The sequence below is a fragment of the Streptomyces sp. NPDC005820 genome (genome assembly GCF_040630255.1).
Lineage (GTDB): Bacteria > Actinomycetota > Actinomycetes > Streptomycetales > Streptomycetaceae > Streptomyces.
Window position 1 is genome coordinate 54,926 of record NZ_JBEXXE010000016.1, and the last position, 55,933, is coordinate 110,858.

The 55,933-nt window shown below is 71.5% G+C and carries 57 protein-coding genes (2 of these 57 cut by a window edge); 32 read left to right on the forward strand and 25 right to left on the reverse strand.

The features are described from left to right. From ABZ464_RS20995 to ABZ464_RS21005, 3 genes are all read right to left on the reverse strand, one after another. A protein-coding gene (locus ABZ464_RS20995) for an SDR family NAD(P)-dependent oxidoreductase (RefSeq protein WP_359279118.1) crosses the window boundary here: on the reverse strand, nt 1-747 show its 5' portion. It extends 165 nt beyond the left edge of the window; only the first 747 of its 912 coding nucleotides appear in the window; it begins with the start codon at nt 745-747; its stop codon lies beyond the left edge, outside the window. A 143-nt stretch (nt 748-890) separates the two neighbouring features. After that, nucleotides 891-1,532 carry a response regulator transcription factor gene (locus ABZ464_RS21000; protein ID WP_359279119.1) on the reverse strand — a complete coding sequence of 214 codons (642 nt, stop codon included), beginning with the start codon at nt 1,530-1,532 and terminating at the stop codon, nt 891-893. Next, nucleotides 1,526-3,178 carry an ATP-binding protein gene (locus ABZ464_RS21005; RefSeq protein WP_359279120.1) on the reverse strand — a complete coding sequence of 551 codons (1,653 nt, stop codon included), beginning with the start codon at nt 3,176-3,178 and terminating at the stop codon, nt 1,526-1,528. The genes ABZ464_RS21000 and ABZ464_RS21005 overlap by 7 nt, the downstream gene beginning before the upstream one ends. Before the next feature lie 190 nt (nt 3,179-3,368). Here ABZ464_RS21005 and ABZ464_RS21010 point away from each other — a divergent pair, with 190 nt between their 5' ends. Continuing rightward, nucleotides 3,369-5,006: an AMP-binding protein gene (locus ABZ464_RS21010; RefSeq protein ID WP_359279121.1), complete on the forward strand. Its 1,638-nt coding sequence runs from the start codon at nt 3,369-3,371 to the stop codon at nt 5,004-5,006. A 15-nt stretch (nt 5,007-5,021) separates the two neighbouring features. On the opposite strand, the gene ABZ464_RS21015 is transcribed toward ABZ464_RS21010, so the two are convergent. Further along, complete coding sequence (locus tag ABZ464_RS21015; protein WP_359279122.1) at nt 5,022-5,717, reverse strand: GntR family transcriptional regulator; 696 nt, start codon at nt 5,715-5,717, stop codon at nt 5,022-5,024. Nucleotides 5,718-5,820: 103 nt separating this feature from the next. Then, nucleotides 5,821-5,997: a hypothetical protein gene (locus ABZ464_RS21020; protein WP_359279123.1), complete on the reverse strand. Its 177-nt coding sequence runs from the start codon at nt 5,995-5,997 to the stop codon at nt 5,821-5,823. A gap of 307 nt (nt 5,998-6,304) precedes the next feature. Here ABZ464_RS21020 and ABZ464_RS21025 point away from each other — a divergent pair, with 307 nt between their 5' ends. The 10 genes from ABZ464_RS21025 to ABZ464_RS21070 all read left to right on the forward strand — a co-directional run bounded on the left by ABZ464_RS21025 (nt 6,305) and on the right by ABZ464_RS21070 (nt 14,837). Further along, the gene (locus ABZ464_RS21025; protein WP_359279124.1) at nt 6,305-7,054 is read left to right on the forward strand and encodes a PIG-L deacetylase family protein; all 750 of its coding nucleotides are present in this window, start codon (nt 6,305-6,307) and stop codon (nt 7,052-7,054) included. Then, a complete protein-coding gene (locus ABZ464_RS21030) occupies nt 7,051-7,341 on the forward strand; it encodes a hypothetical protein (protein WP_359279125.1) in 291 nt (96 codons plus the stop codon). Before ABZ464_RS21025 ends, ABZ464_RS21030 begins: the two co-directional genes overlap by 4 nt. A gap of 110 nt (nt 7,342-7,451) precedes the next feature. After that, complete coding sequence (locus ABZ464_RS21035; RefSeq protein WP_359279126.1) at nt 7,452-8,465, forward strand: PDR/VanB family oxidoreductase; 1,014 nt, start codon at nt 7,452-7,454, stop codon at nt 8,463-8,465. A 44-nt stretch (nt 8,466-8,509) separates the two neighbouring features. Continuing rightward, nucleotides 8,510-9,538: an aromatic ring-hydroxylating dioxygenase subunit alpha gene (locus tag ABZ464_RS21040; protein ID WP_359279127.1), complete on the forward strand. Its 1,029-nt coding sequence runs from the start codon at nt 8,510-8,512 to the stop codon at nt 9,536-9,538. Continuing rightward, the gene (locus ABZ464_RS21045) at nt 9,535-10,236 is read left to right on the forward strand and encodes an alpha/beta hydrolase family protein (RefSeq protein ID WP_359279128.1); all 702 of its coding nucleotides are present in this window, start codon (nt 9,535-9,537) and stop codon (nt 10,234-10,236) included. Before ABZ464_RS21040 ends, ABZ464_RS21045 begins: the two co-directional genes overlap by 4 nt. Before the next feature lie 21 nt (nt 10,237-10,257). Next, complete coding sequence (locus ABZ464_RS21050) at nt 10,258-10,539, forward strand: muconolactone Delta-isomerase family protein (RefSeq protein ID WP_359279129.1); 282 nt, start codon at nt 10,258-10,260, stop codon at nt 10,537-10,539. Further along, on the forward strand, nt 10,536-10,892 hold the full coding sequence (locus ABZ464_RS21055) for a protocatechuate 3,4-dioxygenase (RefSeq protein WP_359279130.1): 357 nt from the start codon (nt 10,536-10,538) through the stop codon (nt 10,890-10,892). The genes ABZ464_RS21050 and ABZ464_RS21055 overlap by 4 nt, the downstream gene beginning before the upstream one ends. A gap of 1 nt (nt 10,893) precedes the next feature. After that, the gene (locus ABZ464_RS21060; RefSeq protein WP_359279234.1) at nt 10,894-11,763 is read left to right on the forward strand and encodes a class III extradiol dioxygenase subunit beta; all 870 of its coding nucleotides are present in this window, start codon (nt 10,894-10,896) and stop codon (nt 11,761-11,763) included. Between the two features lie 267 nt (nt 11,764-12,030). Beyond that, a complete protein-coding gene (locus ABZ464_RS21065; RefSeq protein ID WP_359279131.1) occupies nt 12,031-13,176 on the forward strand; it encodes a glycosyltransferase 87 family protein in 1,146 nt (381 codons plus the stop codon). A 152-nt stretch (nt 13,177-13,328) separates the two neighbouring features. Beyond that, nucleotides 13,329-14,837: an alpha/beta hydrolase gene (locus ABZ464_RS21070; RefSeq protein WP_359279132.1), complete on the forward strand. Its 1,509-nt coding sequence runs from the start codon at nt 13,329-13,331 to the stop codon at nt 14,835-14,837. Between the two features lie 78 nt (nt 14,838-14,915). On the opposite strand, the gene ABZ464_RS21075 is transcribed toward ABZ464_RS21070, so the two are convergent. From ABZ464_RS21075 to ABZ464_RS21100, 6 genes are all read right to left on the reverse strand, one after another. Beyond that, on the reverse strand, nt 14,916-15,431 hold the full coding sequence (locus ABZ464_RS21075; protein ID WP_359279133.1) for a DoxX family protein: 516 nt from the start codon (nt 15,429-15,431) through the stop codon (nt 14,916-14,918). Then, the gene (locus ABZ464_RS21080) at nt 15,428-15,787 is read right to left on the reverse strand and encodes a hypothetical protein (protein ID WP_359279134.1); all 360 of its coding nucleotides are present in this window, start codon (nt 15,785-15,787) and stop codon (nt 15,428-15,430) included. Before ABZ464_RS21080 ends, ABZ464_RS21075 begins: the two co-directional genes overlap by 4 nt. Then, on the reverse strand, nt 15,784-16,647 hold the full coding sequence (locus tag ABZ464_RS21085) for an extradiol ring-cleavage dioxygenase (protein WP_359279135.1): 864 nt from the start codon (nt 16,645-16,647) through the stop codon (nt 15,784-15,786). The genes ABZ464_RS21080 and ABZ464_RS21085 overlap by 4 nt, the downstream gene beginning before the upstream one ends. Before the next feature lie 49 nt (nt 16,648-16,696). Next, nucleotides 16,697-17,521, reverse strand: a complete 825-nt coding sequence (locus ABZ464_RS21090; protein WP_359279136.1) for a citryl-CoA lyase — start codon at nt 17,519-17,521, stop codon at nt 16,697-16,699. A gap of 80 nt (nt 17,522-17,601) precedes the next feature. Beyond that, nucleotides 17,602-18,783, reverse strand: a complete 1,182-nt coding sequence (locus ABZ464_RS21095; RefSeq protein ID WP_359279137.1) for a CoA transferase — start codon at nt 18,781-18,783, stop codon at nt 17,602-17,604. A gap of 94 nt (nt 18,784-18,877) precedes the next feature. Further along, nucleotides 18,878-19,681 carry an IclR family transcriptional regulator C-terminal domain-containing protein gene (locus tag ABZ464_RS21100; protein ID WP_359279138.1) on the reverse strand — a complete coding sequence of 268 codons (804 nt, stop codon included), beginning with the start codon at nt 19,679-19,681 and terminating at the stop codon, nt 18,878-18,880. 266 nt (nt 19,682-19,947) lie between these two features. Between ABZ464_RS21100 and ABZ464_RS21105 the strand changes: the two genes are divergently transcribed. The 8 genes from ABZ464_RS21105 (at nt 19,948) to ABZ464_RS21140 (ending at nt 27,566) form a co-directional block, all read left to right on the forward strand. After that, entirely contained in the window at nt 19,948-21,411 is a 1,464-nt protein-coding gene (locus tag ABZ464_RS21105) for an amidohydrolase family protein (protein ID WP_359279139.1), read from the forward strand. A 217-nt stretch (nt 21,412-21,628) separates the two neighbouring features. After that, on the forward strand, nt 21,629-22,522 hold the full coding sequence (locus ABZ464_RS21110; protein WP_359279140.1) for an intradiol ring-cleavage dioxygenase: 894 nt from the start codon (nt 21,629-21,631) through the stop codon (nt 22,520-22,522). Next, nucleotides 22,519-23,604, forward strand: coding sequence for a maleylacetate reductase (locus ABZ464_RS21115; protein ID WP_359279141.1), 1,086 nt, complete (start codon nt 22,519-22,521; stop codon nt 23,602-23,604). The genes ABZ464_RS21110 and ABZ464_RS21115 overlap by 4 nt, the downstream gene beginning before the upstream one ends. Nucleotides 23,605-23,642: 38 nt before the next feature. Next, complete coding sequence (locus tag ABZ464_RS21120; protein WP_359279142.1) at nt 23,643-24,044, forward strand: ACT domain-containing protein; 402 nt, start codon at nt 23,643-23,645, stop codon at nt 24,042-24,044. 34 nt (nt 24,045-24,078) lie between these two features. After that, nucleotides 24,079-24,381, forward strand: a complete 303-nt coding sequence (locus ABZ464_RS21125) for a hypothetical protein (RefSeq protein WP_359279143.1) — start codon at nt 24,079-24,081, stop codon at nt 24,379-24,381. Nucleotides 24,382-24,642: 261 nt separating this feature from the next. Continuing rightward, nucleotides 24,643-25,290 (forward strand): helix-turn-helix domain-containing protein, encoded by a 648-nt coding sequence (locus ABZ464_RS21130; protein WP_359279144.1) that lies wholly within the window; start codon nt 24,643-24,645, stop codon nt 25,288-25,290. 456 nt (nt 25,291-25,746) lie between these two features. Then, entirely contained in the window at nt 25,747-26,508 is a 762-nt protein-coding gene (locus tag ABZ464_RS21135) for an SDR family oxidoreductase (protein ID WP_359279145.1), read from the forward strand. 29 nt (nt 26,509-26,537) lie between these two features. Then, the gene (locus ABZ464_RS21140) at nt 26,538-27,566 is read left to right on the forward strand and encodes a Gfo/Idh/MocA family oxidoreductase (protein ID WP_359279146.1); all 1,029 of its coding nucleotides are present in this window, start codon (nt 26,538-26,540) and stop codon (nt 27,564-27,566) included. Nucleotides 27,567-27,651: 85 nt separating this feature from the next. Here the strand turns inward: ABZ464_RS21140 and ABZ464_RS21145 are convergent, their stop codons facing one another. Next, nucleotides 27,652-28,497 (reverse strand): sugar phosphate isomerase/epimerase, encoded by an 846-nt coding sequence (locus ABZ464_RS21145; protein WP_359279147.1) that lies wholly within the window; start codon nt 28,495-28,497, stop codon nt 27,652-27,654. Nucleotides 28,498-28,712: 215 nt separating this feature from the next. Here ABZ464_RS21145 and ABZ464_RS21150 point away from each other — a divergent pair, with 215 nt between their 5' ends. Both ABZ464_RS21150 and ABZ464_RS21155 read left to right on the forward strand, forming a co-directional pair. Then, complete coding sequence (locus ABZ464_RS21150; RefSeq protein ID WP_359279148.1) at nt 28,713-29,165, forward strand: hypothetical protein; 453 nt, start codon at nt 28,713-28,715, stop codon at nt 29,163-29,165. Between the two features lie 34 nt (nt 29,166-29,199). Next, nucleotides 29,200-29,766: a hypothetical protein gene (locus tag ABZ464_RS21155; RefSeq protein ID WP_359279149.1), complete on the forward strand. Its 567-nt coding sequence runs from the start codon at nt 29,200-29,202 to the stop codon at nt 29,764-29,766. A 21-nt stretch (nt 29,767-29,787) separates the two neighbouring features. Here the strand turns inward: ABZ464_RS21155 and ABZ464_RS21160 are convergent, their stop codons facing one another. From ABZ464_RS21160 to ABZ464_RS21205, 10 genes are all read right to left on the reverse strand, one after another. Then, nucleotides 29,788-30,666, reverse strand: a complete 879-nt coding sequence (locus ABZ464_RS21160; RefSeq protein ID WP_359279150.1) for a hypothetical protein — start codon at nt 30,664-30,666, stop codon at nt 29,788-29,790. A 112-nt stretch (nt 30,667-30,778) separates the two neighbouring features. After that, nucleotides 30,779-31,477: an SDR family oxidoreductase gene (locus ABZ464_RS21165; protein WP_359279151.1), complete on the reverse strand. Its 699-nt coding sequence runs from the start codon at nt 31,475-31,477 to the stop codon at nt 30,779-30,781. After that, nucleotides 31,467-32,684: an exo-alpha-sialidase gene (locus tag ABZ464_RS21170; RefSeq protein WP_359279235.1), complete on the reverse strand. Its 1,218-nt coding sequence runs from the start codon at nt 32,682-32,684 to the stop codon at nt 31,467-31,469. The genes ABZ464_RS21165 and ABZ464_RS21170 overlap by 11 nt, the downstream gene beginning before the upstream one ends. 50 nt (nt 32,685-32,734) lie before the next feature. Continuing rightward, complete coding sequence (locus ABZ464_RS21175) at nt 32,735-33,511, reverse strand: aldolase/citrate lyase family protein (RefSeq protein ID WP_359279152.1); 777 nt, start codon at nt 33,509-33,511, stop codon at nt 32,735-32,737. Nucleotides 33,512-33,530: 19 nt separating this feature from the next. Then, complete coding sequence (locus ABZ464_RS21180; protein ID WP_359279153.1) at nt 33,531-34,511, reverse strand: aldo/keto reductase; 981 nt, start codon at nt 34,509-34,511, stop codon at nt 33,531-33,533. Next, nucleotides 34,508-35,332, reverse strand: a complete 825-nt coding sequence (locus ABZ464_RS21185) for an ABC transporter ATP-binding protein (RefSeq protein ID WP_359279154.1) — start codon at nt 35,330-35,332, stop codon at nt 34,508-34,510. The genes ABZ464_RS21180 and ABZ464_RS21185 overlap by 4 nt, the downstream gene beginning before the upstream one ends. A 29-nt stretch (nt 35,333-35,361) precedes the next feature. Continuing rightward, nucleotides 35,362-36,201: an ABC transporter ATP-binding protein gene (locus tag ABZ464_RS21190; RefSeq protein ID WP_359279155.1), complete on the reverse strand. Its 840-nt coding sequence runs from the start codon at nt 36,199-36,201 to the stop codon at nt 35,362-35,364. After that, entirely contained in the window at nt 36,198-37,100 is a 903-nt protein-coding gene (locus tag ABZ464_RS21195; RefSeq protein ID WP_359279156.1) for an ABC transporter permease, read from the reverse strand. Before ABZ464_RS21195 ends, ABZ464_RS21190 begins: the two co-directional genes overlap by 4 nt. Before the next feature lie 3 nt (nt 37,101-37,103). Further along, nucleotides 37,104-38,033, reverse strand: a complete 930-nt coding sequence (locus tag ABZ464_RS21200; protein ID WP_359279157.1) for an ABC transporter permease — start codon at nt 38,031-38,033, stop codon at nt 37,104-37,106. Between the two features lie 3 nt (nt 38,034-38,036). After that, the gene (locus ABZ464_RS21205) at nt 38,037-39,635 is read right to left on the reverse strand and encodes an ABC transporter substrate-binding protein (protein ID WP_359279158.1); all 1,599 of its coding nucleotides are present in this window, start codon (nt 39,633-39,635) and stop codon (nt 38,037-38,039) included. 217 nt (nt 39,636-39,852) lie between these two features. Between ABZ464_RS21205 and ABZ464_RS21210 the strand changes: the two genes are divergently transcribed. From ABZ464_RS21210 to ABZ464_RS21220, 3 genes are all read left to right on the forward strand, one after another. Continuing rightward, a complete protein-coding gene (locus ABZ464_RS21210) occupies nt 39,853-41,073 on the forward strand; it encodes a four-carbon acid sugar kinase family protein (RefSeq protein WP_359279159.1) in 1,221 nt (406 codons plus the stop codon). Beyond that, nucleotides 41,070-42,122, forward strand: coding sequence for a 4-hydroxythreonine-4-phosphate dehydrogenase PdxA (pdxA, locus tag ABZ464_RS21215; protein WP_359279160.1), 1,053 nt, complete (start codon nt 41,070-41,072; stop codon nt 42,120-42,122). The genes ABZ464_RS21210 and pdxA overlap by 4 nt, the downstream gene beginning before the upstream one ends. A gap of 67 nt (nt 42,123-42,189) precedes the next feature. Beyond that, entirely contained in the window at nt 42,190-42,984 is a 795-nt protein-coding gene (locus tag ABZ464_RS21220; RefSeq protein WP_359279161.1) for a DeoR/GlpR family DNA-binding transcription regulator, read from the forward strand. Nucleotides 42,985-42,995: 11 nt separating this feature from the next. Here the strand turns inward: ABZ464_RS21220 and ABZ464_RS21225 are convergent, their stop codons facing one another. Beyond that, nucleotides 42,996-45,557: a GH32 C-terminal domain-containing protein gene (locus ABZ464_RS21225; protein ID WP_359279162.1), complete on the reverse strand. Its 2,562-nt coding sequence runs from the start codon at nt 45,555-45,557 to the stop codon at nt 42,996-42,998. Between the two features lie 139 nt (nt 45,558-45,696). Next, nucleotides 45,697-46,563: a serine hydrolase domain-containing protein gene (locus ABZ464_RS21230; protein WP_359279163.1), complete on the reverse strand. Its 867-nt coding sequence runs from the start codon at nt 46,561-46,563 to the stop codon at nt 45,697-45,699. A 182-nt stretch (nt 46,564-46,745) separates the two neighbouring features. Here ABZ464_RS21230 and ABZ464_RS21235 point away from each other — a divergent pair, with 182 nt between their 5' ends. Both ABZ464_RS21235 and ABZ464_RS21240 read left to right on the forward strand, forming a co-directional pair. Continuing rightward, nucleotides 46,746-47,339 carry a hypothetical protein gene (locus tag ABZ464_RS21235; RefSeq protein WP_359279164.1) on the forward strand — a complete coding sequence of 198 codons (594 nt, stop codon included), beginning with the start codon at nt 46,746-46,748 and terminating at the stop codon, nt 47,337-47,339. 264 nt (nt 47,340-47,603) lie between these two features. Beyond that, a complete protein-coding gene (locus ABZ464_RS21240; RefSeq protein ID WP_359279165.1) occupies nt 47,604-49,205 on the forward strand; it encodes an NAD(P)/FAD-dependent oxidoreductase in 1,602 nt (533 codons plus the stop codon). A 218-nt stretch (nt 49,206-49,423) separates the two neighbouring features. Here ABZ464_RS21240 and ABZ464_RS21245 read toward each other — a convergent pair whose 3' ends face one another. Continuing rightward, nucleotides 49,424-49,858 carry a RidA family protein gene (locus ABZ464_RS21245; RefSeq protein WP_359279166.1) on the reverse strand — a complete coding sequence of 145 codons (435 nt, stop codon included), beginning with the start codon at nt 49,856-49,858 and terminating at the stop codon, nt 49,424-49,426. A gap of 141 nt (nt 49,859-49,999) precedes the next feature. Between ABZ464_RS21245 and ABZ464_RS21250 the strand changes: the two genes are divergently transcribed. The 6 genes from ABZ464_RS21250 to ABZ464_RS21275 form a co-directional block, all read left to right on the forward strand. Continuing rightward, nucleotides 50,000-50,815, forward strand: a complete 816-nt coding sequence (locus ABZ464_RS21250; protein WP_359279167.1) for a fumarylacetoacetate hydrolase family protein — start codon at nt 50,000-50,002, stop codon at nt 50,813-50,815. Between the two features lie 39 nt (nt 50,816-50,854). Then, on the forward strand, nt 50,855-51,340 hold the full coding sequence (locus ABZ464_RS21255; protein ID WP_359279168.1) for a cupin: 486 nt from the start codon (nt 50,855-50,857) through the stop codon (nt 51,338-51,340). After that, nucleotides 51,340-52,290, forward strand: a complete 951-nt coding sequence (locus ABZ464_RS21260; protein ID WP_359279169.1) for an acyl-CoA thioesterase domain-containing protein — start codon at nt 51,340-51,342, stop codon at nt 52,288-52,290. Before ABZ464_RS21255 ends, ABZ464_RS21260 begins: the two co-directional genes overlap by 1 nt. 109 nt (nt 52,291-52,399) lie before the next feature. Continuing rightward, nucleotides 52,400-54,775: a bifunctional salicylyl-CoA 5-hydroxylase/oxidoreductase gene (locus ABZ464_RS21265; RefSeq protein ID WP_359279170.1), complete on the forward strand. Its 2,376-nt coding sequence runs from the start codon at nt 52,400-52,402 to the stop codon at nt 54,773-54,775. Then, nucleotides 54,772-55,236: a hotdog domain-containing protein gene (locus ABZ464_RS21270; protein ID WP_359279171.1), complete on the forward strand. Its 465-nt coding sequence runs from the start codon at nt 54,772-54,774 to the stop codon at nt 55,234-55,236. The genes ABZ464_RS21265 and ABZ464_RS21270 overlap by 4 nt, the downstream gene beginning before the upstream one ends. A gap of 5 nt (nt 55,237-55,241) precedes the next feature. Further along, nucleotides 55,242-55,933, forward strand: partial view of a PaaX family transcriptional regulator C-terminal domain-containing protein gene (locus ABZ464_RS21275; RefSeq protein WP_359279172.1) — the 5' portion only. Its footprint extends 208 nt past the window's final position; 692 of the gene's 900 nt are visible here — the first part of the coding sequence; the start codon lies at nt 55,242-55,244; the stop codon falls past the right edge of the window.

Below are 55,933 nucleotides of genomic sequence, written 5' to 3' on the forward strand. Positions count from 1 at the left end.
TCCTCCGGCGGCGATCGCCTGACCGGTCACGCCGGCCGACTCCTTCGACGCCAGATACACGATCAGCGGAGCGACGTCGTCCGCCGAGCCCAGCCCCTGGCGGCGGGCTCCCCCGGGGATCGGCTCCCCCGCGTCCACCTTCGCCACGAGGTCGCCGACGCGCGGCATCGTCGCGACCATCCGGGTCAGCGCGGTGGGTACGACGGCGTTGACGGTGACGTCGGTCTTCGCGAGTTCGAGAGCCCAGGTGCGGGTCATCGCGACGATCGCGCCCTTGGCCGCGGAGTAGGCGGTCTGGCCGAAGCTGGCGCGCTGCCCCGCGGGAGAGCCCACGAGGATGAGCCGGCCGCCGTCGCCCTGCTCGCGGAAACGGGCCGCCGCGGCCCGGCCGCAGGTGAACGTTCCGCGCAGATGACTGGTGACGACGAGGTCGAAGTCGTCGTCGGTGGTGTTGCGCAGGGTCCGGTCCCGCAGCGCGCCGGCGTTGGTGATCATCACGTCGAGGCGGCCGAACTCGGCGACGGCGCGCGCGACCAGCGCGTCGGCGAACTCGGCGCCGCCGACCGCGCCGACGTGGGCGACGGCCGTGCCTCCCGCGGCGGTGATCGCGTCGGCGGTCTCCGCGGCCACGTCGGCGTCGAGGTCGTTCACGACGACCGCCGCACCGGCCGAGGCCAGCGCACGGGCGTAGGCCCGCCCGAGGCCGCGGCCCGCACCCGTGACGATGGCGACTCGGCCGTCGAGCATGTTGTCCTCCTGAGCAGGGGGTCGGTAGGGCGATGCCCCGAGCGTAGGGACGCTCCCGGCCCCGAAGGATCTGCCCGATGACGGCTTCGACGGCCGTCCTGTGTCCCGGGGGGACCAGGACATGTGTCGCGGTCGCCGGGCGCTCAGTCGCGCGGTGGTGCCAGTCCCTGGCGTACGGCGAACAGCGCCGCCTGGGTCCGTGAGGTGAGCCGGAGCTTGCGCAGCAGATTGCTCACATGCGTGCGGGCCGTACGCTCGCTGATCACCAGCTGGTCCGCGATCTGCTGGTTGGACCGCCCCTCGGCCACGAGGACGAGGACATCGCGCTCGCGGCCGGTGAGCGATCCCAGTCCGGTGGGCGGCGAGACGATCTCCTGGGTGAGGCCCCGGGCGACCGCGGGGTCGAGGAAGACCTCGCCGCGGGCCGCCGCGCGGATCGCGGAGACCACCTCGCCGGCCTCCGCGTCCTTGAGCAGATAGCCGGCGGCTCCCTGGGCGAGGGCGGCATGGACGCGCTCCATCTCGCCGAAGCTGGTGAGCACCACGACCCGTACTCCCGGGTGGCGTTCCCTGATCAGCCCGATCGCGGTGACCCCGTCCATCCTGGGCATGAGCAGGTCGATCAGCACCACGTCCGGCAGTTCGCCGTGGACCGCCATCGCGTCCAGCCGGGCGAGGGCCTCCTGCCCGTCGGCCGCCTCCGCGGCCGCCTCCATGTCGTCGAGGACTTCCAGGTAGGCGCGGATGCCCCGGCGTACGACGGCGTGGTCGTCCACGATCAGCACCCGCGTCGGCCGGGCCTGACCGCCGTTCGGACCGGGACCGTCAGCGGGGTGTTCGAGGAGCCGTCCGGGTCCGCGCGGGACGGGTCCGGCACCTGGACGGGCAGGGGTACGACCACGCGCACGGTCGTCCCCCCGCCCGCGCGCGACCTGATCCTCATGGTGCCACCCCATCGTTCCGCCCTCTCCCTCATGGTCGTCAGTCCGTAGCCCTCCGTGCCTCCTCCCGCGCCGACGCCCCGGTCGCCCTCCGGGGGAACCGGGCGCCCGCTCGGGTCCCGCACTCCGCGGCCGTTGTCCGAGACGCTCGCGGTCAGGGCGTGGCCGTGGACACCGAGGCGGACGGCGGCGGAGTCGGCCTCCGCGTGCTTCACGACGTTGTGCAGGGCCTCCGCGACGATCCGGAAGGCGTCCTCGGCGAGCTCGGGGTCGATCGTGTCCAGCCCTGGCCCGAACCGGAGCCGGAAGTCCAGGCCGGTGCGGTTCTCGGTGCTCCTGACGAGCGTGCGCACCGTCTCCTCCAGCCCGAGGCCGGCGGTGGAGGACGGGCGCAGCTCGTGCACCATCGCCCGCAGGTCGGCGAGGACGGTCCGGGAGAGCGTGCCGATCTCCTCCGCGAAGTGCTGGACGGCCTCGGCGGGCACCGGGGCGCCACGCGTTCCGAGGACGCCCACGGCGTTGGCCTGCATGCCGATCGAGAACACCTGCTGGACGATCGAGTCGTGCAGATCCCGGGCGAGGCGCTGGCGTTCGTCCTGGCGGGCTCCGTCGCGCTCGCGCTGCAGGAGCGTGGCGTAGTCGACGGCGAGGGCGGCCTGTTCGGCCATGGCCGCGAGGAACTCCAGGGTGCGGGTCCCGACCTCCTGGCCCGGCGCGAAGTAGGCGTTCAGCACGCCTTCGGCGCGGCCGCGCACCGTCAGCGGCATGCTGACGAAGGAGTCCCAGGTCAGTTCGCCGAGGTAGTCGTGGAGTGGTTCCCAGGCCGGGTCCTCGCGGATCTGGGCCCACCGGTGGGGCACGACGATCGGTCTGCGTTCCTTCAGGGTGTCGAGCATGCACAGCCGGGCGCCACGGTCGCGGCACTCCAGCAGGCGGTCGAGGAAGGAGTCCCAGCGCCGGAGCCCCGCGGAGCCCATCAGCCGCAGTTCCCGGCCCGTGCTGTCCAGGATCAGGATCTGTACTCCGGCCAGCCCGTCGGTCCGCACGATCTGCCGGGCGACGGCGTCCAGGGTCGAGCCCAGTGATCCCTCGGAGGCCAGGGTGACCGAGGTCCGGGCGATGGCCGCGAGCCTGCGGTGGCGGTGCCCCTCGTCGGTCACGTCGCGGAACGACACGGCCTTCAGGCTCGGGTCGGCCGGCAGGCTACGGGCCCGATAGGCGAACTGGCGCCGCGCTCCGGAACCGGTCACCCAGTGGGCCACCTGTTCGTCCGGTGCGTCCTCCAGCAGACCGGGGCAGGAGGTGGGCCTCCCCGTGAGGACGAACGGCGCGGGGGCACCGATCAGGTCGGTCTCCCGGCGCTCGCCGCACAGCGCGACCGCCGCGGGGTTGAGCTGGACGAAGCGGCCGGCGCAGTCCACCACGGCGAGGCCGTCCGTCGTCGCGGCCACGACGTCCCGCCACTCGACGGGCGCTGCACCACCGGACACGAGCTGTCTCCTCATCAGCCGACGCGAGCATCGTAGCCCGGCGCCCTGACCCCCGTACTACGTCATTTGACCTGTTCATCGCCCGGTCGAAGCGCCGAGCGGGTTCCGTCATTGCTCGCGTTCCCCCGCGGCCGGCGTCTGCCTAGCCTGGGCCGCGTGTCCGAGCCCCGAGGACGAGGAGGTCTGAAGGATGGACGTGTCCATCGGCACGATCTGGGAAGCGGTCTGTCGCGCCCTGCCCGATGCCGTCGCCATCACCGAGCCCGGCCGTGAGCTGACCTACCGCGCGTTCGACGAGCGCGCGTCACGGCTGGCCGCCGCGCTGGAGAGCGCCGGGGTGCGGGCGGGCGACACCGTGGCCTGCTACCTCTACAACGGCGCCGCCTACCTGGAGACGGTCTTTGCCGCGTTCAAGCTCGGGGCCGTACCCGCGAACGCCAACTACCGCTACACCGGTGAGGAGCTGACCGAGCTGCTCGCCGACGCCGACGCGGCGGCGCTCGTCTTCAGCGGCGCCCTCGCCGACCGCGTCACGCACGCCGCCGCACACGTACGGACGCTGAAGACGCTCGTGCGCGCCGGGCACCCGCCCGCCGACGGTCCGCCCGGCCCCGACGTACCGGAGCTGGAGGCCGTGCTGGCGGCGCACGCGCCGCGCGAGCCGCGTCCCCGCCCCGGAACGGACCGCCTCTTCATGTACACGGGCGGCACCACCGGAAAACCCAAGGGCGTCGTCTGGCAGCTGTCCGACCTGCTGCACTCGCTCACCGTGCCCGTCTTCCGCCCGCTCGGGGTCGCCGGGCTGCCCACCACGCTCGACGAGGCCGTCGCCGTCGCGGTCGCCGCCCACCACGACCGGCGGGCGCCGACCACGATGCCGGTCGTCCCCCTCATGCACGCCACCGGTCTGTTCAACACCATGGGCGCCCTCATGGTGGGCGGCCGGGCGGTCACCACGCGGCAGGGCGGGTTGGCCCCCGAGCATGTGTGGCACACGGTCGCCGAGCAGTCCGTCGACACGGTCATCGTCGCGGGCAACGCCGTCTGCCGGCCGCTCGTCGACGAACTCGTACGCGCCGAGCGGGCCGGTGCGGCACACGATCTGGGCTCCCTGCGCAGACTCATCAGCTCCGGCACCGCGCTCGACGACCGGCTGAAGAAGGCGCTGCACGAGCGGGCGAACGTCACGGTCATCGACGCCATCGCCTCCAGCGAGGGCGGACCGTTCGCCTTCGCGATCACCTCGTCGGCGAGCGACCTCCCCGCCCGTTTCCATCCGGTGCCCGCCACCAAGGTGGTCGGCGACGGCGACCGCTTCGTCGAGCCCGGCAGCGAGGAGACGGGGATCCTCGCCTACTGCGGGCCCATGCCTCTCGGCTACTACAAGGACACCGAGAAGAGCGCCCGGACGTTCCGCACCATCGACGGGGTCCGGTACGCCGTCCCCGGCGACCTCGCCCGGATCGAGGCCGACGGTGCGATCAGGTTCCTCGGGCGTGGCTCCGGTGTGATCAACACCGGCGGGGAGAAGGTGCATCCGCAGGAGGTGGAGAGCGTGCTGCTGACGCACCCCGAGGTGACGGACTGCGTCGTCGTCGGAGTGCCCGACGAGACGTGGGGCGAGCGGGTGGCAGCCGTCGTCGCGGTCACCCCGGCGGCCACCGCCACCGGCGAGGAACTGCGCGACTGGGTCCGGCGGAGCCTCGCCGGCTACAAGGTCCCGCGGTCCGTCGTCGTGACGGAAGCCCTGCCCCGTACGCCGACGGGCAAGCTCGAGATCGCCTGGGCCAGGAGGACGGCCCAGGAGGGTGATCCGGCGGAAGAGTGACGCCCGGCCCGGGTCTCACCCCGTGCGTGACGCTCGCACGGGGCCGCCCTCTTCCCCCATGGCCCGCAGCGCCTCCACCACACTGGCGACATGGGCCCGCATGGCGGCCTCGGCCTCGCGCGGATCACCGGCGGCGATCGCCTCGATGATCCGCTGGTGCTGAGGCAGCGACGCACGGGGCCGGCCCGGCACCCGCGCGAGCATGAACCGATGCCGGACCACCTGGGCCCGCAGCTGTTCGATGAGCCGGTTGGCGGTCTCGTGACCGGCGATGTCGCGTACGCGGCCGTGCAGGCGGGCGTTGAGGTCGCTGTACGCCGTCAGCTCGCCGTCGGCGACCGCCTTCGCCATGTCCGCGCCGATCCCGCGCAACACCTCGGCCTGCGCCGGAGTGACCCGCTCCGCGGCGCGGGCCGCGATCAGCCCTTCCAGGACCATCCGGGCCTCCGTGATCTGGACGGCTTCGGCGAGGGTGACCTCCCGCACGCGGGCGCCCCGGTTGCGCTGGATCTCCACCAGCCCCTCCGCCGCCAGTTGTTGGAACGCCACCCGTACGCCGCCGCGGCGGACGCCGAACTGTTCGCAGAGGTCCGACTCGACCAGGCGCTGACGCGGCGCGTACTCGCCACGCAGCAGGGCGTCCCGGATCGCAGCGGTGACGTCGATTCCGGCAGGCGTACCGAGGCCGCGGGGAGAGTTGGGAGTGCTCATCGTGCGTGGTCACCATCCACCGTGAGTCCATGGGGGGGAAGGCCGGCCCGTTCGGAGCCGGGGGTGCCGTTCTCCCGTGTCACGGCCGGGGATCGGCGAGGGGTCAGTCCTGGTGGACGACGCCGAGTTCGAGGAGTCGGGCGCGCAGTCCGTACTGGTCGACGCCCGGCGTCCCGGAACGCGGCACCTCCCGCGTGGTGGCTTCCACCGACCCCGGGGACGCAGCAGTCGCCGGCAGTTCGCCGAACGTGCCGTCCGTGGACGGCGAGCCGACCGTCACCGCCGGGCCGGGTATCCGCGCGTTCTCCTCCGGGCTGCTCCAGGAATGATGCCAGGAGGCTGCTTGAAGTCAACACTATTGTCAACAACAACTTTGGCGTTATGGTGACCCCGGCGTGGCCGCTCCACCGCGACCCGCCCTCTTCGTGCCAACTCCCTGCCAGTGCAGCGGAATTCGTCGGCACCCACCCTCACCCACGGCATCGCCTTCGCAGTCGGACCCCGGCCGAACGAGAGCGCCGACGTCCCGCGCCACGGCCGATCGGCCGGCCGACACACCCCCGTCCTCTCCGACCCCTGGAGTCCAGATGACCCCCACCCCGTCCCACCCCTCCGACGGCGCCCTGCTGGTGATCAGCGCGCACGCGGGCGACTTCGTCTGGCGGGCCGGCGGCGCCATCGCGCTGGCCGCCGCACGCGGTCAGCGTGCCAAGGTGCTGTGCCTGAGCTTCGGCGAGCGCGGCGAGTCCGCCCGTGCCTGGCGGGACGGCCTCCGCCTCGAGGAGATCAAGGAACTCCGCCGTACGGAGGCCACCGACGCCGCCGCCGCGCTGGGCGCGGAGATCGAGTTCCTGGACGCCGGGGACTACCCCCTGCTGGAGACACCGCAGTTGGTGGACCGCGTCGTGCACGTGTACCGGGAGGTGAACCCTGCGGTGGTCCTCACCCACACCCTCGCCGACCCGTACAACGGCGACCACCCCGCCGCCGCCCGCATGGCCCTCCAGGCACGGGTGCTCGCCCAGGCGGTCGGGTACGACGCGCCGGGCGAACCACTGGGCGCTCCCCCGGTGTTCTTCTTCGAGCCGCACCAGCCCGAACAGTGCGACTTCAAGCCGAACCTCCTGCTCGACATCACGCCCGTCTTCGACAGGAAGCGCAAGGCCATGGAGTGCCTGGCGGCCCAGCAGCACATGTGGGACTACTACACCGACCTCGCCAGGCGCCGCGGCGTCCAGCTGAAGCGGAACGCCGGTCCCAACCTGGGGCTCTCGCACGCGACCATGGGCGAGGCGTACGTACGGCTCTACCCCGAGACGACGGGGGTGCTGGCATGACCGCGGCCACGCACATCTGGGCGCCCTTCCGCGACACGTCCCTGTTCGTGGAGTTCCTGGGGTCCGTGGAGTCCGGGGAGTCCGGGGACTCCGCGGAAGGGGAACTGCTCGCCGGCGCCGTGCCGTCGGAGGCCGTCACACGGGACGACCGTTACGGCGAACCCCTGTGGCGCGTCGACGCCGAGCATCTGCACGCCGTGGTGGAGGCCCTGTGGAGCACGGACCACCCGCTGCACATCCACCTCGACCAGGCCCCGATCGCGACGGATGACGTAGACGGGCCGTGACCTTCCGCCGTCCGGGTCCGGTCATTAGCGCGACGACCTGCGCGTTCCCCCGCGACTAGCGTCGATCGTGCCACCGCACCACCATCGACCGTGCCGAGGAGACGACGCAGATGACGAGCCCGTCGACCACCGCCCCGGACGCGGTCCCGACCGCTTCGGCGCCACGCGACGCCGCGTACGACGGCACCGTCACCGTCCTGTCCCGGCAGACGGCGGCGGACGGCGTCGTGTCCCTGGTCCTAGCACCGCGGGACGGTGTACCGCTGCCGCTCTGGCAGCCGGGCGCCCACATCGACCTGGTCCTCCCGACGGGCACCGTCCGGCAGTACTCACTGTGCGGCCCGACGGCCGTCACCGACTGCTGGCGCGTCGCGGTGCTGCGGGAACCCGACAGCCGTGGCGGCTCCCGGTGGATCCACGACAACGTCCGCGCGGGAAGCGAGCTTCGGGTGCGAGGCCCGCGCAACACCTTCCCGCTGCGGCCGTCCGCGCGGTACGTGTTCATCGGCGGCGGCATCGGCATCACCCCGCTGCTGCCGATGATCGCCGAGGCGGAGGCGGCCGGCGCCGAGTGGTCCCTGCTCTACGGGGGCCGGACCCGGGCGTCGATGGCGTTCCTGCCCGAACTCGAGGCCTACGGGGAGCGCGTGACCGTACGGCCGCAGGACGAGTACGGACTGCTCGACCTCGCCGGACACCTCGGCGAACCCGATCCCTCGGCGCTGGTGTACTGCTGCGGCCCGGCCGGGCTGCTCGACGCGGTCGAGGCCCACTGCGCCGACCGGCCCGCGGGATCGCTCCACGTGGAGCGGTTCACGGCGGCACCCGGCCGGCCCGCCCTCGACGGTGCGGGCGACGAGCCGTTCGAGGTGGAGCTGCGCTCGTCCGGGGTGACGCTCACCGTGCCGCCCGGACGGTCGCTGCTCAAGACCGTGGAAGCGGCGGGCGTGCCGGTCCTGTCCTCCTGCGAGGAAGGCATCTGCGGCTCCTGCGAGACCGCCGTCCTGGCCGGTGAGATCGACCACCGGGACTCCCTGCTCACCGACGACGAGCGGGCCGCCGGCGACACCATGCTGATCTGTGTCTCCCGCGCCCGCGGCGGCCGCCTGGTGCTCGACCTCTGAGTCCTCGGTCCCGAACAGACCCTGAAGAGAAAGGAGTTGCCGTCGTGCCCTCCTCACATGTGCGCAACGGCTGGTACCTGGGAGCCTGGTCCGACGAGATCGGCCGGACGCTCATGCGGCGGTGGATCACCGACGTCCCGGTCTGCTTCTACCGGCTGCCCGACGGAACCGTCACCGCCGTCGAGGACCGCTGCCCCCACCGCAAGTACCCGCTGTCCCTCGGCCACCTGGACGACGACGGCACCCTCCAGTGCGACTACCACGGCTACCGCTTCGACGGGCGGGGCGTGTGCGTCGGCGTCGCCGAGCAGGCCGACCGGCCCAAGGCCGCCCTGCGCCGCTTCCCCCTGGTGGAGCGGGACGGTGTCGTCTGGATCTGGACCGGCGACGCCGACCTGGCCGACGCGGGCCTGCTGCCCGACACCTCCTGGCTGACGGACCCGCGGTGGACCCACGTCCACGGCGTCGTACCGCTGAAGGCACGCCACCTGCTGCTCGTGGAGAACCTGCTCGACCTCACCCACGAGACGTTCCTCCACCCGACCAGCATCGGCAACGCGGCCGTCGCCGCGACCCCGATCGACGTCACCGTGGACGGCGACCGGGTCGGCTTCAGCCGGCGCATGACCGGCATCGAGGCCCCGCCCTTCTACGAGAAGTCGTGCGGGCTCACCTCCCCGGTGGACCGCTGGCAGGACGGCGAGTTCCACCCGCCCGGCATCTTCGTCCTCCACATCCGCGTCGCCGCCACCGGCACCGAGGAACCGGAGGGCTTCCACATGAAGGTGCTGTACGGCATGACGCCGGGGTACGGCAACGAGACGCACGACTTTTACGCCCTGGCCCGCGACTACCTCATCGACGACGAGGAGCTCACCGAGTTCCAGCACAAGCAGCAGCTGGCGGTGATGCAGGAGGACGTCGAGGCCCTGGAGGCACAGGAGTTGATGTACGCCACCGATCCGGGCGGCGCCGTCGAGTCCAGCATCCGCTCCGACCTGGCCGCCCTGCGCGGACGCCGCGCGCTGGCCAAGATGCTGGCCCGCGAACAGCGGGGAAGCGTGTCGGCATGAGTGTCTTCGTCCTCCTGCACGGGGCCTGGCACGGCGGCTGGGCGTGGCAGCGCGTGGCGCCGAGGCTGCGCGCCGCCGGACACGAGGTGCACACCCCCACGCTCACCGGGGTGAGCGACCGCGCCCATCTGCTCGGTCCGCACGTGGGCCTGACCACCCATGTCCAGGACGTCGTGGCCCTGGTCGAAGCCCACGATCTGCGGGACGTGGTGCTCGTCGGACACAGCTACGCCGGTCAGGTCGTCACCGGGGTCGCGGACCGCGTCCCGGAGCGGCTGGCCCGGCGGGTGCATCTCGACGCCTTCGTCGGCGACGACGGGGACGCGGCGATCGACCTGCTGCCCGCGACCGTCGCCGGCCACTATCGGGAGTCCGTGGCCGGGCCCGGCTTCGGCTGGCTCATCCCGGTGCGCTCACTCAGCGTTCTGGGCGTCGTGGACCAGACGGACCTGGACTGGCTCGGCCCGCGCCTCACCCCGCACCCCTGGCTGACCTACACCGAGCCGCTGCGGCTCACCGGCAGGGCGGAGCACGTGCCCGGCGCCTTCGTCGAATGCACCGACTGGATGCGGGTGTTCACCCCGCACGCGGAGCGGGCCGCCGCACGAGGCTGGGCCGTCCACGAGATCGCCACCGGACACGAGGCCATGGTCACCGCCCCCGGCGAACTGGCGGACCTGCTGCTGCAGCTGACCTGAGCGCCCTGAAAGGACACCCGCATGGAATTCCTGGTCCGCACCGAGAACACCCTGCCCCCCGACACCCCCGACCACGTCCGCGACAGCCTGCGCGAGGGCGAGCGCGCACGGGCGCGGGAGCTCCGCGAGGCCGGGATCCTCAAACGGCTGTGGCGGGTACCGGGCCGCAACGCGACCGTCGGCCTGTACGAGGCCGCCGACCCTGCGGCGCTGCACGACGCGCTGGTGTCCCTGCCGATGTGGAAGTGGATGGACATCACCGTGGAGGCCCTGGCCACGCATCCGCAGGAGAAGGCACCGTGACCGCCGGCGCACCCCGCATCACGGGCACCCATGTCTTCGGCACCGCCGACAATCGTCGGGGCCGGGCGCTGAACCGGCTCTGCGGATCCCTCAAGGACGCCGGCAACCGGGCGGAGTTCAGTGCCGACGAGGGCGCCTACTGCGCTGCGTACGGGCTGACGGCCGAGCAGCGGGAGGCGGTCCTGGGCCGCGACTGGACGCGGCTGCTGGAACTGGGCGGCTCGATCTTCTACGTCTTCAAACTCGCGGTGCTGGACCAGAAGTCGATGCAGTACCTCGGTGGTGTGTTCACCGGCATGACCACCGAGGAGTTCACGCAGGCGTTGAAGGCGGGAGGGCGGAGCTTTGGCTGAGGTGATCTGGGGTCTGGCCACCTCGCACGTGCCGTCGATCGGCGCGGCGATGGATCACGGGAAGACCGCGGACCCGTACTGGAAGCCGCTGTTCGACGGGTACGCGCCGGCCCGGGACTGGATGGCCCGGCACACTCCTGACGTCGCCGTGGTCGTCTACAACGACCATGCCAACGCCGTCGACCTGTCCGTCACGCCGACCTTCGCGATCGGGGCGGCGGCCGCGTACGAGGTGGCGGACGAAGGCTGGGGCAGCCGTCCGGTCCCGGCCGTCATCGGCGCCCCGGAGTTCTCCGACCACCTCGTCGAGTGCCTGGTCGACTCCTCCTTCGACATCACGGTGTTCCAGGACCTCGCGGTCGACCACGGTCTGACGGTGCCGCTGTCGGTGTACTGCCCGGATCCCGGGGCGAGTTGGCCGTGCGCGGTCGTCCCCGTGCTGGTCAACGTCATCCAGTACCCGCAGCCCACGGCCGCCCGCTGCCTGGCCCTGGGCCACGCGCTCGGTGCGGCGATCCGCTCCTATCCCGAGGACCTCAAGGTCGCCGTCTTCGGCACCGGCGGCATGTCCCACCAACTCGCGGGCGCCCGTGCGGGGTTGATCAACCAGGACTTCGACCGGATGTACCTCGACGCCATCGAGCACGACCCCGGGAAGCTGGCAGCGCTGACCCGTGAGGAGTACATCCGCGAGGCCGGCTCGGAGGGCATCGAGCTCATCATGTGGCTGATCATGCGCGGAGCCCTGGGCCCTCGGATCCGCAGGGTGTGCGACGCCTACCACGTCCCCGTGTCCAACACCGCCGCCGGAATGGTGCTGTTCGAGAACCTGAACACACCTGGCGTGGTGGAGCCCCCCAGCACTCGGTGAGTCTGCGGACGGTCTCCGCCATTCGGCCGAGGGGCGCGTGGATGCCGCTCCTGGAGGCGCACTTTCGGCCGAGGTGGAGCCGCCCGGCGCGACGGAAGGATCGAATCCCGGTCCCCAGTCCCCCGTCGCAGGAGTGTGCCGATGTCCCCGCAATCTCATGTCACGGCGGATACGGGGGCGGTCGGGCCCGCGCAACTCCTCCGCACGGCCCCTCGTACGGGGTCCGGTGTCGAGCCGTCGTACCCGTCGCGGCGACACCGCGCGACCGTGCGCGGGGACAGCCTTTACTGGCCGGCGTGCGCGGGTTTCGCGCTCGCCCTGGCAACGGTGACGACGCTCACCGCCCACCGGGTGTGGGGCGCGTGTGCGGCCGTCGGCTATGCGGTCGCGGCGGTGCTCACCCGGCGCACGCCCCACCACCGGCGCCGGGCCGCGGCGCTCGTCGCGGCCGTGGGGGCGGTGGTGCTTCCCCTGGCGGTGCTCATGGTGACAGGGGTGGCACAGGCCGAGGTCGGTGTGGTCCAGCACTCCGCCGAACTGCTGCTCGACACCGGCAGCCCCTACGCGCCGTACCCGCGCGCCGTCCACGACTTCAACCCGTACCTGCCGGGCATGGCGCTGCTCGGGACAGCGCACGTCGTGCTGGGCGACTTTCCGCTCGCGGACGCCCGGTTCTGGTTCGCCGCCGTGTTCTTCGTGTCGTTGCTCCTGGCCGCCCGGCATCCGAGGACGGGAACGAGGACGGCAGCGGGCGGCGGCGCCCTCACGAACGCCCTGCTCCTGATCGCCGGCTTTCCCGCGGTGGCCCTCCCGCTCGCCGTGGGCGGGGTCGATCTGCCGGTGATCGGGCTGATGTGCCTCGGGCTGTCGCTGGCCGGGCGCCGCCACGACTCCCGTACGACGTCCGGCCCGGTGGCCGGTCTGGTCATGGGCGCGGCGGCGGCTCTGAAGTGGACCGCCTGGCCACTGCTCCCGGTGGCACTGACCCTGCTCGCGGTCACGGCGGGCCGCCGGGCCGCGATGCGCGCCGCCTTCACGGCCCTGACCGTGGCGGTCCTCGCGATCGTGCCGTCGGCCCTGGTCGACCCGCACGCGTTCGTCGAGAACGTGGTGCTCTTCCCGCTCGGCGCGGGCGGCGTCGGCTCTCCGGCGACCAGTCCGTTGCCCGGATACCTGCTGGCCACGTATGTGCCCGGCGGGCGCGCCATCTCCGTCGCGGCTCTGCTTTTGAGCGCCGTCGGGGTGGGGGCGTCGCTGATCGTCCGTCCGCCGCGAACGGTCGTCGCCGCGGCGGACCGTCTGGCGATGGGGCTGGGGCTGGCCATGTGCCTGATGCCGGCCACGCGCTTCGGCTATCTCGTCTACCCGCTCCTGCTCATGGTGTGGTTCCGGCGTGCGCACCGGATGACGTGAACCTCCGGGCACTGCTCCATGCTCTGGCCGAATGACCGAGGCCCCCGGGGAGGCGCCGGTCGGGGTCATGGCCTTTCGGCCGAGGCGGGTGTGGGTGCGGCGCCCGGAGAGTGGAGCCCGACAAACGGTTCCCGTCTGAAGGACGTTCGCCCATGCGCACCGTACACAAGGCCGCACTCGCGGCGGCGGGCCTGCTCGCGACCCTCTCCGTCCCCTCCGCGCAGGGAGCGCAGACCACGCACCCTCCGGCGCTCGCCCGCTACTACGACCAGCACCCCGCCTGGCACCGCTGCGGATCCGCCGACCGCTACCCCGCCTCCTACCAGTGCGCCACCGTCCTCGTACCGCTCGACTACGCGCACCCCGACGGCCGCACCCTCTCCCTCAAGATCTCCCGGCTGCGGACCAGCGTCCCCGGCAAACGCCATGGCGTGCTGTTGTCCAACCCCGGTGGCCCCGGTGACCTCGCCCTGGACGACCCGGTCGCCCTGAAGGACAGCCTGGCGAAGAGCGTCCGGGACCGCTACGACCTCGTCGGCTTCGACCCGCGCGGACTCGGCGCCGGCAGCCCCCTGCGCTGCGGCCTCACCGACGACGAGGCGACCCCCGACCTGCACCCGTATCACGCCACCACGTTCTCCAAGGACACCGCCCGCGCCCGGAGCACGGCCGCCAAGTGCACCGCCCGGGAACGCACCCGGCTGCCCTACATCAGCACCCGCAACACGGCCCGGGACATGGACGTCATCCGAGCGGTCCTCGGCGAGAAGAGGATCTCCTACCTCGGCTGGTCCTACGGCACCTACCTCGGCGCCGTCTACACCCAGCTCTTCCCCGGCCGCAGTGACCGCATGGTGCTCGACAGCGCCGTCGACCCGAACCGTTTCGGACGCCATACGAACCTCGCCATGGCCACGGGAGCCGAACCCGCGTTCCGGGACTGGAGCCGCCTCGTCGCCGGCCGGAACCGTACCTACCACCTCGGCGACACCCCGGAGAAGGTCCGCGCCGCCTTCTGGCAGCAGATCGCCCGCGCCGACCGGGCGCCGATCCGCTACCAGGGAGGCGACGAGGTCCACCAGGGCGCCGCAGTGACCGGCGACGACATCCGTGACTGGCTGCGGGCGGACTTCTCCAACGCCCCCTACCAGGCCGCCCGCGCACTCGTCGACCTGCGCAGGTCCCCCACCACCCGCCCGGACCCCGAAACGAACGGCGGCAAGGCGGACGCCCTGGACGACAACGTCATCGCCCTGAACCTGGCCATCATGTGCGGCGACAACTCCGCCTCATGGCCGCGCGACCCGGCCCGCTACCGGCGGGACGCCGTCCGGAACAGCGCCCTGCACCCCCTCTACGGAGACTTCACCTCGAACATCACCCCCTGCGCCTTTTGGCCGAAGGGTTCCGAACCGGCCACCCACGTCGACAACACGGTCGGCGCCCTCGTGGTGCAGAACCAGTGGGACTCCCAGACCCCGCTGTCCGAGGGCCTCGCCATGCACCGTGCCCTGCGCGGCTCACGCCTGGTCGGCGTCCGCGGCGGCCGCGGCCACGTCATCTACGGCATGCCCGGCGCCCCCACCTGCGTCACCCGCACGGTCGACACCTACCTCACCACCGGCCGCCTCCCGGCCCACGACGTCACCTGCCGGGCGTAGGCAGGGATGGGGGACGGGGAAGACGAAACCGTCGAAGCCGCCGTGGGCACGGGCGGCCTTCAGGGCCCAGGTGGCGATCTAAGGCGGGGAAGCCGATGCTGCGGCGTTGATGTGGTGCCGCCGCAGCCAGAGGACGGGAAGCGCCGCGGCCAGAGCCGCCCCGGCCGAGGCCGCCGCCCAGACGGGACCGGAGGCGTGTTCCGCGCCAAGGGCGTGGTCCACCGACCAGGCGCCCGGACCGGTCAGCCCGATCACGAGCGCCAACCCGCCGTAGATGAACGGGACTTCGTATCCGCCCAGGTGAGCCCAGAGCCCGTGGGGAGCGTTGGGGACCGCGGCGACGATCATCGTGCCCATGGTGATCGCGGCGGCGAGAGGGGTCGCTCCGCCAGAGGCAAGCAGTAGGGCCGCTGCCAGTTCGCTGGTCCCGGCGAGCAGGACCATCGGCTTTCCCGGCCGGAAGCCCCAGCTCTCGAAGACGACAGCGGTGCCGCCGGGCCCCATGCCGCGGAACCATCCCAGCAGTTTCTGGGCCGCGTGGCCGAACAGCAGCCCCGCGAGCAGCAGACGCAGGAGCAGCAGGCCGGCGTTCATGTCGCGATGTCCGGGTACGGCAGGGAGAAGTGGGCCAGCCGCTCGGCGTACTGCCTCTGGAAGCCCAGACCCTCGTGGTCCCGCTCGAACATGGCGATGAACAACGTCAGGGTGAGGAACGGGTGGGCCCCTAGTTCGAACAGCTTGGGGTGGTCATGGGCCGCCAGCGCCGCTCGCTCGGCGTCCTCGAACCTCAGCCAGGTCGACGACTCCCCACTGACGCAGTTGAGGAGGGTGTTCGCCTGGTTCGCCTCCCACCACTCGACCGTGCCGGTCGGGTCGGTCCGGTACCGCTCCACCAGTTCGGGATCGCGGTCGACGGTGTAGAGGAACTTGTTCAGCAGGTACTTGCTCATGCCGTCGCTCCCTTCGGGTACCAGGTGAAGTAGGCCTCCATGGTGTGGAACAAGTCGAGGGTGTCGACGTGGTCCGCCTTGGCGCCCTCTCCGGCGACGCCCATCATCAGCATGAAGTCCATGAAGCCGTGGGTGGCGTTGCCGGGCCGGTGCAGGCTGTCGAGCGTGACCTCGGACAGACAGCCCTCGATGTCCCCGCTCGCGATCCATTCGACGGCCTTGCGGTCGAAATCCGGGTCCGGTCCCTGATCCCCGAACTGCCGTGGGCCGCCGAGTTCCAGGGACAGGTGTCCGGTTCCGATGACCGCGACTCGCTGGTGTGACGGCCAGCTCTCGATGATCTCCCGGATGCTCCGCCCCAACTGGACGAAGCGTTTCGGCTGGGGAAGCGGAGGCGCGAAGATGTTGGTGTAGATCGGGACGATCGGCAGGTCGGCCTCGGGCCGCAGGGTGATGATCGGGCAGGTGATCGAATGGTCGATGCGCAGTTCGTTGCTGAAGGCCAGGTCGAAACCCGCGTCGAGGCCTTGGCGCAGCAGATGGGCGGACAGCTCCTCCTGCCCCTTGAGGAGCATCTTCGGCAGCCCGAACTCGCGCTCCTCGTTGTAGAAGTTGGCGTCGTAGAACGGGGCCTTGCCGACCAGGAATTGCGGCATGTTGTCCAGCCACAGTTGGTGGAAGTGGTCGGATCCGACCATGACCAGGACATCGGGACGGGCCCGGGTCAGCGTCTCCCGGAATTTCTCGATCTTCGCCACCCATGCGTCGGCGAAGGCCGGCCGGTCCTCGCCGGTCGCGGTACTGGCCCGGTAGTAGAAGGGATGGTGGGTCGAGGCGATGACCGCGACCAGCTCTGCCATGGTGCCTCCTTGTCGGCTGCCATGTCGGGTGCTGTGAAGGACGGGCGGGTCAGTCGGGCTGCGCGGGGACGTACCGGGCGTTGCGGTCGACGGACAGGTAGACGTCCATGGCGAGGGGAGAGCGCTGCTCCTCGGCGAGATGGCCGAGCAGGCCCGCCGCCCGCGCCAGCAGGGCGAAACCTCGCAACAGGTCGACGGGCAGGCCGAGATCGGCCAGGGCCGCACCGCACACCCCGGCGCCGTTGAGCGGAAGCGTACGGCCGAGGACCTGCGGGTGGACGCGGCCGACGGCCTCGAACAGCCGCAGGTGCGGCCCCTTGAGCCCGTTCTCTTCGGCGATCTCGAGCAACACCGGCGTCCTGGGGTCCTGGACCTTGTGCACGGGGTGTCCCAGTCCCGGAATGAGCCGCCGCTGTGCGCGGGAAGCACGCACTGTCTCGAGGGCCAGCTCGTCCCACCCCGCGTCGTCGCCGTCGCCGTCGCCGGGGAGCCGCACCCCCGGTGCCGACACGACCTCGTGCAGGAACCTTCCGCAGTCCTCGGTCACGCCGAGGAAGCGCGAGCCGCCGCCCAACAGCCCTGCGGCGAGCGCTCCTTGTACCGAGTCGGGCGCGGACAGGTACGTGAGTCGCGCCGTGATCGCGGTGGGCGTGAATCCGTGGTCGGCCAGGGCGACGAGGACGGCTTCGAAGACCCGCACCTCGCCCGGCTCGGGGCGGCGTCGGGTGACCAGCCACAGGGCCAGTTCTCCGAAACCCACCTTCCCCATCAGCTCGCCGGCCAGGTCGTGGCCGAGCAGCGTGATGGTGCTGGCGTCCGACGTGCCCAGTGAGGTCGGATAGTGCGGCGGTCGGCCCTGCGCCGGTTGCTGCATGGGGGTGCTCCCTTGAAGATCCGAGGCCGGCAGTGCCTCGGTGGGACGGGGATCGGGGATCGGGGAACGCGCGGGGCCGCTCAGCCGCGCGGGGCCGTGAGCCAGGCGCGCAGTTCGGCGCCGTGTTCGTCGAGGCCCGGCGGGGGCAGCCGGTAGCGCGGCGGGGTGGTCGAGAACGAGATCGGGTGGCGCACGGTCGGTACGGCGGCGTCCCCCTCACCGACGACGACCACCGGGTCGAGCCCCACTTCCTCGGCGAACGCGACACCTTCGCCGATGGTGTTGATGGGTGCGCAGGGCACTCCCACGGCGAGCAGCTCGTGGAACAGTTCCTTCTTGGTGCGCGTGGCCAGGCGTTCCAGAAGCAGCGGCCGCAGTTGCTCGCGGTGGGCGGTGCGGTCCTGGTTGTGGGCGAACCGCGGGTCGTCCGGGAGATCGGGGAGCCCCAGCACCCCGCACAGCCTCGCGAACTGGCCGTCGTTGCCGGCGATGACGACGAGGTCTCCGTCGGCGACGGGCAGCGGTTCGTACGGGAACAGGCTCGGGTGGGCGTTGCCCATCCGGTAGGGCGTCTCGCCGCCCGCCACCTGGGCGCTGGAGTGATTGACCAGACCGGACAGGGCCGAGGACAGGAGATTGACCTCCAGGCGCTGCCCCTCGCCGGTCAGGTCGCGGTGGTGCAGCGCCGCGAGGACGCCGATCGAGGCGTGCAGGCCGGTCATCACGTCGAAGACGGAGATCCCTGCCCGGTAGGGGGGCCCGGCCGGGTCGCCGGTCAGGCTCATCAGGCCGGAGATGGCCTGCACCATCAGGTCGTATCCGGGAAGCGCCGAGTCGGCACGGGAGCCGAATCCGCTGATGGACGCGTAGACGACGCCCGGATTCGCCTCCCGGACGGCGTCGTAGTGCAGGCCGAACCGCTCCAGTCCGCCCGGCTTGAAGTTCTCGATCACCACGTCGGCGCGGGCCGCCAGCTCGCGCGCCAGCCCGGCGTCGGCCTCGTCCTTGAGGTCCAGTGCCAGGGATCGCTTGTTCCGGTTGACCGCCAGGTAGTAGGTGGAGACCTCGTCGCGCACGGGCGGGAGCCAGGTGCGGGTGTCGTCGCCGGCCGGGCTCTCCACCTTGATGACCTCGGCACCCAGATCCGCGAGCAGCATGGTCGCGTACGGGCCGGCCAGGATGCGGGAGAAATCCGCCACCAGCAAACCGTGCAGGGGCCCGCGGGGGTCGCTGTCGCGGGGACGTACCGCTTCATCCGCCATACCGCAGCACACTCCTTGTCCGCTCTACGGACTATCGTCCGCAGAGCGAGTCTCAGGAGCTTCCCGGGCGATTGTCAACACCCGAAGGGAAGATTCAGGCAAGGGGGCGGCGCGGGATCGAGTCGTAGCGCGCGAAGTCGGCGCTCACATCACCGGCCGCCTGGAGCAGCAGGGGCAGGTACTCGCCCCTCAGCTTCTCCACCGAGGTCTCGGCCGCGTGCACGGTCACGTTCATGGCCGCGACGACCCGGCCGGTGCCGTCACGCAGCGGAGCCGCCACGGACCTGATGCCGGCGGCGAGTTCCTCGTCGGTGAGCGACCAGCCCTTGGCCCGCACGTCCTGCAGCACCGCGTCGAGTTCCGCCCGGTCCGGGCGGTGACGCGGCTCGACACCGGCCCGGCTCGGCTCGGCCAGGACCTTGTCCAGTTCCTCGGGCTCCAGACCGGCGAGCAGCACCTTGCCCAGGGACGTCTGGCGTGCGGGGAACCGGGTGCCGATGCCCACGGACAGGGTGATGAGCTTCGGTACGGCCACACGGGCGACGTAGACGATGTCGGAACCGTCCAGCTGCGCGATGGACGTCGACTCCCGGGTGCGGGCCACGAGCCGTTCCATGTGCGGGCGGGCCACCCCCCACAGCCCCATGGCCTGCACATAGCTGAGGCCGAGTTCGAGGACACGGGCGGTGAGGGTGAAACCGCCGCTCGGCAGGACGCGTACATAGCCCAGCGACTCCAGGGTCAGCAGGATCCGCCGCGCGGTCGGTCGGGCCAGGCCGGTGGCGGTGGCCACTTCGCTCAGGGCCATGACGGGCGCCTGGGGATCGAACGCCTTGATGACGTCGAATCCGCGGGCGATCGCCTCGATGAAGTTCGGGTCGTCGTCACGACGAGACACGGCTGCTCCTGGTGCTCGGAGGAACGGGCACCGCTCGGTGACCCCGTCGGGAGAGCCTAACTTTCCGCGGCCCGATGTCCGTATGCCGGATCGGCGGCCACGGGTGCCTCCGCCAAGGGGACTCGGCGGTCCCTGCCGACTCCCTTGACAGCGTCTCCCCCGCCCTTCATCGTTACGCCATCATCCCCTCTGTCCGCTAGACGGACACTCGTCCGATCCAGCCGACGAGTGCGCGCCGAGCCGACGACGAGCCCCCGAGGAGTCCGATGAACGGGACCAGCACGCCGGCCTGGAACGACGGATTTCGCGACCGCCCCTTGGTGTTCCGCGGCGGCACCGTCCTCTCCATGGACGACCGCAGGACCGTGCACACGGAGGCCGACGTCCTGATCGTCGGCGACCGGATCAAGGAGATCGGCCCCCGTCTGGCCGTCCCCGAGGGCACCGTCGAGATCGACGCGACAGGCGGAATCGTCATGCCGGGCATGATCGACACCCACCGCCACATGTGGCAGTCCACCATGCGCGGCTACGGCGCGGACTGGACCATCACCCAGTACTTCGTCTGGTACTACCTGGAACACGGCAAGCGTTTCCGCCCCGAGGACATCCATGCGGGCAACCTGCTGTCGGCGGTGGAGGCCCTCGACGCCGGCGTGACCACGACGGTCGACTGGTCGCACGGCCTGCGGACGGTCGAGCACGCGGACGCCGCCGTGGACGCCCTGGAGGAGATCCCCGGCCGCTTCGTCCTCGCCTACGGCAACATCCACGAAGCGCCCTGGCAGTGGTCGACCGCCCCCGAGTTCCGCGACTTCGTCGGCCGCCGTCTCCACGGAAACGACAAGGTCGGATTCCAGATGGCCTTCGACGTCACCGGAGATCCGGCCTTCCCCGAGAAGGCGGCGTTCGAGGTCGCACGCGATCTGGGGGCCACCGTCACCACGCACGCCGGCGTGTGGGGCGCCACCGGGGACGACGGCATCCGGCTGATGCACGACCACGGCTTCATGACCCCGGGCGCCCTGTATGTGCACGCCGCCACCCTCAGCGCCGACTCCTACCACCGCATCGCGGCCACCGGCGGCTCCGTTTCGGTCTCGACCGAGAGCGAGCAGACGTGCGGGCAGGGCTACCCGCCCACCTGGATCCTGCGCGCCCACGACATCCCCGTCTCTTTGTCCATGGACACCAGCGTGTGGTGGAGCGCCGACCTGTTCTCGGCGATGCGCGCCACCCTCGGTGCCGACCGGGCGCGTGAACACCTCCAGGCGCACGCCGCGAACGAAACCGTCACGCATCTGCGCCTGCGGGCCGAACACGTCGTGGAGTGGGCCACCCGGGGAGGGGCCAGGGCGCTCGGCCTGGACGACGAGGTGGGCAGCCTCGAAGTCGGCAAGAAGGCGGACGTCGTCCTCATCAAGAACGAGCACTCCCCGGCGATGTTCCCGATCCTCAACCCCTACGGTCACGTCGCCTTCCAGGCCCAGCGCGGTGATGTGCACACCGTCGTGGTCGACGGACGCGTCGTCAAACACGATCACCGACTGGTCGGCATCGACCTCGCCAAGGCCCGCCGGACCGCCGAGGCGACGGTCGCACACCTGCGTGCAGACCTCGGGGCCGACGCGTGGGAACGCGGGATGAACCCCGACATCCCCGAGACGAAGGTCCTGGACAACCCCTACACGTACACGGACTACCGCAGCGCCACCACCCACGGCGGCTGACCCGGCCCACCGGGTACCGGAGCCCTCGCCGCCGCCTGACGCCTGACGCCTGAACGTACGTTGCTGAATCTCTCCCGGAAATCGCGGAGGATGGGCGGGAGGGCCCGCCGCTCGAGCCGGCGGATCCGAGCGTTCAGCGGAGACGGTCCGCCTACCACGGGCGGACCCCCGGGCCCCCGAACGCACACGCTTCGCGGGAAAGGTTGGTCAGGGTTCCATGAGTACGCCTTCGCTGTTCACCGAGGAACGGTCCGCCGAGATCGTCGTCGAGAGTCTCGGCGCGGACACCGACCCACGGCTGCGGCAGGTCCTGGGTTCGCTCGTCCGGCATCTGCACGCCTTCGTCAAGGACGTGGAGCTCACCAACGAGGAGTGGGAAGCGGCCATCTCCTTCCTCACCGAGACGGGCCGGGCGTGCACCGACGTCCGGCAGGAGTTCATCCTGCTGTCGGACGTGCTGGGGGTGTCCATGCTGGTCGAGACGGTCAACAACCGGTCGCTGGAACTCGCCACGGAGTCCACCGTCCTCGGCCCGTTCCACATGGTCGAGTCACCGCGCAGGGAGCCGGGCGACCTCATCGCCCTGGACGGCAAGGGCGATCCGTGCCTGGTCACCGGGCGCGTCACCGACGAGAAGGGGGAGCCCGTCGCGCACGCCACCGTCGACGTCTGGCAGGCCAACGCCGAGGGCTTCTACGACGTGCAGCAGCCCGGCATCCAGCCCGACCGCAACCTGCGCGGTCTGTTCACGACCGACGACAACGGCGAGTTCTGGTTCCGCTCCATCGTGCCCCGCTTCTATCCGATCCCGGTCGACGGGCCCGTGGGCCGCCTGCTCGAGGCCACGCACCGCCACCCGAACCGGCCCGCGCACGTGCACTTCCTGGTGACCGCCGAGGGACACCGGCCGCTGACCACCCATCTGTTCGTGAAGGACTGCCCGTACATCGGCTCCGACGTGGTGTTCGGCGTCAAGGAGAGCCTCGTACGCGACTTCGGCGAGGTCGACGACCCCGTGCGCGCGGCCGAACTCGGTTTCGACAACCCCTATCGCGCCGTCCACTTCGACATCTCCCTGCTCAGCGACGACGGCCGGGAGGCCCGGCGATGAGCCGGGCCCGCAGCTTCACCCACCAGTCGCTGCCCCAGCGCGTGGTGATGGGACCCGGCGTGCTCAGCCGGCTGCCCGACGAGATCGACGCGGCCGGGCTCAAGCGTGTCCTGGTCCTGTGTTCCCCGTCGCGGGAAGCGCTCGGTGAGGCCGTGGCCCAGCTGATCGGCGACCGTTCCGCGGGCGTCCACCCGCACGCCCGTATGCATGTTCCCGTCGAGTCCGCCGCCGCGGCCCGTGACCGGGTGGCGGAGCTGGGGGCCGACGGCTGTGTCGCGGTCGGCGGCGGCTCGGCGATCGGGCTCGGCAAGGCGATCGCCCTGGAACTCGGTCTGAAGATCATCGCCGTACCCACGACATACGCCGGTTCGGAGATGACCTCCGTGTGGGGGCTGACCGAGGACGGTCGCAAGCGCACGGGCAAGGACCTGCGGGTGCTGCCCGTCAGCGTGCTCTACGACCCCGAGCTCACGCTGGGCCTTCCTGCGGCCGTCTCGGTGACCAGTGGCATGAACGCGATCGCGCACGCCGTCGAGGCCCTCTACGCCCCGGACGCCTCTCCGATCATCAGCCTGATGGCCGAGGAAGGAGTGCGCGCCCTCGCCGCCGCCCTCCCCGCGGTCGCGGCGGACGGCAAGGATCTCCCGGCCCGGGCGGACGCCCAGTACGGGGCGTGGCTGTGCGGTTCCTGTCTCGGCGCCACCACGATGTCCCTGCACCACAAGCTGTGTCACGCCCTCGGCGGCACCCTCGACCTGCCGCACGCCGAGACGCACACGGTCGTCCTGCCGCACGCCCTCGCGTACAACCAGGCCGCCGCCCCCGATGCCGTCGCGGCGCTCCGACGGGCGCTGGGCGGGGACGACGACCCGGCCACCGCGCTGTGGGGGCTCGCCCGGCGCCTGGGCGCCCCCGCCTCGCTGCGCGAACTCGGCATGGAGAAGGCCGCGATCGGCCGGATCGCCGAACAGGTGCTGGCCCACCCCTACGCCAACCCGCGACAGGTCACCGCGGACGGCCTCACCGACCTGCTGGGCCGCGCCTGGGCCGGCGAACCGCCGACGGCACGGAGTACGTGCTGAACGGTGGACTCTGCACGGTGACCACGAAGGAAGTAGTCATGGCCGGTGAAAGTGATCTGCGGAAACTGCTCAGCGGCATGCGTCCCGAACTGAATGCCGGCCGCTATGTGTTCACCACCGTCGTGGGCGGTGTGCCCTCCGGAGTCGTCCCCGTGGTCACGGTCGCCGAGCAGGAGGGCCTGACCCTGGTGGTGCCGCTCGAAGAGGCGGATGCGGCGGGGTTGGCCTACGACTACGTGGCCGGCTGGATCACCTTGCGCGTCCACTCCGCCCTGGAGGCGGTCGGGCTGACCGCCGCGATCTCACGGGAGCTCGCCGACGCCGGCCTGAGCTGCAATGTCGTCGCCGGGTTCCATCACGACCACCTGTTTGTTCCGTACGAGCACGCCGACCGGACGGTGGCCCTGCTGGAGGATCTGGCACGGCGCTCCGCAGCCTGAACACCTGCGGGCCCCCGTGTCGCGCGTCCGATCCATGTTCTACATAAGCTTGACGTACTTCACAGTTGAGGTCGCCTGGCTGGAGATGGACGTCGACGAGCAGGGCGGTCTGGTCCCCGGCTACGAGCTGAAGCTCAACTCCTACGACCTGGGCGTGGACATCGAGCTGTACGACGCGCTGCAGCGGCTGCGGTTCGAGCATCCCGAGGTCTGCTCGGTGGTGCTGACCAGTGCCAAGGAGATGGTGTTCTGCGCCGGGGCGAACATCCGGATGCCGGCCGCCTCCCCGCACCACTCGCCCAGCACGGTCATCAGCAGCGACCGCTCGCTGACATGACCGAACTCCCGGCGACGGCTGACCACGGGGCGTGCGTCACGCGCAGCGCCCTGACCGCCCCGTGTCGTCCGCGCCCGTTCGCGCGCTGCACCCGCCACCATGGTCCTTCTCTTCCCTCGCCGATGGCCTGCCCCTCAGCGTATCCGGGTGTCCCGATCCGACCACGCGATGCGCTGGAGCACCCCGCACGCCACCAGTGGCGTCGCCGCGTTCCCCGGGGCACTAAACTTGGCGGCAGCGTCAAGTTGCGAGGAGGGTTCCATGGCGAAAGCCGGCCTGCGTGCGGACGCGCGCCGCAACATCGAGAAGCTCAAGGCGGCCGCCGTCGAGGTCTTCCGGGAGAAGGGGCTGCACGCGCCGCTGGAGGAGATCGCGCAGCGGGCCGGGGTCAGCACGGGCACGCTGTACAACCGGTTCGGCTCGCGTGAGGCGCTGATCGACGCGGTCATGCCGGACCTCGCCAAGGACACGCTGGACAAGGTGGTGGAGAAGGCGTTGGCCTGCGAGGACCCCTGGGAGGGCTTCGCGGGCTACGTCGAGGACGTCTGCCGGGTCCAGGCGTCCGATCCCGCGCTGAACGACGTGATCTCCCGTCGGTACGCCGCCGAGCAGCTGGCGGTGGTGTGCCAGGTGACCGCGGACCGGGAGCGGCAGATCATCGAGCGGGCCCAGCGGGCGGGTGCCCTGCGGGCCGACTTCACCCGCGAGGACATGCTCTTCGTCTGGTGGTCCACGGCGATGCTCGTCCGGCACACCGCGGACGCGGCCCCGCAGGCCTGGCGCCGCAGCATCGGCTTCCTCCTGGACGGACTGCGCGCGGAAGCCGCGCACCCGTTGCCCGTACAGGCGCTGACTCCCCGTCAAGTGGACACGCTCATGCTGGAACTGGGCGAGTCCGGACCGATGTGACGCCTTGACCGGCAGGGGTGTGCTCACGCGGTCTCGCCGAGCGGACCGCCAGCCGCTTGGCCAGGGCCGCGGCCTCTTCGCGCGCACGGCCGCGCGACGCCTCGTACAGGGCCAGCAGCTCGGACATCGCCGGGTCGACTGGTGCGAGTCGTATCCCTCGCGAGGAGTGCCGGGACCGTAGGCGGTCGGGCTGGTACGCGAGATCCTGCCCGCGGGTGACGTGGTACGCCGCATGGCGCGGGAAGCCGCCGCCCACCTGGGCCGTTTCGCTCCGGAGACCGCGGCGCCGGGCCTCAGAGCCGACGCGTTCCCCGGACATCGCCGAAGAGCGGGGTCTCGCGCCCGGTCGTCGGGGCGGGGCGATGATGGAGTTTTGATGCACTGCCGAGGATTGAATGACGGGTTCGGGTTCTCAAGACTGGCAGGAGGCAGGAACCGCGAAAGGACACAGCACTGATGGGACTGCTCGAGGACAAGGTCCTCCTCGTCAACGGCGGCAGCCAGGGCGTCGGCGCCGGAGTCGTGCGGGCAGCCGTCCAGGAGGGCGCGACCGTCGTCTTCACCGGCCGCCGGGCCGACGTGGGCGAGAAGCTGGCCGCGGACACCGGCGCGCACTTCGTACGGGCCGACCTCGCCGATCCGGCACAGGCACGCGACAGCGTCGTACGGACCGTGAACGCTCATGGGCGCATCGACTGCCTGGTCAACGCGGCCGGGCTGACGTCGCGCGGCTCGCTGCTGGACACCACGCCGGAACTGTTCGACCAGCACATCGCGATCAACCTGCGCGCGCCGTTCTTCGCGATGCAGGCGGCGGTGGCCGACATGACGGCGCGTCAGGCGCCGGGCACCATAGTCAACATCGGGTCCAACTGCGCCCACGGCGGGCCGCCCGACCTGGCGCCCTACTCCGCGGCCAAAGCCGGTCTGGCCGGACTGACCCGCAACGCCGCCCACGCCCACCGCTGGGACCGCATCCGGATCAACGACCTCAACATCGGCTGGACGGACACCGAGGGCGAGGACGCCACGCAGCGAGCCTTTCACGGCGCGCAGGACGACTGGCGGGAACAGGCCGCCGCGGCCCTGCCCATGGGCAAGCTCGGGCAGGTCGACGAGATCGCCGGCTTCGTGGTCTTCCTCCTCTCCGATCGCAGCGGTGTGATGACCGGCTCGGTGATCGACTGCGACCAGATCGTCTTCGGCGGCCAGGGCTGAGCCGTCGAGACCGGCAAGAAAGCAGGCACATGACCACGCGCGAGCCCCTGCGGATCGGCGTCCTGGGCGCGGCCCGGATCACCGAGCTCTCCCTCGTGAAGCCGGCCCGTACCTGTGGCCATCGCCTGGTCGCGGTGGCCGCACGCGACCGCGACCGCGCCGCGGCGTTCGCCGCCGCGCACGGCGTCGAGCGGGTGGCCGACTCCTACGCCGACCTGGTCGCCGACCCCGACGTCGAGGTCGTCTACAACCCCTTGGCCAACAGCCTGCACGGGCCCTGGAACCTGGCCGCCCTCGCCGCGGGAAAGCACGTCCTCACCGAGAAGCCGTCCGCGAGCAACGCGGAGGAGGCGGCCGAGGTCGGCGAGGCCGTCGCCCGGGCGGGCACCGTGTTCATGGAGGGCTTCCACTACCTGTTCCATCCGGTGACCCGGCGGCTGCATGAGCTGCTGGCCGACGGGGAGTTGGGCGAGCTCCGGCACGTCGAGGCGATGGTCGCGATGCCGGCGCCGTCGGCCGACGACGTACGGTGGTCGTTTCCGCTGGCCGGCGGCGCGCTGATGGATCTCGGGTGCTACAGCCTGCACGCGCTGCGGATGCTCGCCCCCTGGGCCGGCGGCGCCCCGCGGCTGATCGCCGCGCGCGGTGGGGAGCGGGAGGGGGCTCCGGGCGTCGACGAGTGGCTGTACGCCGATCTGGAGTTCCCGGGCGGTGTCACCGGCAGCGCCCGCTGCCACATGGCGTACCACACGTGGCGGATGAGCTGTCGCGTCGTGGGCACGCGGGGCGAGGCCACAGCGACGAACTTCGTGCAACCGCACCTGGACGACCGGGTGGTGGTGCGGACAGCCGCCGGTGAGCGCACCGAGGAACTCGGCCGAAGGTCCTCGTACACCTACCAGTTGGAGGCCTTCACCGCGCATCTGCGCGACGGGGCTCCGCTGGTGCTCGACGCCGCAGACGCGCTGACCGGCATGCGGCTCGTCGACGCGTGCTACGAGGCGGCCGGATTCCCCGTCCGGCCGCGTACGGGTCCTTCATTTCTGCATCAAGGGTGAATTCAGGAATTTCATTTCGAGGCCACTCCCCCGATATTTCTCAGCGTCGGCGAGGTGACAAACGCCGACGTGCGAGCAGTTCTTGTCACAGCAGCGCCGCGGCGGTGCGGTACGCCTTCTGCGTCGCCTCTCGCACGGGAAGCGCACGGTGTGTGTCGGAGAGGATCTCCACTCCCCAGGGGCCCGACCAGCCGGCCGTACGGAGCGCGGTGATGATTCCGGGCAGGTCGAAGGAGCCTTCGCCGCACAGGCGGCGCCGCCGGACGGTGTCTTCGAAGAGGGTGCCGAGGACGACGGCGTCGGCGTCGTCGAGTTCCACGCCCACGATGCGGGAACCGGGCACCTTCGCCAGCTCTGCGGGTGCCGTGCCGGCGCGCTCGGTGTGCCAGACGTCGATGATGAGGCCGCCCGCCGGATGCCCGGCCGCCTCGACGAGCCGGAGGCCGTCGTGCACGGTCTTGAGGTTCGACCAGGGCAGGAACTCGACGCCGAGCCGCGCGCCCGCCTCGTCGGCCTGTGCCGCCAGCGCGGCGAACTCCTCGGCCCAGACGTCGAGTTCCCAGGGACGGTCCTCGACATCGGGGCCGACCTTGATGTGCCGTGCGCCGAGTGCCTCGGCGGCCGTCAGGAGGTGTCGGCGGACGGCGTCCGCCGCGGTGTCCCGGGACACGCCGTTCCACCAGTCGGTGATGAACTCGAGCTCGACGTGGCGGAGCCCGTTGTCCTCGAAGAGGGATCGGATACCCGCGAGGCCGTAGGTGCGCTCGGCCTCCACCAGGTCCGGGTACAGCAGCCCGAAGCCCGTGAATCCGGCGGCGCCGGCGGCTTCCGCCCGCTCCCGCAGACCGAGCGGGCTGCGCTCGTCGCCGCTGCCGGGCTCGGCGTCACCCGCGGTCGTCCAACAGGTGGCCAGCAATCCCTCAGTCGTCATTTTTCTACGTCCCCGATAATTCCAGTTTTCCTGGAATTCTTCGGCGCGGAACACCTGTCGGTCAATCCTCGGAAAACCATCAAAGACACATCAGTCATGATCTCGGGGACTGTCTCCGGGTGGTAGCGAACCATGGGGCGGCGGAACCGTTTCGCCGGGTGCCGTGTCCTCGTTCGCGGGAGGTGGTTCCACCGCGGAACCACCTGTGAAGGGGGATGGTCATGGGGCAGCTGCGCGAGGGGGCACGGTTAGGGGCTTGGGCCGTGGGCGGGGTCATCGGCTTGGCGGTGTTGTACGTGATCGGGGTGTTCGCCTTCGGCAGCGCGGCGTGGATCACCGCCCCGTTCCGCGGTGAGGCGGAGGAGCGCGAGAACACCGTCGGCTCGGGCGAGTTCCGTCAGACCACGTACGAGGAGTTCTTCGATCTGTGCGAGGCCGTGCAGAACGCCGAAGGGACGATCCAGGCGCTCCAGGAGGAGCGGAAGACCGCTTCGGAGACGCGCACGACGCAGATCGACCAGTCGATCACCGCGCTGAAGGCCACGCGGATCGAGTCGGTCAACGACTACAACTCGAAGGCCGCGCAGGAGCACCGCGCGCCCTTCCGTGACAAGGATCTGCCGTACCGGCTGGATGTCACCGCCAAGCGCACGACGTGCACCAACTGATCCCCGTCTCGTCCAGGGAAGAGGGCAGCACCGCATGAAGAAGTTCGCACGCATGGCCCTGGCCGCCGTCATCGCGCTCGTCGTGGGCCTCGCTCTGACGTCCTGCACCAGCGACACCAGCCAGGACAAGGAGAACAAGGCCAAGCAGGACAACTACGACCACCTCGTGGCCCAGCAGCCGGCGGGCCGCATGGAGTACTCGCCGACCCGTGAAGCGATCAACCAGTGGATCAAGACGTGGGGGAAGCGGGGCAAACTCTCGTACGTCTACATCCAGAACGCCAACGGCGAGTACGGGTACTTCATCATGAAGGGCCTGCCGGTGCCGCGCTGCAAGATGCTCACGCCGACGGAGAAGGTGGAGCACTCCGACAGCGGCATCGCGGTCCTCGCCCAGCCCGGTATGGACGGCACGTACACGACGGGTTCCACCTGCAACGCCTACTACGGTTTCGACGCCACGACGGGCGCGTACATGGAGTTCACGGTCGGCACGAACCAGTCGTTCTTCCTGTTCGACAAGCCCATGACGATGCCGGAGTACGCCAGCGCCAAGCAACTGGGCCCGACTTCGGTGAAGGACGTCGCGAAGCAGCCCTGAGCATGCCGACAGGCGCGCGGCTCAACCTCCGTGCGTCACCCGCACACGCACGGTCAGCAGCGTCCTTGACGCCCGCGAGGACCGCCGGCAGGGCTCCGAACGGCGCCGTGGACTTGACCTGTCGTAACCGGCCGGGCCGGTCATCGGCATGTTGCGGTGGTCGGCCGTCCACTTCCCCGCGACGAAGCGCACCGTGACCTGGTCTCCCCGCTGCACGGTGAGGCCGCTCACGGCCTGCCGGCCGGTCCCCGACTGGACGACCTGGCTGACGGTCGTCGTCTTCGGGTCCTCCTGCAACGGCAGCACCCCCGTGAGGAACAGACCGCCCACGGCGGCGGCCGCCACCGCTGCCCAACCCAGCAGCCTCCGGCCCCCCGAGGGCGCAGCCGGCGTGGTGCCGGCCGTCGGCGTCGGCGCCTCCTCGTGCCCGACGGTGCCCGGCCGGCCCCTGGTCACGGTGTCCGCGTCGGCCAACGGACCGCCGCGACGCGCTGGAGCGCGGAACGCACGACGGCCGCCGACGGGCGCTCCTGCGGGGACTTGCGCAGTCCCTCGACGACCGGGCGCAGCGGGCCGAGCCGCTCCGTCAGGACCGGCTCCTCGTACGCCACCGCGTGCAGGATCGCGGGACTCGCCGGCCTGCGGAACGGGGACTGTCCGCCGCACACCGTGGCGAGGGTTGCCGGTGAGGAAGTCGCCGTCGTCCAGGGCCGCGATGCCGAAGTCGGTGAGGGCGGCGCTGCCGTCGCGCCGCAGCAGGACGTTGGCGGGTTCGACGTCGCGGTGCAGGGTGCCGACGGCGTGCACGGCCTCCAGCGCGTCGAGCAGTTGCATGATGATCCACAGCCGGTCCTCGGACTCGACCAGGTCGTGGGCGCCGATCACATGCGGGTGCGGCACGCGTGCGACGGCGCGCCTCGCGGGTCGCCCGGCGCAGCCGTATGGACCTCGTGGAGCATGACTTCAACATCCTTGCGGGACATCACTTTTGACCCCGCCTCCGAGCGGCCGCTCACAGCGACGAACCGCCGCAGACGACCCAGGTCTGACCGGTCACGGACCGGCCGTCCGGCCCCAGCAGGAAGGAGGTCAGGCCGGCGATCTCCGCGGGGTCGATCAGACGTCCCAGCGGCGGTGTCACAGGAGGGGTGCGGGCGCGGCCCGGGTCGCGCAGCATCGGGGTGTCGGTCGGACCGGGCGCCACCACGTTCACCGTCACGCGCCGGGGGGCGAGTTCGGCCGCCCATGAGCGGGCCAGCGCCGAGAGGGCCGCCTTGGACGCCGCGTACTGGCTCTTGCCCGGTACGCCGGTCATGGTGCGGCTGCCGACGAGGACGATCCGGCCTCCGTCACGGAGGCGGTCGACGACCGTGTCGAGCAGGACGCAGGCCGTCTGCACGTGCACCTGCCACATCAGCGCGCCCTCGCCCGCCGAGAGCCGGCCGAGCGGTGCCGTGCGCTGGAGTCCGGCGGCGTGCACGACCGCGTCGAGCGAGGTGACCGCCCGGAGGGTCTCGGGCAACGGGTCGGCGTGGCTCAGGTCGGCCGGCAGCCACGCCAGTCCCGGGCGGGGACTGGGCGGTGTCCTGCTCATACCGGTGACGGTCCACCCCTCGGCGAGCAGCCGTGCGGTGACGGCCGCGCCGATGCCGGAACTCACACCGGTCACCAGGGCGTGCCGGGCTGTCCCCCGTACCGGCTCAGGATCCATCGGCCCAGTCCGGACGGACCCGGACGTACTTGATCGTCTGGCGCCAGTAGGTGTAGGCGAGGTGCAGCGTGCCGTCGGCCGTCTGGAGGATCGACGGGTAGGAGAACTCGCGGTTGAGCCGGTCCCGTGAGTTGTTGGTCAGGCAGTGGCCGTCGCCGGTCTCCAGGTCGCGGGTGACGGGCCAGGTGGTCCCGTCGTCCGGCGAGAGGGACAGGGTCATGGGGGCGCGCGGGGCTCCCCAGAAGGCGCTGCCGGGCGGGTCCTGGGGTGGGGCGGACGGGGCCGTTGCCAGGCCGTCGTCGTCGATCTCGTCGTAGAGGGAGAGGCGTCGGGCCGTCGCGTCGGCGGCGCTGCTGTGGTTGTGGACGAGTGCCAGGCGGCCGTCGGCCAGGCGGACGTACTGGAGGGAGCTGTTGTTGTTCGGCAGTGCGGTGGGACGGGGCGGGGTCCAGGTCTCGCCGGCGTCGGACGAGCGGGAGAGGAGGACGTGGTCGGCGCGGCGGCTGCGGAAGAGGGCCAGCAGGGTGCCGTCGGCGAGGGCCTGGATGTTCATGTGGACGGCGCCCTCGCTGTCCGGCACGGGCCGCTCCCGCCATGTCCGCCCGGCGTCGTCGCTGATCATGACCGAGCTGGTGTCGTGGTCGCCGCTCCAGGCGCGGCCGGGGACGCTCACGCACCGGAAGACCGGCAGCAGCAGGCGGCCCGACTCCAGCACGACCACCGGCTGGCGGACGAACACACCGCCCGTGTCGTCCGCGGGGAACAGGGTGCGCGGCGGCGACCAGGTGCGGGCGGAGTCCGTCGACACCCGCAGACGTACCTCGGCGGTGTCCTGGTGCCCCGCCCGCTGGGCGGTGTGCAGGAGCCACACCTCGCCGTGCGGTGCGGTGAAGAGCACGGGGTTCTGTTCGGACCGGGCGTCGTCGTCGGACAACGGGACCGGGTCCGACCAGCGGTCGGTGGCGCCGTCCAGGCGGGAGAGCCAGACGCGGATGTCGGACACGCCCTCCTGCGTGCCGCCGAACCATACGCACGCCAGATCCCCGTCGGGCAGCAGCGCCAGGTTGGCCGCGTGGTTCTGGACGGCCGGCGCGGGGAGGAAGGCCTCCCGGCGGGCCGGGTCGTCGGGCCGGGGCCTGACCACGCCGTCGGGTCGCGGCGGGGGTGCGGGGCTCGGCGTCGAGGGGGCGGCCTGGGGTTCCTGCACGGGGCTCAAGGGAGTTCCTCGGATCTCGGGGGACGGGGGTCGGTCGCTGGTCAGCCCTGGGCGGTACGGAGGTGGTGCGCGGCGATCTGCTGGAGGTGGACGAGGTCGCAGGCGACGGAGGCGAAGGTGAAGCCCTCGGCGAGCCTGCGGGCCGCGCCGTCCCCGTCGGGGGTGTGGATGCCGGCGGCGATCCCGGCGGTCTCGGCGGCCTTGCGGATCCGCTGCAGCGCGGCCTCGAAGTCGTCCTGTACGGCGGGGTCGCGGGTGGTGCCGCCGCCGAGGGCGAGGCGCAGGTCGGAGGGTCCGACGTAGATGCCGTCCAGCCCGGGGACTGCGCAGATGTCCTCGACGTTCGCGAGGCCGTCGGCGGTCTCGATCATCGCCAGGACGGCGGTGGCGTCGTGGGTGTCGGCCGGGTCGGGGCCGATGCGGAGCTGGGCGCGCATCGGGCCGTAGGAGCGGATGCCCAGCGGCGGGTAGCGCACCGCGGCGACCGCGCGTGCGGCGTCGGCGGCGGTGTTCACGAGGGGGACGATGACGGCGGTGGCGCCGGCGTCCAGGGCGCGGCCGATGCAGGTGGCGTCGTTGGCCTCCACGCGTACGGCGCCGACGGCGGTGGAGCCCTTGGTGTCGGTGGCGAGCAGGTTGTTCAGCATGCCCTGGTAGCCGAACAGACCGTGCTGGGCGTCGAAGGCCAGGTAGTCGTAGCCGACCCGGGCCAGTCGCTCGGCGGCGACCGGTGCGTCGATGAGGGACCAGTAGCCGACGAGGCGACGGCGGGCGCGCAGGTCCGCGGTGAACTCGGCGGGGGTACGGGAGTGCGGCAAGGGGAGCCTCCTGGAGCGGTCAGCGGTTGTAGGCGGGCATCGGGCCGCGCAGCCGGGCGCCGATCTCCTCGCAGGCCGCGGTGACGTCGGCCGGCAGCGGCCCCTGTGCGGCGGCGGCGATGTTGGCGGCCAGGTGGTCGGTCCTGGAGCCGCCGAGGAGCAGGGCGTCGGTGGACCGGCGGTCGAGCAGCCAGCGCAGGGCCAGTTCGGTGAGGGGGAGGCCGGCCGCGTCGGCCACCGCGGTCAGTTCCGACACCGTGGTGAACAGGCCTTCGGCCCAGTAGCGTTCGCGGTACATCGCGGCCAGCCGGGAGTCGCCGAACCGGCCGGAGTCCGGCAGCGCCGTGAAGTGGTGACGGCCGGTCAGGAGGCCGCCGCCCAGGGGGTTGTAGACCATGGTGCGCAGCCCGGTCGTCGCCGCGTACTCGGTGTACTCCTCCTCGATGCGGCGGGCCAGCAGGTTGTGGAGCTGCTGGGCCACCAGGGGCCGGGGAGCGCCCACCTCGTCGGCGGTGCGGACGAGTTCGGAGATCTGCCAGGCGGCGAAGTTCGACACGCCCAGCGCGCCGATCTTTCCCTCGGCGGCGAACTCGGCCACGGTGGCGAGGGTGTCGGCCGGCGGGGTCGCGCGGTCCGGCTGGTGGAGGTAGAAGACGTCGACGTGGTCGGTGCCGAGGCGCTTGAGGCTGCCTTCGAGGGCGGCGCGCAGTCCGGCGGGCGACAGGGGGTGGTGGTCGCCCTGGTCGGGGTGGGGGATGCCGGCCTTGGTGGCCAGCACGATCCGGTCGCGGCGGCCCGGCAGCAGTTCGCCGAGGAGGCGCTCGCTGTCGCCGCCCGCGTACCCGTTGGCGGTGTCGACGCCGGTGATCCCGGCGTCCAGGGCCATGTCGAGCATGGCGGCGGCCGTGTCGCGGCCGACGGTGTCGCCGAAGGTCATGGTGCCGAGCACCAGCCGGGACAGCGGTACCCGGCCGGTCGGCAGGGGGATGCCGGTGGTCACGAGGAGCTTCCTTCCAGGACGTGGCGCGGTTTCAGGCCGCGCATCGCGGTGGGGTCGAGGGCGGCGCGGCGCAGGGCGCGGGTGTACGGGTCGGCGGGGGCGGCGAGGACGTCCGCGGTCCGGCCGGTCTCGACGGTGCGGCCGGCCCGCATCACCACGACCTCGGTGCTGATCTCGCGCACGACGCCGAGGTGGTGCGCGATGACGAGGTAGGCGATTCCGGTCTCCGCCTGCAAGTCCCTGAGCAGGGAGAGCACTTGGGCCTGGACGGAGACGTCGAGGGCGGACGTCGCCTCGTCGCACACCAGCAGGTCGGGGCGGGAGGCGAGGGCGCGGGCGATGCCGATGCGCTGGCGCTGGCCGCCGGAGAAGTCGGCCGGGTGCCGGTGCAGCGCGGAGGAGGGCAGACCGACCTGATCGATCAACTCGGCTGCCCGACGGGCCCGTTCGGTCCGGTCGGACACGCCGGCCAGCCGCAGCGGCTCGGCGACGATCTGCTGCGCGGTCAGATGCGGGTCCAGGGAGCCGTAGGGGTCCTGGAAGACCATCTGGACGCGCCGGCGCAGCGGGCGCAGCCTGCGTTCCGGCAGGGCGGCGATGTCCGTGCCGTCCAGGACGATACGGCCCGAGAGCGGCTTGAGCAGGCGGACGAGGGCGCGGGCGAGCGTGGACTTGCCGCAGCCGGACTCCCCGACCACGGCGAGCGAGCCGCCGCGCCGCAGCTGGAATCCGACCTGGTCGACGGCGCGGAAGGGGCCGTGCGCCGTCGGGTACTCGACGACCAGGTCCTCGACGGACAACAGGGGGTGTTCTTCGGTCATCGGGGCTGCTCCCTGTGTGTCCGGCCCGGTCACGAGGCCGCCCCCTGGGTGGCGGGCTCGTCCTCGTCCCAGGCGCCGAGGCGGGGTACGGCGGCGAGGAGGGCACGCGTGTACGGCTCCGCGGGCCGGTCGACGATCCGGTCGGCGGGGCCGGACTCGACGAAGCGGCCGTCCTTCATGACGTGGATGCGGTCGGAGACGAGCCGGGCCACGCCCAGATCGTGGGTGATCATCAGGATGCCGATGCCGGTGCGTTCCTGGAGTTCCATCAGCAGGTCGAGGACGCTCGCCTGGACGGTGGCGTCGAGGGCGGAGGTGGGCTCGTCGGCGACCAGGAGCTCCGGCTCCCCGGCCAGTGCGATGGCGATGAGGATGCGCTGCAGCATGCCGCCGGAGAACTGGTGCGGATAGGCCTTCCAGCGGGTCTCGGGCTGGGTGATGCGCACCTGGGTGAGCAGGTCGATCCCCTTCTCCCGGGCCTGGGTGCGCGACAGTGCGGGGTGGCGCAGCCGGATGGCGTCGCCGAGTTGCCGGCCGATGGTGTGGACCGGGCTGAGCGCGGTCATCGGGTCCTGCGGGATCAGGGAGACCGTGCGCCCGCGCACCCGGCGCGCCGCGTCCGGTTCGGCGACGACGTCCTGTCCGGCGATGCGGACGCTGCCGGACAGCACGGCGAGTCCCTCGGGGAGCAGCCCCAGGACGCCCATCGCCGTGGTCGACTTGCCGGATCCCGATTCACCGATGAGCGTGACGGTCTCCCCCTCGCCGACGGTGAAGCTCACTCCGTCGACGGCCCGTACGACGCCGTGCGCGGTGATGAGTTCGATCTGGAGGTCCCGTACGTCGAGCAGCGGCGTTCGCCCGGTCATGCGCGTGCTCCCTTCCGGCGGCGGGTGCGGTCCCGCAGTCCGTCCCCGAGCAGGTTGACGCCGACCACCAGCAGCGCGATCACCAGTCCGGGCAGGGTGACCAGCCACCACGAGGTGGTGAGGTAGGCCTGGCCGTCGGAGATGATCCGGCCCCAGGTGGCGAAGGGCCGCTGGGGACCGGCCCCGAGGAAACTGAGCGCGCTCTCCAGCAGGACGGCCTGGGCGAGCAGGAGCAGGACGACCAGGCTCACCGGGCGGACGATGTTCGGGACGACATGGCGGGCCAGCACGGACCAGCCGCGCAGGCCCAGCACCCGGGCGGCGGCGACGTACGGTTTCTCCCGCTCCACCAGGACCAGGGAGCGGGTCAGGCGGGCCACCTCCGGCCACTGGGCGACGGCGATCACGCAGGTGATCACGGTGACCGAGGGCCCGAACAGGGCGACCACGAGGAGCAGCATCATCAGCAGTGGCAGGGCCAGTTGGGCTTCCAGGAAGCGGGACACGAGGGCGTCGACCCAGCCGCCGAAGAAGCCGGCCGCCGCCCCGGCGGCGAGGCCGATGAGCCCGGAGACCAGGACGGCGAGGACGCCGACCGACAGGGAGACCTGGCCGCCGTGGAGGATGCGGGAGAGCAGATCGCGCCCGAGCTGGTCGGTGCCGAACAGGTGCCCGTCGCTGAGCGGGGGCAGTCTGCGCTTCGACAGGTCCTGCGCGTTGGCGTCGGGCAGGGGCAGCAGGCCTGCCAGGAGCACCGGCAGGACGACGAGGGCGGTGCACACGGCGCCGGCCCAGATCTTGAAGCGCGCGCTGCGCCGCTGCCGGGTAGCGGTGGCACGGGCCAGGTCGCGCGGGGTGACCGCGCTCGGCCGCTCGGGGCCGACAACCGTACCGGTCATGGGTCAGGCCGCCTTTCCGAGGCGTACCCGCGGGTCGAGCAGCGGGTAGGCGAGGTCGACGAGGAGCTGGACGAGGATGGCGAGGGTCGCGGTGACCAGGACGGTGGCCTGGATGAGCGGGTAGTCGCGGGTGGCGAGGGCGCGGACGACGAGCGAGCCGACGCCGGGCCAGCCGAAGACGACCTCGACGACCACGACGCCGTTGAGCAGGGCGGCGAAACGCGTGCCGAGGGCGGTCACCAGGGGCACGGCGGAGTTCCGCAGGCCGTAGCGCCAGGTCAGGGCCCGCTCGGAGACCCCGCGGGAGCGGGCGACGGTGGTGTACGGGGCGGCGAGCGCGGTGACCATCTCGCGGCGCACCAGCCGGGAGACGAGGGCGAGTTGGAGGACCGCCACGGTCACGGTCGGCAGGACCAGGCCGCTCCATGTGGTGAACCCGGAGGCGGGCAGCACCGGCAGCAGGACGGAGAACAGGGTCAGCAGCATCACCCCGGTCCAGAAGTCGGGCATCGACTGGCCGGTGACGGTCAGGACGTTGGCGCCCAACTCCCGTTTGCTGTCGGCCCGTCGGGCCATCCAGACGCCGAGCGGTACGGCGACCAGCGCGGTGACGGTGATCGCGGCGACCGCCAGGGTGATCGTGTAGGGCATCCGGTCCATGACCACGTCGAAAGCCGGCGCGTGGAAGGAGTAGCTGGTGCCGAGATCGCCGGTGAACAGGTCGCGCAGGAAGATCCCGTACTGGTTGACGAGGGGGTCGTCGAGGCCGAACTGTGCGCGGATGCGGTCGAGTTCGGCGGTGGTGGCGGTCGGTGCGGCGTAGGCGGCGGCCGGGTCGCCGGGCGCGAGTCGCACCAGCAGGAAGACGGTGGTCAGGGTGAGGAAGATCGCCAGCAGGCTCTGGCCGATACGGCGCAGGAGGTAGGTCGGCACTGCTCAGCCCTCCAGCCGTACGGCGGACAGGTCGTAGGAGTTGAGCTGCAGCAGGCCCAGATCGCGTACGCGGTCGCGGCGGGCCAGCAGTGTCTTGGGCGCGAACGCCCACAGCATGGGCCAGGTGTCCCAGACCGCGTGCTGGACGGCGGCGAGCTTGCGGTCGCGCTCGGCGGCGTCGGTCTCGGTGGCGGCGTCGGCGAGCCGGCGCTGGACGTCGGGGACGACGTAGCCCATGTAGGTGTCCCGGGTGCGTTCCTTCTCGGCCGTGCCGCCGTACATGCCCTGCAGGGAGGTGAGGGCCTGGCCGGTGGGGCCCGGGTAGCCGTTGCCGATGACGTCCCAGTCGCCGCCGCGCCCCTGTCGCCATTTCAGGATGTCGCCGCCGGGCTCGAACTCCAGGAGCGAGGCGCGTACGCCGATGTCCCGGAACATGTCGGCGACGGCTTCCATGACGGAGCTGTCGGCGGCGAACTCCCCGGACTCCCAGATGATCCGGATCCGCAGCCCGTCCGCGCCCAGGGCCTTCAGCCGTGCCCGGGCGCGGCCGGGGTCGTAGGTGAACTCCCCTGTCTCCACGGCGCCTTCGAGCGACAGCGGCACGACTCCCCTGGCTTCCTCGGCGGAGTCGGTGAGGACGTCCTTGATCAAGGAGCCGCCGTCCACGGCGAGGCCGAGGGCGCGGCGGACCCGGGCGTCGGCGAGCGGGTGGTCCCGCTTCTTGCGGAAGTTGTAGAAGAGCTGGCAGATCCGTGTCCCGGAGGTCTCCTGGAGGGCGACGCCGGGCAGGCCGGTCAGCTGTTCGGCGGAGTCCGGGGTGAGGGTGTCCACGACGTCCAGCTCCCCGCTGCGCAGGGCGATGACCCGGCTGGACTCCTCGGGCACGAAACGGACCTGGACCGTGTCGACGTACGGGCGGCGTCCCCAGTAGCGGGTGTTGCGGGCGAGTGTGTACTCACCGGCTCCGCTGTCCGCCTTCACGACCGTGTACGGGCCCGAGCCGACGCCCCGCTGGAGTTCCTCGGGCCGGTTGGCCGCGGCCGGGGTGATGTGGATGTTGGCCATCAGCAGATCGAGGCCGGGTACGGGACGCTCGGTGCGCAGGAGGAAGGTGCGCTCGCCGGTCTTCTCCACGCGTGGCAGCTCCGGGAACAGGCCGAGGAGGAAGGAACCGTTGACCTCGCCGTACATCTTCAGGGCGGTGGCGACGTCCTCGACGGTGACGGGGCTGCCGTCGGAGTAGCGCACGCCGTCGCGCAGCCGCACGCTCCAGGTGGTCGGCTCGCTCATGGTGAAGCGGTCGGCGAGCACGAGCTGCGGTTTCATGCCGGGTCCGATGCGGGTGAGGGCCTGGCGCACCGCGCGCTGCACGGTGACCGCCGCGTCGAACTGGTTGAGCTTGTTGTCCAGGCTCACCAGCGATCGGTTCAGGCCGAGGGTGAGGGTGCCGGGGCCGGGGGCTCCGGTGGGTCCGGCGCAGGCGGACAGGGGGCCGAGGGCGAGACCCGTGCCGCCGAGAGCGGTCCAGCGCAGCAGGGCGCGGCGGGTGAGGGGCTCGCCGGGTGGGCGGTCCGGGGGTGCGCTTCGAAAAGTGGGGGTCATCGTCGACCTTCTCGCGTTCCGGGGGCGACCGGCTCGTGGTGTTCGTGCGGCTCTCGCGGTGACCCGGGGCGGGCCTGGCAGGCGGGAAACGAACGGTGTCGCGCCGGAAAAGGTCGCACGATTGCGCGATGTGCGCAAGAGGTCTCGCGCACATCGCGCATGTCATGTCATCATCGGTGCTCGAGGCGGTCCGCCCGGACCGTCCGAGGAGGTGCCCGTGTCCCTCGTCTCCGCCGACCTTCGCGTCCTGGCCCTCGCCGACGACCTGACCGGGGCCGCCGAGACCGCGGTGGCGTTGCGCCCGCCGGCCGATCTGCTGCTCGGGCCGGTCCCCGGGCGGGCCCCGCTCCCGGACCGCGGGCGTGCGCTCGTCGTCGACCTCGACTCCCGGCAGCTGCCGGGTGCCGACGCGGCGCGTGCGGTGCGCGCCGCGACCCGCTCGGCCCCTACCGACACGCTGCTGTTCAAGAAGGTCGACTCACTCCTGCGGGGCAACCTCGCCGCGGAGGCCGCCGCCTACGCGGACGGGTGCCGGGGCCTGGTGATCGCGACCGCCCTGCCGGCGGCGGGACGCACCGTGCGGGACGGCGTCGTCCGGCTGCGGGGTGTTCCGCTGCACGCGACCCGCGCCTGGCAGGCCGAGTCCCCGCCGGTGCCGCGTTCCGTCGCAGAAGCGCTCGGGGACGTGCCGACCGCACCGGTGCCGCTCTCCGTCGTCCGCGGTGCGCGCCACGCGCTGCGGGACGCACTGGCTGCGCATTTCGCGCAGGCACGGCACCCGGTGTGCGATGCGGAGACCGACTCCGACCTCGACGCGATCGCCGCGGCGGCGCTCGAGCTGGGTCCGGGAGCGCGGATGCTGGGCACGGGCGGCCTCGCGAGCGCACTCGGCCGTGCCCTCGGGGTGCCCGGCACCGCCACCGCCCCGCCGGCAGGCGGTGGGCGCGGGCGGTCCCTGCTGGTCGTCGTCGGCACGGCCGAGCCGTCCGCCGCCGAGCAGGTCTCCCACCTCGTCGCGGAGGGCGCCCACCACATCCCGCTCACCACCCATGAGCTGCTGCGGTCCCGGCGGCGGCTCGACGTCCGGGCCGGTGGGGTCACCGTCGTCCGCATCGTCGGTCTGCCGAGCCCCGCGCAGGCCCGCCGGCTCGCCGCCGCGCTCGCCGAGACCGTCACCGAGGCGGCACACGACAGCGACCTCGTGCTCACCGGGGGCGAGACCGCCCGCCGGGTCCTGGACGCGCTGCGCGTCACCCGGCTGCGGCCCGTCGGCCAGATCCACCACGGCGCGGTGCTCTCCCACGCCCCCGACGGCCGCACCGTCGTCACCCGCCCCGGCAGCTACGGCGAGTCCGACTCGCTGCTGCGCATCGCCCGGGCCCTGCGCCCCGGTTCCGTACGACACGTTCCGACCGATCCCACAGGAGTGACCCCGTGAACGCAGTCCCCACCCCCACCACCTCCGAGCGGACCGAGCCCGGCGCACGCGCACTCCCGGTCGTCGCGGTGACCATGGGGGACGGCGCCGGCATCGGCCCGGAGGTGATCGTGCCGGCGCTGCTGCACCCGGACACCCTGCGCCGCTGCCGGCCCGTGGTCGTGGGCGACGCGCAACGCCTGCGGCAGGCGGCGTCCGTCCTCGGCGTCACCTGCGAGATCGCGCCGGTCGAGCATCCCGCACAGGCGGAGTTCACCCCCGGACGCATCAACGTCGTGGACCTCGGACTGCTGCCCCCCGACCTGCCCTGGGGCGAACTGTCCGCCGTGGCCGGCGACGCCGCCTACCAGTACGTGCGGGTCGCCGCCGACCTTGCGCTGCGCGGCGAGGTGCAGGGCATCTGCACGGCACCGCTGAACAAGGAGGCACTGCACGCCGCCGGCCATCGGTTCCCCGGCCACACCGAACTGCTGGCCCATCTCACCGGCGTGGACGAGGTGTCGATGATGCTGTCGACGCCCAAGGTGAAGGTCATCCACGTCACCACGCACATCGGACTGATCGACGCGGTCCACCGCATCGAGCCCGGTCTGGTGGAGCGCACCGTGCGCCGCGGCCACAGGGCGATGGTGCGCGCCGGGGTCGCGCAGCCGGTGATCGGCGTCTGCGGCATCAACCCGCACGCCGGCGAGAACGGCCTGTTCGGTTACGGCGAGGAGGAGACGAAGATCGTCCCCGCGTTGGAGACGCTCCGCGCCGACGGCATCGACGCCCGCGGCCCGCTCCCCGCGGACACGGCGTTCTTCCTCGCCTCGCGCGGCGACTACGACCTCATCGTCGCGATGTACCACGACCAGGGCCACGGTCCCGTCAAGGTCCTCGGCATCGAGACCGGGGTGAACCTCACCGTCGGACTGCCCGTGATCCGCACCTCCGTCGACCACGGCACCGCCTTCGACATCGCCGGAACGGGCCGTGCCGAGGCCGGTAGCATGGTCGAGGCCCTGCGTCAGGCCGCAGAGATGTCCGCCGCCCCGGCCGCCGGCTGAGCGGCGGGGCGTAGCGCACCCGCACCGCATGACAGGGCACCACGGAACACCAGAGGAACCCACACCGATGCCTTCGATCGGCTCCAAGGCCCGGCGCGACCGGATCGTCCACCTCGCCACCACCACCGGCCTGGCGAGTGTCGAGGAACTGTCCGCGCGGTTCGGCGTCACCGCCTCTACCATCCGCCGCGACCTGGCCAAACTCACCCACGACGGCCGCCTCGCCCGCACCTACGGCGGCGCCATGGCACTGAGCGCCCACCCGGAGGCCTCGCTGCGCCAGCGGATCGGGGAGGCGTTCCCGGCGAAGCGGGCCATCGCCCGCTGGGCGGCCGAGCAGGTGAGGCCGGGCGAGACCCTGCTGCTCGACGCCGGCTCCACGGTCGGGGCGCTCGCCCATGAACTGCGTACCGTCAAGGACATCACCGTCGCGACCACCGGTCTGACCGCGCTCCAGGCGCTCTCCGACGTGGACACGATCCATGTGGAGTGCCTTGGTGGCACACTCCGCCCGCTCAGCCAGGGGTTCGTCGGACCGCTCACGGAGGCGGCCCTGGAACGCATGACCTTCGACCGTGTCTTCCTCGGCACCGACGGCATCTCCGCCGAACACGGCATCTGCGAGGCCGACCTGCGCCAGACGAGGCTGAAGGAGCTGATGGCCCAGCGGGCCGACCGCGTCTACGTCCTCGCTCACGCGGCGAAGCTCGGCCGCCGTCCCTTCCACGCGTGGACCCCGCTGCGCGAGGGCTGGACCCTCGTCACGGACGACTCCGCGGACCCGCGCATCCTCGAGGACCTGCGGGCCCGGGGCATCCACACGGTACTGACCGAACCGGAAGCGGCGACCGAACTTCCCTGACCCGGCCCGCGTCAGTCGCGGTAGGAGCCGAGGTGCCGGACGAGGGCCTCGTCCAGCCGCACCGAGCCGTTCTCGGCGAAGACCTGCACGCCCTGGTCGTCGGGGTCGGGGAAGATCTGGTCCGTGATCACGGCCTCGCCGCTGCCGCCGAAGACCTCCACGGACGACCAGTCGACCAGGATCCGCAGCTTCACCTTGCCGTTCTCGGTCGTGAGCGGGGCTCGCTGCACTCCGGGGAAGGCGCTGCTGAAGCCCACGGCGCCGGAGTGGGTGCGGTCGACGTACAGCTCCTGGGTCGTGGTGTCGTAGCCGATGACGGTTTCCCGGCCGTCGGCTCCGGTGCGCACCTTCAGGCCGAAGCGCTCGGCGCTCCCGGGGGTGAAGGTGGCCTCGATGTCGAGTGCCTTCCCGTCGGCCAGGGGGCCGGCCAGGGAACGGGAGGCGCTGGTGAGGGTGGTGCCGGACACCGTCAGCTCCTTCCCTGTGCGCAGGGAGGCCACGCTCTTCACCGGCTGGCTGGTCAGCTGGATCCGGCCGTCGACCGTACGCAGGGCCATCTCGCGGGGGATGCTCTGCGCGCCGCGCCACGGGGAGGTGGGGACGGACCCGCCGTACTCCCAGTCGTTCATCCAGCCGATCATGTACCGCTTGCCGTCCGGGGTGTCCTCCCAGGACACGGCCGCGTAGTAGTCCTTTCCGTAGTCGGCCCAGTCGGCGCGCTGCACGACGGACCTGGCGGGAGCGTCCGCGAGGGTGAAGCGGTCGGCCAGGATGTGGCCCCAGCCGGCGGTGTTGTTGTCGACGATCTGGATCCGCGCCTGCTTCCCGGCGTAGGGGCGCAGGTCGAAGGAGGCCCAGTCGAGGCTTTCGCTGTTGGAGCCGGTGGCGCTGCGGACGACCTGACCGGCGACGAGCAGGTTGACGGAGGTCTCCCGGGACACGGGCCGCGCCCGGGTGTCGGACAGCACGACGTGATCGACGTTGATGTGGCCCCAGCCACCGGTGTTGTCGTCGACGATCCGGATCCGCGCCTGCTTCCCCGCGAGTTCCCTGACATCCCAGGAGGCCCAGTCCAACGCCTCGTCGTCGTTTCCGGTGGTGCTGCGGACCACCTTGCCGTCCACGACGAGTTCGACGGCGGTGGGGTCGGGGGAATCGGCGGGATGATTGCCGCCGCCGACGAGGAAGTCGATGTAGTCCTTGTCGACGGTGAACTCGGGCGAGGCGAGGGTTCCGGTCGTGGAGTCGCCGTAGAGGTAGCTGTCGACCAGGCCGTCGCCCAGCCAGCCGGTGACCTGTTGCTGGTCGGGGAGCGTGCCGGAGGCGGGCGCGGTGCCGAACGCGTCGCCGGTCGTCGTCCAGCCGCCGTAGGTGCCGCCCTCGAAGTCGGCGAGAACCGTCCCCTCGGGTGTGGCTCCCCGTTCCGGCACGGTCCCGTCCTGGTGCGGGTGGTTGCCGCCGCCGACGGTGAAGTTGAGGTAGGAGCCGGTGACAGTGAAGGGCTGTGAGGTGAGGGTCCCGGTGGTGGCGTCTCCGCCGTGGAAGCTGTTGGCGAGGCCCTTCCCGTCGAAGCCGGTGACCGCTCCCTGCCCGTCCAGGGTCCCCGCTGCCGGCCCCTCACCGAACGCTGTCCCGGTGGTCGTCCAGGTGCCGAAGCCCGTGTCCTCGAAGTCCTGTACGACCGTACCGGCGGGCGGGGTGTACGTACCGGGGTCGTCCGCGGTGAACTTCTCGCCGTCGAAGTCGCCCACGAAGTACTGGGCGCCCGAACCGCCGGTGATGCCACCGGGGTTGATGTTGACGACCAGGACCCACTTGATGTGCTTCTTGTCGCCGTCGACCGCGAGGGGGAACAGGTCGGGGCACTCCCACACTCCGCCCGTCGCTCCGGCCGGCCCGAACTCGCTGAGCTGCGTCCAGTCCTTGAGGTTCTTGGAGGAGTAGAACCGCACCTTGTGCTCGGCGGACAGCGAGACCGTCATCAGCCAGCTCCGGGTGGGGGCGTACCACTGGACCTTCGGATCACGGAAGTCCTTCGACCCGATGTCGATGACGGGATTGCCGGCGTATCTGGTCCAGGTGCGGCCGCGGTCGGTGCTGTAGGCGAGGGACTGCGCCTGGGTGCCGGTGGACGGGGCGTGGCTGGTGTAGATCGCCACCATGGGCGGGTTCTCCTTGGTGCCGAACCCGGTGGTGTTGTCCCGGTCGACCACCGCGCTGCCGGAGAACACCATCTCCTCGTCGTCGTACGACAGGGCGAGCGGCAGCTGCTTCCAGTGCACGAGGTCCGTGCTCACCGCGTGCCCCCAGGACATGTCGCCCCAGGAGGCGCCGTGGGGGTTGTACTGGTAGAAGAGGTGGTACTCGCCCTTGAAGTACACCAGGCCGTTGGGGTCGTTCATCCAGTTCGTCTGCGGCGTGTAGTGGAACTGGGGCCGGTAGGTCTCGGAGTACGGCGGAGTGTCGGCGGCGACGGCCTGAGGGGCGAGCAGCGCCGCCGACAGGGCGCAGACGGTTGCCACGGCCGCGATCATCCGTGTGCGGGCATGCCGGACCACACGCACCGAGCTCATGGGGCCTCGCCTCCTGTTCTGCGGGCTTCAGGGATGTCATCGTTGACTTGTGTCATCGATGACACCGGCTTGGCCTGAGCATGAGGGTTTTCCGGCCGTGTCGTCAACGGTGGCGATGAGATTCGGAGCCGACGTGCCGTCAGGCCCCTTTCATTGACGGGGGATGGGTACGCCTGCGGAGCGGAGTCCGGTCTCGGTGAGCGCGGTCAGCCGGGCCGCGATCGATGCCTGGTCGGCGCGATGGTTGTTGATCAGCTTGTACTGGGCCGAGGCGTTGGCCCAGGCCTGCCGGCGCCCGGGCCAGCACCAGGGCCTCGCGCTGCGCGGCCACGTAGTCGGGACTGAAGCCGAGGCCGGGCATCCGGTCCAGGTAACTGTGGTGGTGAGGCTCGGGGATCTCCGACGAGGTGCCCGGCGCCACGGTGCCGGTCGTCCCCAACGGCCCCAGGATCAGCCGCCGCAGCTCCTCGGCGAACGAACGGCCGGTGACCTTCTCGATCGCCGGCCGGGCCAGTACGTAGTTGGTGTTGGCGTAGCTCCAGTCCGTCCCCGGCGCGAACCGGGCCGGCTTGGACAACGACAGCCGTACCAGCTCTTCGGGCAGGTAGGTGTGGAATCGGTTGTCCACCCGTTCCTTGCCCCGCCAGGTGACCCCCGGCACGTTCGTTCCGTCCTCGTAGAGCTCGCCGGTGTGGTTGAAGATCCCGCTGGTGTGCTGCAGCAGCATCCGCACGGTGATCCGCCGGTCCAGGCCGATCCTGCCCTCGGCCACCAGCATGAGCACCACGGTCGCGACGAAGCTCTCGGTGCTGCTGCCGACGCGGAAGTGACCGCCGGTCAGCGGCTCGGTGCTCCGGCCCAGCCCGCGCGCCCCGGCGCTGCCGACCCACTCGCCCCGCTCGTCCTTCACCCGCAGCTCCACCCCGAGGAAACCAGCCGCGACGATCTCCTCGATCCACGGATCCCGGACCCGCAGCCGGCCGACGAGCCTGTCATGCCCAGCCATCCGCTCAGTTCCCGGGCAGTGACCCAGAAACCGCTGCCGCATGCGCCGCACCGCGCGGTGCGCACGTCCGATACGGCGTGTCGGCCAACCGGGCGAGGGGACTGGTGCAGCGGCATGGTGCGAGAACCCGGAGCGGGGTGCGGTCGGAGACTGGCGGCCCGGAGTCAGGCAGGAGAGAGAACATGGACGACCGCAGCCGCCCAGGCGCCCAGGGCTCCGTGACCAACGGCGCGGACCGGGGAGCCGGCAATCGGGCCGGGGTGCTGGGCACCGCGCTGGCGGGCGTACTCGCGTTCGCGCTCGCGTCGGGCTCGTGGCAGTGGTTCTCCACCTACCTCGGCCTCACCCTGCTCGCGGTGATCTTCTCCTTCACCCGTCCGCCCGTCCCCACGCCGGGTGCGAGGTCCGAGTACACGCGGAGCTTGACGGCCTACTCACTGGTCGTCGGTCTGTGCGTGGCCCTCGCAGTGGCCCCCGCCATGCAACGCTGGGCCTGGTTCTTCCCGATGTCGGGCACCCGCACCAAGTGCGCCCGTCTGGGCAGCTATGCGTCACTCCAGGCGCAGGCCGCTCTCAGCGGCCTGGGCGGCCAGGACAGCGCCGCGCTGGCGTACGCGCAGAGCGACCAGAGCCGGCACGCCGTCGACGACTGTCTGGCGTCGACGACGACGCTCTGGCTCCCGGTGTACGCGCTGGCGGCAGCCCTCCTGGCGGCGCTCGGCGCCTGGCTGGTGAGCAGGGCGGGCGCGAGTCGGACGACCGCCGGGAAGCCGTGAACATTCCCACCCTGCCGGACCACTGGATTCGCGAATACATGCCGATTACACAGGGAGAAGGAGCACCACGATAATCGGCCTGCGGTCGAATTTCCCCATCACTTTGCAAGCTGCCGGACGCCGCGTCACATGGACAGAGAACCGCGCTCAGTGGATAGCCGGAAAATGCACCGTCCTCTATTTTCTGTGCAGCCTTCCCGCCTGGCCTTCGGTGATCCCGCGGACTTTCGGCCCACCCTTTCTCGACACACCACAGGAGCACTCATGGCCAGCACCGTCGACGTGATCGTTGTCGGATCCGGGATCAACGGCCTGGTTGCCGCCGCCGAGCTCGCCAAGTCCGGCTGGTCGGTCGCGTTGATCGAGCGTGCCGACCGGCTGGGCGGCTTCATCGCGACCGAGGAGCGCACCGTCCCCGGGTACCTGCATGACACGTACTCCTCCTGGCATCCCCTGTTCGTCTCGGGTGGCGCGTACGCCGCGCTGGGCGCCGATCTGCATCGGCACGGCCTGCGTTACCTGAACGCCGACGGTGTCGTCACCGCGACGGTCAAGGACGACGGGCGTGTGGTGGTGGCGCACCGCGACCCGCAGGCGACCGCCGCGGAGTTCGCCCACCCCGAGGACTCCACCGCCTACCTGGCGATGCTGCAGCGCTTCCTCGACAACGCCGACGCGATCGGCGGCTTCCTCGGCAGCGAGCTGCGCTCGCCCCAAGTCCTGCGCCATGCAGCCAAGTTGCTGCGCCACGAGAAGCTGGCCGGCACCGAGACCTGGCTGCGGGACACCCTCACCAGCGGCCGCTCCTACTGCCGCCGCGAGTTCCGCGGCGACGAGGCCGACCTTCTGTGGGCGCCCTGGCTGCTGCACGCCGGGCTCTCGCCCGACCACGCCTCCGGCGGCCTCATGATCCCGATCCTGGCCGCCACCCTCCACGGCTTCGGACTGCCGGTCGTCGAGGGCGGCGCCGGTCGCTTCGTGGATGCCTTCCGGGCGCTGCTCACCGAGTCGAAGGTGGACATCCGTACCGGCTGCGCCGTGGAGCGCATCGTGGTGAACGGCGACGGCCGCGCCGTCGGTGTCGTCTGCGACGGTGAGACGCTGCGCGCCCGCCGTGCCGTCCTGGCCTCCGTCACCCCGTCCGCGCTGTACAACGAGCTCCTGCCGGCCGGTGCCGCGGTCTCCCCCGTCGTCCGCGCGCAGGCCGACCGGTTCCGCCACGGCCGGGCCGCGATGCAGATCCACGTGGCTCTCTCCTCCCCCCTCACCTGGAACGACGACCGTCTGGCCACCGTTCCCCTGCTGCATCTGAGCGACGGTTCGGCGAGCACGGCCATCGCCTGTGCCGAGGCCGAGGCGGGGCTGTTGCCCCGTCGGCCGACCGTGGTGGTGGGACAGCAGCACGTACTGGATCCGTCGCGTGTTCCGGAGGGTGCCGCGGCCCTGTGGCTCCAGCTCCAGGAACTGCCGTTCGCGCCGATCGGCGACTCCGGGGACGAGCTGGACGTGTCCGGCGGCTGGACCAAGGACCTGGCGCAGGGATATGCCCGCCGGGTGATCGCACGCGTCGCGCGACACGCTCCCGATCTGCCGGAGAAGCTGCTCTCCTTCGACGTCGTCACGCCCGTCGATCTGCACGCGGCCAACCCGAACGCCGTCGCCGGCGACCCGTACGGCGGCTCCGCCGAGCTGGACCAGAACCTTCTGTGGCGTCCGTTGCCGGCCACCGGCCGGCACGCGACCCCGGTGCCGGGGTTGTGGCACATCGGCGCCTCGACGCACCCCGGTCCCGGACTCGGCGGCGGGTCGGGACACCTCGTCGCCCAGCATCTGCTGCGCCGGGACCGCCGCTCGCTCCGGCGATGACACCTCTTCCCGTCTTCCCGACCCTGCGATCGGCGCCATCGACGTGGGGCGCCGCGGCGCGGACGCATGACAGTGGGACGGCCGATCACGGCCGTCCCACTCGCGCTCGGAGCCCGCTGCGGCTGGAGGGCAGACATGAGAGCCGCCCATGAGGGGCGTCAGATGTTTCAGCATCACGACGGACGTCACAGGCGGAGAACGGAGAACCGATGGAGAACTCAGGATGCCACGGGCCTGACGAGGCGTTCGTCGGGGATGACCGCGACGCCGACGATCTCGATCATGGCCTCGGGCTGCCACAGCCCCGTGGTGCCGATGCCGGCCATCGCGGGGTAGACCGGGCCCGCGAGCTCGCGCCACACCTCGCCGATCTCCTTCCCGTGCGCCTGGTAGTCGGGGATGTCGGTCAGGAAGATCGTGATGCTGACGAGGTCCTGCGGGATGCCTCCCGCTTCCGCCAGCGTGGCGAGGACGTTGCCGAACGCCTGCCGGAACTGCTCGACGATACCGCCGGGGACGATCTTCATGTCCCGGTCGAGGGCCGTCTGGCCGCCGAGGTGGAGCGTGTTGCCACTGAGCGTTCCGTGCGAGTAGCCGCTGGGCTTGGCCAGGGACGCGGGATTGATCGGAACCGGGGCCGAGTGGGTCGCCATGGAGAGCTCCTGCGTGACGTTGCGGGGTCCGTTCTGTCTGCGCCACACCGTAGCATCTATTGACATCGATGTGACGGTCGTAGAAATAATGGAATATACGAAGCCCACGACAGAGCAGAGCGAGGAAGAGAGGGAACGTCCATGCGTCTTGCGACCGTCGCCCATGCGGCCGGTACGAGCGCCGCGGTGCTCCACGAGGGCACCTGGCGGGCGCTTCCGGCCGCCGACCTGTCGGCGCTGCTGGCAGCGGTGCCCCCGCGGCAGACGGCGGAGCAGGCCGGCGCGGTGCTCGGCGACGCCGTACCCGTGCTTCCGCTGCCCGCTCCGGGCAAGGTGATCTGCTGCGGACTGAACTACGCCGATCACATCCGCGAGACCGGGCGGGAACTGCCCCGGTACCCCACGCTCTTCCCCAAGTACGCCGACACGCTCACCGGTCCCGAGGCCGACATCGTGCTACCGAGGGGCCTCCAGGTGGACTGGGAGGCCGAGTTGGCCGTCGTGGTCGGCGCGACCCTGCGCCACGCGGACCGCGCGACCGCGCTCGCCGGCATCGCCGGCTACACCGTGGCGAACGACGTCTCGGTGCGCGACTGGCAGTACCGGACCCTGGAGTGGTTCCAGGGGAAGGCCTGGGACGCGTCCACCCCCGTCGGCCCCGTGGTCGTCACGCCGGACGAGATCGACCCCACCGCGGGCCTGGAGGTGATCTGCCGGGTCAACGGCGAGGAGGTCCAGCGCGACACCACCAAGACCCTCGTGTTCGACTCCGCCGACCTGCTCGCGTACATCTCCGCCTTCACCGTGCTGCGCCCCGGCGACCTCGTGCTGACCGGCACACCGGGTGGCGTCGGAGTGGCCCGGGATCCCAAGCGGTTCCTCGCCGACGGCGATGTCGTGGAGACCGAGATCCCCGGTATCGGCACGCTGCGCAACACCGTGCGCTTCACGGACTGACGAACGCCCCACTCACTCATCCAGCGACGAGGAGTCCCCATGAACCCCGATCCCAGCCAGTACGTCCTCGAGGGCGACAACTCCCTGTACGCCACGGCCGGCGGCCTGGTGGTACCGGTCGTCACGCGGGCCGGAGCGGAACCCGGGGACACCGGGCAGTCCGCCGGGGCCACCCGGATCTCGGGCGTGAGCATCCAGCACACCCCGGCGACGAAGATCTGGTTCGGCAAGGTCCACAACGACAGCGGCTACCGGTCGGTGCCCCACCACCACGGCGAGGCCGAGACCGGCGGCTATGTGCTCTCCGGCCGCGCCCGGATCTACTTCGGCGCGAAGTTCGAGGACTACATCGACATGGCGGAGGGGGACTGGGTCTTCGTCCCGCCGTTCCTGCCCCACGTCGAGTGCAACCTCGACCGCAACAAGCCGCTGACCTGGATGACCACCCGCACGCCCGAGAACCTCGTGGTCAACCTCCCTCAGGTCGCGGACGCCGACCTGCGCGACTGGCTGGACCGGCCCTGATGACCGACGTCACCTCGGAGGTCTTCACGGCCGCCGTCACCCTGACCCCCGCCGAGGCCCACTCCTTCGACCTCGCCTTCACGGCGGTCACCCAGCCCTGCCCGTGGCCCAAGGCGTACGGCGGCGACCTGGTCGCCCAGGCCGCGGCCGCGGCGATGAGGTCCGTCGACGACGGCAAGACGCTGCACTCCATGCACTCCTACTTCATGCGGCCCGCCGACATCGGCGCCGAGGTGCGGTACGAGGTGGAGGTGCTGCGCGACGGCCGCGGCTACGCGACCCGGCAGGTGCGCGCGTACCAGAACGGCAAGGTGCTCTACGTCTGTCTGGCCAACTTCGCGGCCGGCGAGCCCGGTGCGAGCCACACCGCCGGCCTCCCCGACTGGCTGGGCGGCGCGGACCTGCCCGTCCCCGAGGACCTGCCCAGTTCCTCGGACTACCTGGCCGAGCGGGCCGGCGGGACGATGACCGAGGTCTCCAAGGACTACTGGCGCGGCGGCCGCGGCTTCGACATGCGCCATGTGCCGGGCCCCGTCTACCTCACGGTCGAGGGCAGCCGGGAGCCCCACCAGGCGGTCTGGGTCAAGCCGTTCGACGCGCTGCGGCCGGTCGACGGGCTCACCGACGCACAGCGCGACACGGCCGCCCTCGCCTACGTCTGCGACTACACGATCCTCGAGCCCGTGCTGCGTGTGCTCGGTCTGCCCTGGGCGCAGGAGGGGCTGGTCACCGCCAGCCTCGACCACGCGATGTGGTTCCACCGCGCCCCGGATCCGGGCGTGGCGGACGGCTGGCTGCTCTACGCCCAGGAAGCGGTCGCCGCCGCCGCGGGGCGCGGCCTCGCCTCCGGACGCTTCTTCACCCCGGACGGCACCCATCTGGCCACCGTCGTCCAGGAGGGGATGATCCGCGCCGCCCGGAACGGCGCCTCCCCGGGAGGACACGGATGACCCTGTCGCCCTCGCTGCCGCGCCCGTGCGGCGGCGAACCCCAGCATTTCGAGCTCGGTGGGACCGTGCTCGGTAGGACCGTGCTCGGTAGGACCGTGGAGGACCAGTCATGAGGATCGCTATCGCGGGCGGCGGGCCCGGAGGGCTGTACTTCGCGGCTCTGATGAAGCAGCTCGACCCGGCGCACGAGGTCACCGTCTGGGAGCGCAACGCGCCGGACGACACCTTCGGCTTCGGCGTCGTCTTCTCCGACGAGACCCTGGGCGGCATCGACAACGCCGACGACGTCGTCCACTCCGCGATGGAGAGCCGGTTCGCCCGCTGGACGGACATCGACATCGAGGTCGACGGCAGCCGGTTCACCGTGGGCGGCCAGGGCTTCGCGGCGATGAGCCGCAAGGAGCTGCTGCAGATCCTCCAGGGGCGTGCCGCCGAGCTCGGGGTCACCGTCCACTACCGCGCCGAGGCGCCCGACGTGGACGAGCTGCGCGCCTCGTACGACCTGGTGCTGGCCGCCGACGGTCTCAACTCGGCGATCCGCACGAAGTACGCCGATGTCTTCGGGCCGTCGCTGGACCGGCGGCGCAACAAGTACATCTGGCTGGGGACCGACCTGGTCTTCGAGGCGTTCCAGTTCTTCGTCAGGCAGACGGAGTGGGGCACCATGCAGATCCACGGCTACCCCTACTCCGACAGCGGCTCCACCTTCATCGTGGAGATGCACGAGGACGTCTGGCGGCGCGCCGGCTTCGACCGGACCGAGGACCAGGTGTTCCCGCCGGGAGTCTCCGACGAGTACGCCGTCGCACGGATCGGCGAGATCTTCGCCGACGAGCTCAGGGGCCACCGGATCCTCACCAACAACTCGAAGTGGCTGAACTTCACGACGGTCCGCAACGAGCGGTGGTACGACGGCAATGTGGTGCTGCTCGGCGACGCGGCGCACACCGCGCACTTCTCGATCGGCTCGGGCACCAAGCTCGCCATGGAGGACGCCCTCGCGCTGGCCGCCTGTCTGCACGAACAGCCGACCGTGGCCGAGGCGCTGGCCGCCTACCAGACCGAGCGCAAGCCCGTCGTCGAGTCGACCCAGCGGGCCGCGCAGGCGTCGCTGGAATGGTTCGAGAACATCGGCATGTACGCCGGCCAGGATCCGGCGCAGTTCGTCTTCAACCTGCTCACCCGCTCGCGGCGCATCACCTTCGAGAACCTCAAGGAACGCGACGCCGGGTTCGCCGCGCGGATGGAGGCGGAGTTCGCCCGGCATCAGCGGGCTCCCGAGGTCGCCCCGGCGATGTTCCAGCCGGTCCGGATCGGCCCGCTCGACCTGAAGAACCGCATCATCGTCTCGCCGATGGACATGTACTCGTCGGTCTCCGGCGTCCCCGGTGACTTCCACCTGGTGCACCTGGGCTCCAAGGCACTGGGCGGAGCCGGTCTGGTGATGAGCGAGATGGTGTGCGTGTCGCCCGAGGGGCGGATCACCCCCGGCTGCCCGGGACTGTGGACCGACGAACAGCGCGACGCCTGGCGCCGCGTCACCGACTTCGTCCACGGGGGGACCACGGGGAAGATCGGTCTTCAGCTCGGCCACTCGGGCCGCAAGGGCTCGACCAAGCTGATGTGGGAGGGCATCGACCAGCCGCTCGACGACGGCAACTGGGAGCTGATCGGCCCGTCCGCGATCCCGTACGGCGCCGACTGCCACGTCCCCCGGGAGGCCACCCGCGCGGACCTGGACAAGGTGGTCGCCGACTTCGCGGCCGCCGCCGCGCGCGGCGTCCAGGCGGGCTTCGACCTCATCGAGGTGCACGCCGCCCACGGCTACCTGCTCTCCTCCTTCCTCTCCCCGATCGCCAACGAGCGCACCGACGAGTACGGCGGATCCCTGGAGAACCGGCTGCGGTTCCCCCTGGAGGTCTTCGACGCCGTACGCCAGGTCGTCCCGCCGCACATCCCGGTCACCATCCGGATCTCGGCGACCGACTGGATGCCGGACGGCAACACCGAGGACGACGCCGTGGACATCGCCCGCGCGTTCATCGAGCACGGCGCGGCCGCCATCGACGTCTCCTCCGGCCAGGTCGCCAAGGACGAGAAACCGGCCTACGGCCGCTCCTACCAGACCCCCTTCGCCGACAAGATCCGCCACAAGGCGGCCGGTCCCGCGGGGGTGCCGGTGATCGCGGTCGGCGCCATCTCCTCGTACGACGACGTGAACTCGATCCTGCTCGCCGGGCGGGCCGACCTGTGCGCCCTGGGCCGCACCCACCTGTACAACCCGCAGTGGACCCTGCAGGCCGCCGCGGAGCAGGAGTACCGCGGTGCGGGCGCGCAGTGGCCGGTGCAGTGGCAGGCGGGCCGCCGCAAGCCGCCCGCCTCGCGCACCGACAAGATCCCGCCGCGTCTGTCGCTGCTGCGTGAGGGAGCCGCCGACGACGTGCACCTGCGCTGGACTCCGCTGTCCTCCACGGTGTCCGCGTGACCACCTCGTCTCGGACCTCGAACCCGGTGGGCGTGCACCGGACACGTATCGAGTGGATCGACACCGATGCCGCGGGGATCTACCACAACAGCACGGTCGTGCGTCTCGTGGAAGCCGCGGAGGCCTCGCTCATGCACGGGCTCGGCCTCCACGGCTACTTCCCGGTCGCGCCCCGGGTCCACTACGAGGTGGACTTCGAAGCGCCTCTGTTCTTCGGCCAGGACGTGTCCACGGCCGTCGAGCTGACCCGGATCGGCACCAGCTCGATGACCTTCACCTTCGAGGTCTGGGGCGAGGAGTTCTCCGGCCGCCCGCGCGGCCGGGCCGCGCACGGTCGCTACGTCACCGCCCACATCGGCCGCGACCACCGCGGCGGCGCCGGGAGCACACCGTGGCCGCGGGAGTGGGTCGCCGCACTGAGCAGGGCGGGCCGGTCACCTGATGCCCGTCCGGCATACTGACTGCGATGACCGTAACCAAGGGCGACCGGCCCACCGCAGCCGCGCGTCGTTCACGGACCGTGCTCGTCAGTTTCCTCGGCGCGATCGTGCGCAAGATGGGCAACTGGATGCCCATCGCCGGCGCCGTCGAGCTCCTGACCGAGACGGGCCTGGACGCGCCCAGCGTCCGGACGGCCGTCTTCCGGCTGAAGAAGCGCGGCTGGCTGGTGTCGGAGAGCCGCTCCGGAATGCGCGGCTACGCGCTGACGCCGGCCGCGCTGGAGGCGCTCGCCACCGGTGACGAGGTCATCTGGCACGCGCGGCAGCCGGCCGATCTCGGCGACGGCTGGTGCTTCGTGAACTTCTCCGTGCCCGAGTCCGCCCGCGCCCTGCGCCACCAGCTCACCGCCCACCTGACCTCCCTGGGCTTCGGCAACATCGGATCGGCGGTCTGGATCGCCCCCGCGCGGATGCTCCCGGCCGCGCAGCGCGCCATCGCGGAACTGGAACTCACCGAACAGTGCGCCGTCTTCGTCGGCGACTACGTCGCCGGGCAGGCGCTGCCGAGCATGGTCCGAGGCGGCTGGGACCTGGACGGGATCGACCAGCGCTACCGCGAGTTCCTCAGCGAGTACGAAGGGGAGGCGGACCGCCTCGCCGAGGCCGGCGTCATAGCGGGGACGCACGCCTTCGTCACGTACCTCTCCGTGATCGACCA

Coding starts and splice junctions, on each gene's coding strand:
- ABZ464_RS21010 (WP_359279121.1), top strand. CDS start 3,369: ATGGACGTGTCCATCGGCACGATCTGGGAAGCGGTCTGTCGCGCCCTG.
- ABZ464_RS21015 (WP_359279122.1), bottom strand. CDS start 5,717: ATGAGCACTCCCAACTCTCCCCGCGGCCTCGGTACGCCTGCCGGAATC.
- ABZ464_RS21025 (WP_359279124.1), top strand. CDS start 6,305: ATGACCCCCACCCCGTCCCACCCCTCCGACGGCGCCCTGCTGGTGATC.
- ABZ464_RS21030 (WP_359279125.1), top strand. CDS start 7,051: ATGACCGCGGCCACGCACATCTGGGCGCCCTTCCGCGACACGTCCCTG.
- ABZ464_RS21035 (WP_359279126.1), top strand. CDS start 7,452: ATGACGAGCCCGTCGACCACCGCCCCGGACGCGGTCCCGACCGCTTCG.
- ABZ464_RS21045 (WP_359279128.1), top strand. CDS start 9,535: ATGAGTGTCTTCGTCCTCCTGCACGGGGCCTGGCACGGCGGCTGGGCG.
- ABZ464_RS21050 (WP_359279129.1), top strand. CDS start 10,258: ATGGAATTCCTGGTCCGCACCGAGAACACCCTGCCCCCCGACACCCCC.
- ABZ464_RS21070 (WP_359279132.1), top strand. CDS start 13,329: ATGCGCACCGTACACAAGGCCGCACTCGCGGCGGCGGGCCTGCTCGCG.
- ABZ464_RS21075 (WP_359279133.1), bottom strand. CDS start 15,431: ATGAACGCCGGCCTGCTGCTCCTGCGTCTGCTGCTCGCGGGGCTGCTG.
- ABZ464_RS21080 (WP_359279134.1), bottom strand. CDS start 15,787: ATGAGCAAGTACCTGCTGAACAAGTTCCTCTACACCGTCGACCGCGAT.
- ABZ464_RS21085 (WP_359279135.1), bottom strand. CDS start 16,647: ATGGCAGAGCTGGTCGCGGTCATCGCCTCGACCCACCATCCCTTCTAC.
- ABZ464_RS21090 (WP_359279136.1), bottom strand. CDS start 17,521: ATGCAGCAACCGGCGCAGGGCCGACCGCCGCACTATCCGACCTCACTG.
- ABZ464_RS21095 (WP_359279137.1), bottom strand. CDS start 18,783: ATGGCGGATGAAGCGGTACGTCCCCGCGACAGCGACCCCCGCGGGCCC.
- ABZ464_RS21105 (WP_359279139.1), top strand. CDS start 19,948: ATGAACGGGACCAGCACGCCGGCCTGGAACGACGGATTTCGCGACCGC.
- ABZ464_RS21110 (WP_359279140.1), top strand. CDS start 21,629: ATGAGTACGCCTTCGCTGTTCACCGAGGAACGGTCCGCCGAGATCGTC.
- ABZ464_RS21115 (WP_359279141.1), top strand. CDS start 22,519: ATGAGCCGGGCCCGCAGCTTCACCCACCAGTCGCTGCCCCAGCGCGTG.
- ABZ464_RS21120 (WP_359279142.1), top strand. CDS start 23,643: ATGGCCGGTGAAAGTGATCTGCGGAAACTGCTCAGCGGCATGCGTCCC.
- ABZ464_RS21125 (WP_359279143.1), top strand. CDS start 24,079: ATGTTCTACATAAGCTTGACGTACTTCACAGTTGAGGTCGCCTGGCTG.
- ABZ464_RS21130 (WP_359279144.1), top strand. CDS start 24,643: ATGGCGAAAGCCGGCCTGCGTGCGGACGCGCGCCGCAACATCGAGAAG.
- ABZ464_RS21135 (WP_359279145.1), top strand. CDS start 25,747: ATGGGACTGCTCGAGGACAAGGTCCTCCTCGTCAACGGCGGCAGCCAG.
- ABZ464_RS21140 (WP_359279146.1), top strand. CDS start 26,538: ATGACCACGCGCGAGCCCCTGCGGATCGGCGTCCTGGGCGCGGCCCGG.
- ABZ464_RS21145 (WP_359279147.1), bottom strand. CDS start 28,497: ATGACGACTGAGGGATTGCTGGCCACCTGTTGGACGACCGCGGGTGAC.
- ABZ464_RS21150 (WP_359279148.1), top strand. CDS start 28,713: ATGGTCATGGGGCAGCTGCGCGAGGGGGCACGGTTAGGGGCTTGGGCC.
- ABZ464_RS21155 (WP_359279149.1), top strand. CDS start 29,200: ATGAAGAAGTTCGCACGCATGGCCCTGGCCGCCGTCATCGCGCTCGTC.
- ABZ464_RS21165 (WP_359279151.1), bottom strand. CDS start 31,477: ATGGATCCTGAGCCGGTACGGGGGACAGCCCGGCACGCCCTGGTGACC.
- ABZ464_RS21185 (WP_359279154.1), bottom strand. CDS start 35,332: ATGACCGAAGAACACCCCCTGTTGTCCGTCGAGGACCTGGTCGTCGAG.
- ABZ464_RS21190 (WP_359279155.1), bottom strand. CDS start 36,201: ATGACCGGGCGAACGCCGCTGCTCGACGTACGGGACCTCCAGATCGAA.
- ABZ464_RS21195 (WP_359279156.1), bottom strand. CDS start 37,100: ATGACCGGTACGGTTGTCGGCCCCGAGCGGCCGAGCGCGGTCACCCCG.
- ABZ464_RS21205 (WP_359279158.1), bottom strand. CDS start 39,635: ATGACCCCCACTTTTCGAAGCGCACCCCCGGACCGCCCACCCGGCGAG.
- ABZ464_RS21220 (WP_359279161.1), top strand. CDS start 42,190: ATGCCTTCGATCGGCTCCAAGGCCCGGCGCGACCGGATCGTCCACCTC.
- ABZ464_RS21225 (WP_359279162.1), bottom strand. CDS start 45,557: ATGAGCTCGGTGCGTGTGGTCCGGCATGCCCGCACACGGATGATCGCG.
- ABZ464_RS21230 (WP_359279163.1), bottom strand. CDS start 46,563: ATGGCTGGGCATGACAGGCTCGTCGGCCGGCTGCGGGTCCGGGATCCG.
- ABZ464_RS21235 (WP_359279164.1), top strand. CDS start 46,746: ATGGACGACCGCAGCCGCCCAGGCGCCCAGGGCTCCGTGACCAACGGC.
- ABZ464_RS21240 (WP_359279165.1), top strand. CDS start 47,604: ATGGCCAGCACCGTCGACGTGATCGTTGTCGGATCCGGGATCAACGGC.
- ABZ464_RS21245 (WP_359279166.1), bottom strand. CDS start 49,858: ATGGCGACCCACTCGGCCCCGGTTCCGATCAATCCCGCGTCCCTGGCC.
- ABZ464_RS21250 (WP_359279167.1), top strand. CDS start 50,000: ATGCGTCTTGCGACCGTCGCCCATGCGGCCGGTACGAGCGCCGCGGTG.
- ABZ464_RS21255 (WP_359279168.1), top strand. CDS start 50,855: ATGAACCCCGATCCCAGCCAGTACGTCCTCGAGGGCGACAACTCCCTG.
- ABZ464_RS21260 (WP_359279169.1), top strand. CDS start 51,340: ATGACCGACGTCACCTCGGAGGTCTTCACGGCCGCCGTCACCCTGACC.
- ABZ464_RS21265 (WP_359279170.1), top strand. CDS start 52,400: ATGAGGATCGCTATCGCGGGCGGCGGGCCCGGAGGGCTGTACTTCGCG.